The following is a 57493-nucleotide window of genomic DNA, read 5'->3' on the forward strand; positions in this document are numbered from 1 at the left end:
TCGTGGGCCATCCCATGGGCGCTGTGAAAGAGCAAAGCGCTAACCTGTATGCGCAAAAGCTGGCGGAGCAAGGTTTCGTGACATTGTCTCTGGATCTGTCTTTCTGGGGTGAAAGCGATGGGCAGCCGCGCAATGCCGTAGCCCCCGAAATCTATGCCGAGGACTTCAGCGCGGCAGTGGACTTTCTACGAACTCAGTCCTCCGTCGATCGGGAACGCATTGGTGTTTTGGGTATTTGCGGCAGCGGCAGTTTCGTGATCAGTGCAGCCAAGATTGACCCTCGTATGAAAGCCATTGCGACCGTCAGCATGTACGACATGGGAGCAGCCAACCGTAATGCACTCAACCACTCCCAAACCGTTGAGCAGCGCAAGCAAATCATCGCCGCAGCAGCCCTGCAGCGAGATACCGAGTTTACAGGCGGTCCCGTTCAGTACACCGGGGGTACGGTGCATGAGCTGACGGCCGACACTCACCCTATCCAGAAAGAGTTCTATGACTTCTACCGCACTCCACGGGGCGAATACACACCAAAAGGCGGCTCACCCAAAACCACAACCCAGCCTACGTTGACCAGTAATGTCAAATTCATGAACTTCTATCCATTCAACGACATCGATACGATTTCTCCACGGCCAATGCTCTTTATTGCCGGTGCGAACGCCCACTCCCTGGAGTTCAGTGAAGATGCGTATCGACGGGCGGGAGAGCCAAAGGAGCTGGTTATCCTTCCTGGGGCGGGCCACGTAGATTTGTATGATCGAGTTGATCTCATCCCGTTTGCAAAGCTGACGTCATTCTTCCAGCAGAATCTGAAATAGGACCACGTTCAGGCGACACAGCAGAGGTCCTGAAAGCAAGCAGGGCCTTGCGATGGCTCGGATTTCAACGCTGACCAATCGACCTATGAGTGACAGCACAGAACTCTCAGCTCTCGACTCATGAGTACAACTCAGTTCATCGGCGAGAGAAGCGACCTAGAACGCAAATGACCCATGAGCCACTTCCCCTCCATCCGCAGCGGCACTTCAAGATCATTTGAGGTGCCTATTAAATTTTTGCACCAGCCTATTGTTCAAGAAGGCGTGATGCAATGCGAAGAGCGATCAGACAAAGAATCAATAGGGCCCCTACAACCATTGGCACTACTAGAAGCTTCTTATAGCGCCCAGGAAGATTTTCTACTTCCTCAGTATCAATCAAACCTCTTCTAGCATGAATATTTGGCATCATTATTATCATGGCAATAATTCCACCCCGCATAACTTTCCCTAGCAAGCCAGCATTTTCCCACACGTTTTTAGTATCTCTTACATAAGAGCAGTTTGGCAGACAGGCCTCGATAGCATCAACGTATTTATAAGCAATAAATATTATAGAAAACAATACTAACCCCATAGACGCCAGTATCAATCCAGCCGACAAACCTAGTTGGACGCTCGTCATTTTCCATATTCCCGTACAAGAGTGCCCCAGAATTCTCGCGATCCGACTCGCCTAGTTCTCCTCCCCCCACACCTCCAATCACGCCACATGCAAGAGCACCCGCATAGCCAGCAGGAACACCCATTAATCGGGCAGGATTTCATAGTCCTAATAGGTATGCAGCGATTCTTACTGCCATCATGGCAAGAAATAAAAACGACGTTATGAGTGTCGGAATTATCAATAGCTTTTTGTAGAGTGCGGGGAGGCGATTCACTTCATTAATATCAATTATTCCTTTTTTGGCGCAGCGATCCGGCATCATCAGAACAGTGGCAATAACGCCTCCTCGAATAACTTTCCCGAGCAAGCCGCCACCGGACCATGCTTCTTTAATGGTTGTTACGGAAGAGCAGTTGGGTAGCTGATCTTCGACAACCTGAACATACTTGTGCGCAATCACGGCTGTAGCTATGAGATTAAGAACCATTGGTACAATTATAAAAATACCGATTAAGCCTATTGGGATGTCTGTCATTTTGTGCAATTACCTTAAGTCTGATTCCTCAAATTGCAGTTCCCCTGTTTGTACCGAGCTTTACAATGAGCAAATCATCCAGTTCTCTACGCCTACATTTCATGACAAAAACGAGCGCAGCTTCAGGATCTTTTTGAAAGAGCTCGTAGCTAGCTACGTCTATTCCATAATATTCTTCATAATCAACCATGCCATTGCTCACTGGAATCGAAACGTAAAAACGCCCTGAAGCCTCCTCAATACCCACTGAGAACCTATATTTTTTATTGACGAAAACATCGTTAAATATCATGGCACCCTCTAAAATAATGCAATGGCGTTAAACATTTTAGCAGAAATCGCTCCCGCATCAATTACCGCTTCGCTATCACCATTAGGTAGGGCGGTTGCAGGAGCTGAGTGCAACACGGCTATTGAATTAAGACGGGAGCAGAATGATGCATCTCCATCACCTCTGTAATCACTTCAATCGGACATTTATAACCGAAGCGTTTACGAGGACGAATATTCATTTGATACGAAATGGCGTCCAACGCTTGCTGGCTTTGTACCGACAAGTCCGTGCCCTTGGGCAGGTACTGGCGAATCAAACCGTTAATGTTATCATTGCTACCGCGCTGCCAATGCCTCCGATGGGAACGCCAAATATTGCCCCTGCTATCCGATATATTTTTCTATGACGCTTAGCGCAACAAGCAAGACAATCAGCACGCAAGCTGTAAGCAGCGGTACTGTAAGAAAATACTTATAACGATTCGGGAGATCATTTACCTCTTGAGCGTCGATCAGACCTCTTTTGGCATGCATCGTAGGCATAAGTAATACCATAGCAATGATACCCCCTCTCATAACCTTCCCGAGCAAACCAGCACTTGACCAGACGCGCTTATTGTCTTTTATATAAGAGCAATTCAGGAGGTGACCCTCGATAGTTTCAACGTATTTATGAGCAATAAATATGATCGTGAATAACACCGCACCCATGGATGCCAGTATCAATCCACCGAACAAACCCAATTGGGTGCTAGTCATTTGTCATTTTCCCGTAAAGAATTTCTCCATACTTCTCACCTTTCGATTCGCCTAGCTCTCCTCCGCCCCACCCTCCTACAGCTCCCCCAATAACGCCGCATGCAAGCGCGCCCGCACCGCCAGTAGGAATACCAATTGCGACGCAAGCTGTCGTGGCAATTGCCCCCCCTACATATCCAGCGATACCAGCACCAAAAATGCTACCCAGGAGCGAACTACCCTCAACATATTTCGCCTTGCGACACTGCTCCTCGCGTCCTAGCGTACATGCGTTACGAATCGCCAGCCCCGTGGAACCGACTTCAAGCGCGGTCCCGATATACGTTCCTCTCTTGATCCATTTGGATGCTTTGGCCACGCCAGATACCTTATCAGCGTAACCTGCAATTTCCGCCGTATGCATGTAGCTGTTCGTCGAAAGCCCCAGCAGTCTCTTTATGGAACCTTCGTAACGCAGTCCAGATCCAAATGCAGCGAAACTGCCAAGCTGTTTCTCAAGCTTCAAGAACAGCTCTGTACGCTTGGCATAGAACTCGTCTCGGCGGGTCATAGTGCCGGAGCCCATATGTTCCCTGTACAGGCTCTCGATGCTCTGAAGCGATTCCTTGATAGATTCCAGATGTTTGCTCCAACCATCACTTGTAGCGCCTATCCCCATGGAGGTATAGGCAATCAAGTTCTTGAGCAGCTCGAAATTCTCCAGAAAAAAGTCGTCGGCACCCTCTCCGTTCACCAGCAACGCTGTGTGCACTTCAGCAGCCTTGGCCATCAGCATGGCTTCCTGTGCTGTAGACGATGGGGTGGACGCATCGCCCACAATCACCAGATCGCCCGCGAGAACGACGCCGCCCGAGATGTGGGAGTTGAGGGCGACGAACTTGGCCTTGGCATTCTTGGGCAGTGCAAGGTTCGCTTTCAGAGAGTCGAAGGTCTGCGTTCGAGGATTGATAAAGGATCGAGCATCGGCCATGGTCGCCTCACGAATACTTTTTATTGTTGATCCGGTCCCATCCACCGGCCACGTTACCGCCCGCGGTGCCATCGACACGCTTTTGCAGGGTGTAGGTGGCTTTTATCCGACCGTAATTGAGCTGTACGATTTCCACGGGGATACCGGAGCTCGCGCTCTGCGTGTAATCAGCGATGATGACTTCTTCAAGCACCACTTCGTAATACTTGAGCTTGTCGGTGCCCGCCCGGCAGAGCACCAACTTCACTTCCTTCAGGTGCTGGCCTGCGCAACTGGCTTCCATGAGCTTGCAGCTGGAGCTGTCCAGATGTTTGGTGAATGTGAAATTGGTCATGGTGGTGCGACCGGATGAAGCGCCGCCTGAGGAACTTGCGGTTGCGGAAGTGCTCTGACTGACGCCAAAGTTATAGCCGGTAATTTCGATCCATTTGCTGTACTTCTCGTCCAGCGCTTCGCCGGGAATGTCTGCGATCTGAATAAAAGCGTCGAAAGCCATCGTTTACCTCTCCTTGGTGATCAATCCGATACACGTAAATTTGGTATAAAGCGCCGTTATGACCGGAAATCACGACGGCAGTTCCGGGAACTGCCAAAAATATGTCGGTGACTATGGCGTAATCACGAGTTTTGGCGTGATCGATTTGTCACGACGGGTAAAATAATGGACTGGAGCATGTCTTCAGCCCCCCATATCACGCAGTTGCGCCTGCCCACCGCGCTGACCTTGAACAACATGGAAGCCATGCTGATGGCCGTGGTGGATGGGCATGGTATCGCATTTGTCCCGGACTTCCTGGCGCGCGAAGCCATTGCCTTGGGTCGCCTGGAAACGGTGCTCGACGGCCACAGCGAAGATCAAGGGCAGTTCTGGGCATTGTGGCCATCCAGCCGCCATCTTTCACCGAAAATCCGCGTATTCGTGGATTTTGCCGCCGAGCATCTATTTGCCATTCCCTCCGAAGACAACCCTGATGCAGCACGCTCATGAAGCACACCGGACCCAGGCCTGAAACCCAAGTACTAAAAAAACTTAAGCAACGCCCCCCGCCCGGCCGCGATGTAATTGCCGGATCACGCCCGACTAGCGCGTTTTCGTAGAGCGCAAGTTTTTGGTCAGATCGAGCAAGGTTGCGCGCAACTCGGGTGGACGCACGGGTTTTGCGAGAATGGAAATGTTCATATGGATCAACTCATGGCGGATTCTTTCAATCTCATGTCCGGTCATGATCATTGCAGGCACTTGCCAGCCGCGATGTTCGCGTATAGCGGCGATGCATTCGGAACCTGAAATCTTCGTACCCAGGTCGAAGTCGGCAATGATGATGTCGCACTCGCTGGTCACGCCCTCGCCATCACAGTGTGTTTCCACCTCGCATCCCCATTTTTCCAGCAGCGCCGATGTCGCCATCAGTACATTGGAATCATCCTCGACCAGGCACACCCGCAAGCCTTGCAAACGACTCTGCACCGAAGCCGGACTGTCCACCATCGTCCTTGGCGCAACCGCTTCCAGCCCCTGGATCGTGGCCCGAGTGCCCTTGCCTGGCTTAGAGTCGAGCTGGATATCCAGGTTAATCAGATGACTGATTCGCTTGACGATTGATAACCCCAGCCCCAGACCCTCAACATCTTTGTCACGTGCGTGACGCACCCGATAAAACTCCCGGAACACTTCAGGCAAATGCTCGGGGGCGATGCCACGTCCCTTGTCATAAATGACGATCGCAAGGCCATTTCCCTTTCGGCGTACACCCATCAATACAGGTTGCCCCGAAGCGTACTTGAGCGTATTCGAAACCAGATTCTGCACCATGGTGGTCAACAGACCAGGATTGGTATTGACCCAGTGTGGGCAAGGACGTAAACGCAGCTCCACACCCGCCCACCTCGCAGCCTCGGTGTTTTGCTTGACGACGCCCTGAAGCAGCCCCCCTAGATGTATGGGTTCTGACTGCGGTTCGAGCTTGCCGTTATCGAGCGTGTAGATATCGAGAATCGAACGAAACAGCTGAGACACGGTGTGCAGCGAGCGATCAATATTGTCTACCAGCTTCAACTCTTCTCTACCCAATCGAGCGTCGCGCAGGCAGGCAGTGAACAGGCCAATGGAGTGAATCGGCTGGCGCAGATCATGACTGGCCTGAGCCAGGAATCTGGATTTCTCTTGATTCGCCGCGATCGCCTCTTCCGAGGCAATACGGGTACGCTTCAAAAGGATATGGGCATACGCAGGAACCACGATGGTAGTCACGATCAACATCACGAACATGTAGGGCTGACCACGCCAGAACGGCGTGAGCAGGTAAATCATGACCAGCATTGAAAGGGCGATCAGCGTCGCTGCAGCCAGATAGCGCGAGCCGAACCGCATACCGTTGCCCAATGTAACCCATAGCAAGGCCGCGTATACCGGTAATGCGCCCTCTCCACCAACGACCAGGGCAAAGGAAATTCCTGCGTAATCGTGCGCCATGGCAAAAAGGCGACGCAGGACAAAATGCCCTGGCCAGCGCTTGATTGCCATGCGTAACGGAATTGCAACGCTGATGAAAAAGGCTATGTACCACAGGATGGGCACATAGGTAGCGAAGGTACTGGAAGGAAGCAAAGCCACTACCAAAATGTAAAGAGAGGCGCAGGTACTGACCGTCAGCCTCAACGTGGCCTGATCCAGCTCGCTATTCTTTTCCGTTATATTCACAGTGATTTTCCAATATGAATGATTGCTTCAAACTTGAAACACGTTACCGCTGCTTAGGTTACGATCGCGAACATGAGATCAGGAGCTTTCGAGCATGGCGTGTAGAGTCATAGTGGCCGACGACCACCCGCTGTTTCGCGAGGGCATGCTAAAAACCATCGAACGGCTTTTGCCAACCGCGACGATAGAGCAGGCTGGCAGCCTTGACGAAGTGCTGGCTCTCGCGCGATCTGGCACGGAGGTGGATACGTTAGTGCTTGACTTGCGCTTCCCCGGCATCACTTCCCTGCAAGTAATAGACCAGTTACGCAAAGAGTTTAAGCGCACCTCAATTATTGTGGTTTCAATGATTGAAGACAGAGACGTTATTTCCGAAGTGATGACTCTGGGGGTTGATGGGTTTATCGGAAAGAACATCGACCCCGCCGGTATCGCGCAAGCGATCCAGGCGATCCGCACGGGTGAAATCGTGGTCAAATACCACGCAGAAAATTCTATACAGAACGATGCACGGTCAAAAGCGCTCTCCCAACTAACCGCACGCCAGCGCGAAGTACTCGGCCTGATTGCCTCAGGCAGGACCAACAAGGAAATTGCCAAGACGCTTGGCATCTCCCCTTTCACTGTGCGCATCCACGTTTCAAGCTTGCTCAAAGCGCTCGATGTCCCAACCCGCGCAGCTGCAGCGGCGCAGTTTTCCTATTCCCCGGCCAGTAAGGAATGGCCTGGAAACGCCAAGATTTAACCCGCCCGGCTCACCTGCCATTCAACATGCCTGGAGGCCGCTCATGGTGTTCCTCGGGTGTCGCCTGCAGACTTATCATCGCTATTCAGGTCGAACGCTATAGCACACTTGCACTATAGCTAACCCATCCACTGCATCCTAAGCTGTGAGCGCATTCCAATGGCTGCATGAGCGGTCAACTATTTTGGCTGACAATACGCTGTGCACCGGACATCGCCGCGGACGTTACTAACAGCGCGACGCCGAGGCCTCCATCGGTCTTGCTCGTCACAAATATGAAAAGGTCCTGAAAACACATTCAAGGTAAGTATTATGTCCCCAAAATATGGAAAAGCACTTAGAAACGGAATTGCGCTGTGCCTCCTCGCAGGTCTTCTCAACGGCTGCGCAAACTCAGGTGATTTAATGGGTTCCTTGAACCCCATCAACGGAGGGGCCAACAAATACGACATTGCTTATCTAAAGAAAACGATCATCCCTGGCAAAACCACTAAAACCGAAGTATCTCAACTGTTTGGCGCACCGACGAGTGAACGGCTCGATTCGACAAGTAGCAGTAACGAGTCAAACTGGGAGTACCGAAAAAGCGAAGAAGGGTTCGATAAGTACCTGACAATGGCTCATAAGTATGTATCGACCGAGACCAGCCTGAAAATGTATGACGCCTCATCACAGGTATCCAAAACGCAGGATGTCGCTAAAGACGTGAGCAGCGTGACCGGCACAAAAACCGCTCAGAACAAAACCCAAGGGGATGTATTGTTGATCTATTTTGTGGATGATGTGGTCAAATATTACAGAGTCTATTGATACCGCTTCTCGTTCGGCGCTACTCGCTGACGTCCTGCTCATCGACGTCACATGGGTAACGCCGAACCGGCAAAGCGCATGCCCATAAAAATCGAGTGGTTCCTACTTCCACCATTAAATACTGACTGGCGCAGCGTTCCTGTCCGTACGCTCATCTCATCAAGGTCTGTCGCATAACGGAAGTCAGTTCCAGCAGGCTGGCCGCTCCCCCTTGAAGTAATCCCTTATCCTCACGTTTGCCACGCCATACCTTGCTTGATCCATCAGCGATGCTTCTGGTAAATCAACATTGTCACCCAGGCCGGCCGCCGGAGCGGCGTGCGGTACTGCTTAACCTGGCTCTCTCAGACGTGTTGACCGACTCCAGAGCGCGGCTGTCAACGGTTACCGCAGAACACGATAAGTCTGGCGCTCTGCAAAGCGTGCAGCGGCGCCCGCTCTATTGGGAACCTTCAATACGCGAATCAGGCAAGACACATGAATGCGGACGGTGAATGGAGAGATTTCCAGCTCGGCCGCAATTTCCTTATTCGTCTTGCCTTCAGCAATCAAGTTCCAGACTTCTCGCTGGCGGGCCGTCAACTTACTCATTGTGCCGTCAACATCAAATGGCAGCCCCGTGGATTGATAGTTGATCAATACCTCGCCACTGCGGATAGCAGTGATCGTTTTTCTGAACTCATCAACACCAACGCCTTTACCAATATACCCATTCGCTCCCGCATACATTATACAGTCGATGACATCATCGTCTTCAATCGTCGATACCACTATCAGTGTGGAGTTTTTCATTTCCTGACGTAGCGCCACAAAGTCAGTTAATGAACCTAAGCCAGGCAGACTGACCTCAAGAAAAAGCGTATCGATGGGCAACCCGTTTTTCGCCAGCGCTCGGACCTCGGCCAGGTCTCCTGCCTGCTCGACGATCACATCAGGTATCAAGCGCTCAAGTAATCTTTCCATGCCTTCCCGAAAAAGCGGATGCTCGTCTGCTACGACAATTCTGCAACTCATATCAGAGCCCACAACCTGTTCATTTCAGTTAACACGAATGCGGATCATGTCCGAGTGACGCCAGTGAGGATATAGAACATTTGAACTAGCACACATGTGCTATGCGTCTGAATACTCAAATATAGCGGAGTGAGCCAAAGACGAAAACCCACAAGACAACTAATGAGCAGCGATCGATATATTTAGCTTTTATTGCCCCCGATGAAGCCCCCCCCCTTTTATAAATTCGAAATAGCCAAACAACAGACGGGGCCAACTGCGCATTTAAATCACAGGCTCATCGCGCGCTGTATTGTGTGTTCACCTCGTGACTCGATGAGGCGCGCCATTGGATACCGGCACCATCGACTTTACAGATTGACCACGAAAAAGCGCTTGCGCGGGAAATCAATGTTGGACAACAACCTGATGCTTCGCTTCGCTTCGCTTCGCGTCCCAAAACCGACTTCACCGACATTTCGTTGGTCAACGTGCGGGGATTGAGGCGATCAAGCGACAGGTTCAGATGACTCCGACACCGGATTCAGCCGGACAAACTGAACCTCGCGCCGATCACAAGTGCCCTTTTTTATGCCCACCTGGATTGCCTTGTCTAGCGGGGAATGTGGTCGCCCGGCCATTGGCGGCGCCCTTCGCCTCTGGCAATGGCTTGCCCCCCCCACCTTTTGAAAGTGCGAATCGGAGCTCTGCCGAATGTCTAACACCCTTCAGCCCCCCCTGATAACTTACGAGATCAGATTCACCCACTTTCAAAAACTCCGCCCATCTACTTGGTTGAACTTACCCATAACATCAAGAATGATTTCATCTAGCGCCAATCTAAAGCCCTCCTCTCCTCTATGATGTAAATCCATGTTTAAATCCTGACTTTAATCTTTGCTGCGCAGCGTTGTTTTCGTCTTTGCTCTGTTAAGCCCCCTACCAGGATTACCAGCATGCGCCTGTCAGATTTCATTCTTGAAAACCTTGAACCCATTCTGCAGGCTTGGGAGGATTTTGCGCGGACGATTCAGACGCCTGATGCTGCGCTGGATCGAGCGGGGCTGCGCGATCATGCGGAGCAGATGCTGCGGGCGATTGTTGTGGATCTGCAAACCAAGCAGACAGAGCAGGAACAAACGGCCAAGTCTCAGGGAAAGGGGCCGCAGGACCAGAATGAAACACCGGCGGAGACGCATGCGGTCACACGACTCATGGCAGGCTTCACCATTGATCAGATGGTGTCTGAATATCGCGCGTTGCGAACCAGTGTGTTGAGTCAGTGGCTTAAACACTGTAAGGAAGGTTCAGCGTTAAATGTCGACGACATGACCCGTTTTCACGAAGCCATTGATCAAGCACTGGCAGAGTCAGTCGCCAGTTACTCTCGAGCGGTCGAGGCGTCGCGTAATGTTTTTCTTGGCATCCTGGGCCATGACTTACGCACGCCGCTGGGTGCGATTTTGCTGGGTGCCGACGTTCTAAGACGCTCGCCGGAGACCGAAGCGCGTGCCATTAAAGTGGCGAATCAGATTTACATCAGCGTCCAACGAGCGAGTCAGATCGTTGGGGATCTGCTGGACTTGACCCGCTGCCAGATGGGACCCGGCATTCCTGTAAAAAAGACGGTCATTGATCTGGCACCGTTGTGTGAGCGCATCGTGGAAGAAATCCGGGCGTTTCACCCTGATGCGCAGTTGCTCTTCGAAGCGACGACGCCCGTTATAGGGGAATTTGACGGCAGTCGGATGGAGCAGGTTTTTTCCAATCTGATCGGCAACGCCGCGCAGCATGGTGACCTGCAGTTCCCGATAAAAGTGGATCTGGGGGTTTTGAAGGACTCGATTGTTTTTGCGGTGCAAAACAAAGGCAAGCCAATACCTGATGATGTACTGCCATTCATCTTCAACCCCATGGGGCGTTTTTCTCAGCGAGACGTTGTGGATCACGGGCCGACCGAGGGGCTGGGGCTGGGTCTGTATATCGCTTCGGAAATCGTGACCTCGCACGACGGGTTGATTGAAGTCTCGTCAGACGCGGAGCGCGGCACTGTCTTCCTGGTCAAGCTGCCCAAACCTGAGCTTGAGCATCTGTTATGAGCCGGATGTGGAGACGCCGTCGTTAGCGCGGGTAGAGACGGCCCGTAGTTCGCCAGCAACGAGCGTCCGCGCCCTTACCCGTCCAGCGAAGCCCCAATCATCTGCGCCACCTGTGCATAAACCTGCGGACTCGCCACCAGCAGCGGGTTGCCTTGGGTCAGACCTTCGTTACGCAGGAAATCGCTGCGCAAGCCTCCGGCCTCCTGGACCAGCACCAGTCCGGCCAGGCAGTCCCAGCTGTTGATGTGGGTTTCGTAGTAACCGATCAGTCGGCCCGCGGCCACATACGCCACCATCAAGGCACCCGAGCCGTTACGAATGAAGGTGCCGCCCTGCTCCAGCAGTTGGGTAATAAACGGGATGAAGTGTTCTTTGCCGCGCCGCAGGGAGGTGCCGACGCCCATCACGCCGTGACGGATATCGGGTGCGGTATTCACGCTTATGCGCTGATCGTTGAGCCATGCCCCCTGGCCTTTACAGGCGTGGAACAGTTCGTCATGGATCGCATCAGCGACCGCCCCCACCATGGGTTCACCCTCCACCAGCAAGCCAATGGACACACACCAACTGTGCAAGCCATTGACGAAACACCGGGTGCCATCAATGGGGTCGACCACCCAGATACAGCGTGCATCGAGGGTTGCGCCACCGGTTTCTTCACCCAGAAAACCGTCTTGGGGAAAGCACTCTGCCAACCGCTGCTTGATGAACGCCTCGGTCTCCTTATCGACGATGCTCACCAGATCCTGCGTCTGGTCGCCCTTGTGGCTGACGACCAAGGTGTCGCGCTCCCTGTAGGGCCCTAAGGCGCGTCGGGCCGCTTCCATGGCCAGCTCTCGGGCGCAGTCATACCGGGCCTGCAAGGCCTCGGGGCTCAATGGAGCATCTACTGAAGGATGACGCTGCATGGGTTGCTCCTGGTCTTGCCATGTCGAATTCGGGTAAAGCGAATTCCGGGTAAATAACAGCGGACAGGGCGTATTGAATGGGGGGGTCATTCTGGCAGCGCATAAATCTGAAGTCGACCACCGCGAGCCACGGCTTGACCTTGCCTCGCACCTCGGACAACTTCATCAGGAACAACGGGATCCAAAGCACAGGTAATGGCATCTCGCATTCAGTCTTGTTAAATGCCATGTAAAACAAGTCATTAAGCCAACCCTCCAACTCGAATACGGCCCAAAACCAGCCAAGTAACCAGCGTCAATTTTTTGGAAGACTGAAGAGTAATGGCCAATTGCTTGTCACGGGGTAAGTCGATAGACTCATTTTTCATAAGGACATGCTCATCACCCATTAATTGCTGTCAGCTTGAGCGTTTACATGCCCGTAGTGATCCATGAAGTTGCAATACCTGACGACCGCTTAAAACGTCTTCCGCTGATAGTTCTCACGACTTTTTTTATCGGATTTGTCTGCATTGCGTTGTTCGGCTTACTTGCTCTTCATCTTGCCGAAGCCAAAAAACACGATTTGAGGCAGGCTGGAATAGCGTCAACCAATCTTGCACGTGCAATGGCGCAACAAGCCGAAGACACCTTCGATGAAGCGGACCTGGTTCTTCAGAACCTGCTCGGCTGGCTGCAGGCTTACGGTCACGAGTCCCCGCAAAAACTACGTCTTCACAACCTGCTGCTCAGCCAGGTTCAAGCGCTCCCCCAATTGCATGGTGTGTTTGTTTTTGACGCCCAGGGTAGCTGGCTGATCAGCTCCTTTGCGCAGATGCCTGTCGCGGCCAACGTGGCTGATCGCGCCTATTTCAAATACCACCAAAGCAACCTGGATTTGTCGCCGCATATTGGCGCAGCCATTCGCAGCCGCGAGAACGGCGAATGGGTCATTCCGATATCGCGAAGAATCAATAATGCCCAAGGTGAATTCGAGGGTGTGGTGCTTGCAGCACTCAACATGAGCTACTTCGATGAATTCTTCAAAGGCTTCGACATTGATGAGCATGGTGCCATGTTGCTTGCACTGGCTGACGGGACATTACTCGCCAGGCGGCCTTCAGTCAGCAACCTCATCGGGGCCTCCATTGCCAATGGAGAAATCTTTCGTGCGTATCGCGCCGATCCTTCGTCGAGCACGGCGCTGATCACGTCCACCCTGGATGGTCAGGTCAGACTCGCGGGTTATAAATGGCTGAGTAAGTATCAGCTGGTTGTCATTGCGGCCAGTTCAGAGAAGGCCATTCTGGAGGAATGGCACAAAACAGCTTTTCGCACCAGTTTGATCACGTGCGGCGTCATTGTCGTGATAGTTCTTTTCGGGTTTCTGGTGATTGTGCAAGTCAAGAACGGCACCCGGGTAGAAGCGGATCTGCGCAGCGCGCAAGGCACGCTGGAGCTTATGGCGACCCATGACACCCTGACCGGGCTCGCCAATCGCAGGCTGCTGGGAACATCTTTTGGACGAGAACTGAAACGCGGGGCACGCCTACGACGACCGCTGAGCCTGATCATGATAGATATCGACTTTTTCAAAAGTTTTAACGATACCTATGGGCACATCGCCGGAGATCAGTGCCTGACCCATGTAGCCCAAACGGTGCAGCAGTGCTGCCAGCGCCCTTCGGATCTGGCAGTCAGGTACGGAGGCGAGGAATTCGCCGTCCTGCTGCCGGAGACCGATGCAGCAGGCGCCCTGGTGATTGCCGAGCAGATTCGCAATCGCGTCGCAGACCGCAATATCGTTCACAGCTCCAACCCCCTCGGTAAACTGACCATCAGCCTCGGTTGCTACACGCTCATCCCCACAGGCACAGAGACCATCACTGATGTCATTGGCAAGGCCGATGCGGCGCTCTATGAAGCAAAGCGCTCGGGCCGCAATCAAACAAAGGCCTTTGAACCCGATCCATCGCCCAAGGTGTGAGTCTCCTGCTCAGTCATCCATGACTGAGCTTGAACCGGGCCATCCTTTGAGCGGACAGCTTTGAACGCTTATAGACCGACGCGTTTTCTGAGCGCATGGGGCGCATCCGGCACGTCCATATTGATCTTGCGCCAAAAGGCCTGGGCGAAGCTGTAACCCGCAAAGGCCATCAACCCAACAGCCACCACCGATAACACCAGCCACCCCATTGGCAGGCTTTCCAGGCCGTTCATCGCGTCTTTAATGCCCGGCGGGTGCATGGCCTGATAGCGGGAACCTCCCAAGGCGAGAAGCGCAGCGATTTCGATAAACGCCACGCCCCGGGCAATCAGACCGAAACGGGAGAGGGGCCGCACGTAGCGCATGACGTGCTCGTCGGCTTCGAAATACTTCTCGAAGCTCGCCTTCCAGCCTTTGATGATATGAATGATCCCCACCACCAACGGCACCAACGCCACCAGGTAGATAAGCAGGTTGGAGTAATCCCAGGACAGCACAGTGGAGAGCAGGTCCTGAGTTTTGCCACCCTCCTCGGAGCTTTTAGAGCTTTTCAAACCGCTGATCAGCAGGGTCAGGGCAAAGAACGCCAAAAGCGCATTGCTGATGCCTCCCGCCAGCAGGCCGACACGAATCGCGATGCCCTTGAAGCTTTTACCGTGATGGTCCACATCCCGTGTGGCCTGTAGCAAACGCCAGGCGGCAAAGGCGATCAGTCCGACCACGACGACACCCACCAAGGCGTGACCAAACGGTTGGCCGAGCAGCTTTTCCAGGCTGCTGTGGCTGTCAGCCGGTTGGCCTGAACCCAGGGCGGCGAGCAAGGCGAAAAAGCCAATGATGAGATAGACCACACCGCGTGCGGCGTAACCACTGCGGGCAAGTAAAACAAGGCCTCGATTGGGCGACATGATGAAATTCCACGACGAATAGACAAAGGGTAGACAAGGGGCCGGGACCGTTGGTTTCAGCGGCGTTCAGCCGGCTCTGCTGACCGGTACAGGGCCACGCCAGGACATGCTCGGCTTCACCTCTGCGTGCCAGCGCCGAGCAACTTCGCGGCCTGCCGCCAGCACTTATCCAGACTGCCGGTGCCGATGTGTTGCGTAACGAAGGCGAAGCTTACGCGCGTAAAATCGACGAAACCGGGGTCGATGTCACCGCTGGCCGTTACAACGGCATGGTCCATGACTACGGCCTGCTCAACCCGCTGCATCAGATCCCTGAAGTGAAGGCCGCCAGGCGTCAAGCCGGCGCTGAACTCAAGGCCCACTTGAACTGATCACAACCAGACTCCACAACGCCTCACCCCTCTAACGCCCCCCTCTAGAGCGGTGGGGTTTTGTAGTTTCAGTTCATGGCGATGACCTGGATCAAGGCGTCTGGAATCGACCCATGGCCAACTAACCCTGTGCTGGCTTTCCCCATTAAGGTGCGTTCATCGGTTCGATGATTTTTTGCTGGCTCATCCGCACTATTAAGTGCAGGATTTTCACGCTTTCCTGTCATGCCGAGAACCATACTAGTGGCAACTTGGCATGCTGCTCACCTGATCTATTAATGGAGATGCTTAACGATGCTTATCCAAATCGAAGAAGGTACTCACGGTGCCAATTGGGTCGTGAAGCTGGACAACTACCCGGTCAAATGCAGCAGTTGGACTGAAGCCAAAGAATTCGCTGACCGAATGACCTCAAGAATCAATGCGCCTCACATGATTCCTGGACAAACCCAAGGCAGATCAAATACCCAGGCATCGGCTCAAGCCAGGTAGTCTTCCTCGCTGTATTCATTCTCTGTATTAAAAAGCCCGGCGAAATGCCGGGCTTTGCGTTTCTACGACATGGTTTTCACGCGCTTTTCACCTTCGCGCCCTTAACCTCTACTCACTCCTGTTGAATCCCATTGGCCCGCCGTATTGCGGGTCTTTTTTTGCCCGGAATTCGGGCTCAGGCCGCTTTATTGACCGCTGCCAGCTGTTTTTTCAGCTCGGCTTTCAATGTTTCCATCTGCACGCCGAGTTCTTCCAGACGTTCCTTGCCAAGCAGCTCTTTGCACTGAGGGAACATCTCGTCCTCCTCTTCTTCGATGTGGTGCTCAAGCAGTTCCTTGACAACCTTCACGCGGCCGGCAAATTCAGGAGTGCCCGGATCAGTCACCTTCAGATCGGGCAGAACCAGGGAATCCACGGTCCGATGTTCTTCCTTGGCTTCGTAGTACATGACGTCCTGTTCCTTGCCGCCCGCTTCCTTGAATGCAGGATAAAGAATCTCTTCCTCAAGCTGGGTATGGATGGTCAATTCCATTTCCAGTTTGGCCAGCAGGTCGGTGCGTTTTTTGATCGCGCGGTCAGTGGACTCGCTCAACTGCGTGAGAATGTCTTTGACGCGGACATGGTCTTGTTCCAACAGGTCGATAGCGTTCATCAGGTTTCTCCGGGAGATGGGCGGCTGTTTGCGCCGCCTTCATTGAGTTGAGTTGCGGGTTTATCGTTCGTTAATAACTGAATCCTGTAACAAGTAGCTGAGCAACTTCCATGCCTGATCCTGGCAACATTAAAAATCTCGACATATCAACTCATTAGCCAATCCACTACCGCTGGCACTCATGCAAAATGCATGAACCCAGCTTTCCGGACCTTGCATTATGGGTGACGTTAAACATCAAGCGTTACAGCACAGGGCACTGTCATGAAACCGCTTATCCGAAGTCTGGAACTCGTTGGACTGGAACTTATTCCACTATGTACGGAAAACCATGCCGCGGCGGTATATGGAAGTTTCCCGCTGTGCATTGTGCGGTCTGTCTAAGGCAAAAAAGTTATCAACGCACACTTCATCCACGTATGCCCGATGCACTTCAGCCCTTGCTGTGTTCAGGAGATGAAGGTCCTTTCACAATGCCGCGAGGGCCTGAAATCCCCCAGACAACCAAACCGATCAGAGGCAGCGCCAGGATTAGAACGACCCACATCATCTTGGTGCCGCCGCTCTTCTCGCTGCGCCAGACACTGTTGATTGCCCAGATATCCAGCAGCATCACAATCACCACTGCGCCGATGGCAAACCACATACCCGCTTGGGATATTTCCCACATTTCACACCTCCTGACAGGCTTGCGTCCCGCGTAAAAAACATCGAAGGCCCTGGCTAAAGGCCTTCGACGCTGTCCGCTTAGCTAACAGCCAATACGCCTTCAGGCTCCACAACGCGACTGTCAAAGCCCGGCGTCAGAATCACCTTGCGGCAGTCCTCTTCTTTTTTATCGAAGATCTTGTAACCCTCGGCCGCCTCTTCGAGTGACATCCGATGGGTGATGATCGCTTCCGGTGCCAGCGCACCACTTTCGATGTGCTCCAACAGCTCCGGTAAATAGCGCTGCACGTGGGTCTGCCCCATTTTGAAGGTCAGGCCCTTGTCGAAGGCATCCCCGAACATGAAGCCATGGATAAAGCCTGCGTAGACGCCCGGAACGCTGACGGTTCCGCCGCGGCGCACCGCTGCAATGCACTGGCGCAACGCCTTGCCGCTGCTGCCTTCGAGCTTGAGCGTGGCCAGAATGGTTTCGGTGGTGCTGCCCTTGGCCTCGAATCCCACTGCATCGATCACACCGTCCACGCCCCGCATACCGGCGGTCTGGCGAATGATGGTGTCAGCGGGATCATCGTCTTCGTCGAAGTTGATCGGGATAACACCGTAAGTGCTCTGGGCATAAGCGAGGCGATACGGGTGGTGGTCCACCATGAAGACCTTCTCGGCCCCCAGCATGCGGGCGCACGCTGCGCTGAGCAGGCCCACCGGCCCGGCCCCGTAAATGGCGACGCTTGAACCCTTGCCAATGCCCGCATTGAGCACGGCCTGCCAGGCGGTGGGCAGGATATCGGAAAGGAACAGCACCTTTTCATCCGGCAGGCTGCCCGGCACTTCGAATGGGCCTGTATTACCTTTAGGCACCCGAACATATTCGGCCTGACCGCCCGGAATCCCGCCGTACAGATGACTGAAGCCAAACAGCGCAGCCCCGGGCGGAATGGACTTCTTGTTCAGAATCGCGCCACGGCCGGTGTTGGTGGTTTCACAGGCGGCGAACTGATCCAGTTGGCAGAAAAAGCAACTGCCACAGGCGATCACGAACGGGATCACCACGCGATCACCCGGTTGAACGGCGGTCACCTGCGAACCGACTTCCTCAACGATACCCATGAACTCATGGCCGAAAATATCGCCATGCTCCGTGGCGGGAATCTTGCCGCGATACAGGTGCAGGTCTGAACCGCAAATGGCGGTCGCAGTGACTTTCAGAATGACATCGTCAGCATCTTGAATGACCGGATCAGGCACAGTTTCGACCCGAACATCGTGGGCCCCGTGATAGGTAAGTGCGCGCATGAAGTTCTCCTGGGTGAGCGGCGTTAATAACAAGTCATCAATTGAAGTACTTAAAGAGAGGAGGCCATGCAGGGATTTAAAGTTCACGTTGCGCACCGACAAGTTGACCAGCGGAGCTTACCGGCGCACCTGATAACAAACGTGTCTCTCATCAGGACCGTTCGGCCCTTCCTCAGGAACTCGCCGAGCAACTCCCGTCTAACGAATTGATACGGCCGTTTACTGGACGCTGCTTAGAGCAAGAGGGATTTGCCATGACCGCACATTTCATTAAATTGTTCACTCAACCGGGGCATGCGTGGCGGGACATTCGCCAGGATGAAGAGGAACATCCAAGACAGTATCTGGCGCACTTGCTCTTATGGGCGCTGATACCGGCGATTAGCCTTTACTTTGGCACCACTCAGGTCGGATGGAGCCTGGCGCAAGGCGAGTTAGTCCGTCTGAGCGCGGGTAGCGCGCTGCAACTGTGTGCGCTGCTGTACGTCACGATCCTGATCGGCACCGTGGTCATGGGCGCATTCATTCGCTGGATGTCGCGCAGCTTCGAAGCGCGGCCCACGCTCAACCAATGCATTGGGTTTACCGCCTACACCGCGACGCCCTTCTTTATCGCCGGATTGGCGGGCCTTTATCCGAGTCGATGGCTGGCGATAGCTGTCCTTGGGCTGGCGGGTCTGTATTCAACGTATTTGTTGTTCGTCGGCATCACCACGTTCATGCGCCTGAAAGAAGGTCAGGGATTTCTTTATGCCGCGGCTGCGTGGGGTGTCGGACTTCTGGTGCTGGTGACGACGTTGGTCGAGATGGTTCTGATCTGGTTCAACTACCTGAACCCGGAGTATGTGCGGGAAGTGGCGATGCTGTCGGCGGGAATGTAGAGGGTGTCTGCTGCGCCCTCTTCCCGGCTGAAGCCTGTGTCCCACGAGGTGAACAACAATTGCCGACTAAAGCCGGTTCCACGCTCGCCCGGTGAGTGCCGGGCGAGCGTGCGGTCGATATCAGGTGATCGGTGCCGGGTTGAACAGGGTGATGTCGTTGTGCAAACGATAGTGCTCCGTCCAGGTTTTCTTCTTGCCGCTGGCCACGTCCAGATAGAAGTGGAACAACTCCCAGCCCAGATCCTCGATGCTCGCCCGGCCTGTGGCGATGCGGCCTGCGTCGATGTCGATCAGGTCCGGCCAGCGCTGGGCCAGCTCGGTGCGGGTCGACACCTTGACCACGGGTGCCATGGCCAGACCGTAAGGCGTGCCGCGTCCGGTGGTGAACACATGCAGGTTCATCCCGGCCGCGAGCTGCAAGGTGCCGCACACGAAGTCACTTGCGGGCGTGGCACAGAAGATCAAGCCTTTGCGCTTGAAGCGTTCCCCGGGGCCAAGCACCCCGTTGATGGCACTGGTGCCAGATTTGACGATCGAGCCCAGGGACTTCTCGACAATGTTCGACAACCCGCCCTTCTTGTTACCCGGCGTGGTATTGGCGCTGCGGTCTGCCTCGCCCTTGGCCAGGTAACGGTCGTACCAGTCCATTTCCCGCACCAGCTCCTGGGCCACTTCCTGAGACTCGGCCCGGGACGTCAGCAGGTAGATGGCGTCACGCACTTCAGTGACTTCGGAAAACATCACCGTCGCGCCTGCGCGCAACAACAGGTCCGAAGCGTAACCCAGTGCAGGATTGGCGGTGATGCCGGAAAACGCATCGCTGCCACCGCACTGCATGCCCAGAATCAGCTCTGACGCCGGAACGGTTTGGCGACGGCGCTGATCGAGTTTCTTCAGCCGGGTTTCCGCCAGCGCCATGATCTGCTCGATCATTTCGTTGAAGCCATGGCTGGAATCCTGAAGGCGATACAGCCAGGGATCGGTCAGATCCACCGAGCTGTCGCCTTCATGCATCACCTGCCCGGCCTGCAATTTCTCGCATCCCAGGCTGATGACCAGGGCCTCGCCCCCCAGATTCGGGTTGCGCGCCAGGTTACGCACGGTGCGGATCGGGATGTAAGCGTCGGTGGCGGTGATGGCCACACCGCAACCGTAGCTGTGAGTCAGCGCCACCACGTCATCGACGTTCGGGTACTTGGGCAACAACTCGTCGCGGATGCGCTTGACCGCATGGTCAAGCACACCGGTGACGCACTGCACGGTGGTCGTGATGCCCAGAATGTTACGTGTGCCTACGGTGCCGTCAGCGTTGCGATAGCCTTCGAACGTGAAGCCTTCCAGCGGCGCCTGTTTTTGCGGCACGGCGTCAGACATCGGCAAGCTGTCCAGCGCAGGCGCCGACGGCATGCGCAACTGGTCTTCCCTGACCCAACTGCCCCGTGGAATCGGTTGCAAGGCATAACCAATAGTGTGCCCGTAACGAATGATCGGCTCGCCCTCGGCGATATCAACGGTGTTGACCTTGTGGCTCTGCGGTACGTTGTCGATAGTGACCAGGCCATTGTCGAACTCGGTGCCGGCTGGCACCCCCTGGTCGTTGACCACCACGACCACGTTATCCAGCTCATGGAGCCGGATGTAACGTGGCGAATCGGCATGTTGAATCAGGTTCATCACGGTTTCCTCAGGATTTAGCTTGAGAAAGGTCGCTGGCGTTCTCGCCAATCAGTGGCCCCTTCGCTGGAGGCTCTCTCAATTCAACGCGTTTGATTTCACCCACGATGAAGATGTAGCTGAACACCGCCACCACGGCATTGGCCCCCACGAACACCAAGGCCCATTTGAACGAGCCCGTGGAGTTGATGATGTAGCCAATCACGATGGGCGTGGTGATCGATGCAATGTTACCGAAGGTGTTGAACAAGCCGCCGCTCAAACCGGCAATCTGCTTGGGCGAAGCATCGGACATGACAGCCCAGCCCAGCGCACCCACACCTTTGCCGAAGAAGGCCAGGGCCATGAAGCCTACGACCATCCACTCAATGTCGACATAGTTACAGGCGACGATGCTGGTCGACAGCAACAAGCCACCAATGATCGGCGCCTTACGGGCGAAGGTCAGGGAATGGCCCTTGCGCAGCAGGTAGTCGGAAATCACGCCGCCCAACACACCGCCGATGAAGCCGCAAATGGCGGGCAAGGACGCAATGATCCCGGCCTTGAGAATGGTCATGCCCCGCTCCTGAACCAGATAAACCGGGAACCAGGTCAGGAAGAAGTAGGTGATACCGTTGATGCAGTACTGACTCAGGTAGATGCCCAGCATCATGCGGTTGGTCAGCAACTGGCGGATGTAATCCCATTTCGGACCGGAGCTGCTGCTCTTGCCTTTGCCATTGTCCTGATCCATGTCGACCATGCCACCGTTGTTGGCGATGTGATCGAATTCTTCCTGGTTGATCTTCGGATGGTTACGCGGGCTGTGGATGACTTTCATCCAGACTGCCGAGAACAGGATACCGACGGAGCCCATCACGACGAACACATGCTGCCAGCCGTAGGTGTAGACGATCCAGCCCATCAGCGGCGCAAACAGCACCGTGGCGAAGTATTGCGCGGAGTTGAAAATGGCGGATGCCGTGCCGCGTTCAGCGGTTGGAAACCAGGCGGCGACAATCCGAGCGTTGCCCGGGAAGGACGGCGCTTCGGCCAGACCCACCATAAAGCGCAGCATGAACAGCACGATGATTGCGGACGAGACGCCGAATTCACCCACATAGCCTTGCAGCAGGGTGAACAGCGACCAGGTGAAAATACTCAGGGCATAGATTCGTTTGGAACCAAAACGGTCGAGCAGCCACCCACCCGGAATCTGACCGGCCACGTAGGCCCAGCCAAAAGCGGAGAAGATGTACCCGAGAGTGACAGCGTCGATACCAAGGTCTTTCTGCAGGCTGGAACCTGCGATAGCGATGGTCGCGCGGTCGGCGTAGTTGATCGTGGTCACCAGAAACAGCATGAGCAGGATCAAATAGCGGACGTGAGTCGGCTTGGACTTTTGCATATATCGGTAACTCCCCACTCATTATTTTTTTACGCGGGTGAAGCTGTTTTTTATGTGTTGCTTACGCCTGCCGGCCCCTTAGGCGATAGCGCTCATGGCGAATCGTCCTACCCACAGTACAAATGCGTCCTTACGATCCATCTTGCTGGCAAACAAACAACGGTACCGAACCGCTGATTGCTCAGCGATTCGTTACCGGAGGTTCTGTTACTGCTTACCCTGCTTGTCCATCAGGGCAGCGAGCATTTCGTACTCTTCGCCCGTCAGGTCGGTCAGCGGAGTCCTTACCGGACCTGCGTCATAGCCAGCGATTTTGGCGCCAGCCTTGACGATGCTCACGGCGTAACCGGATTTACGGTTACGGATATCCAGGTACGGCAGGAAGAAGTCGTCGATCATCTTGCCGACTGCAACGTGATCGTCCTTGGCAATGGCGTGGTAGAAATCCATCGCCAGTTTCGGAACAAAGTTGAACACCGCCGACGAATAGACCGGCACGCCCAGCGCCTTGTAGGCAGCGGCGTAGACTTCAGCGGTCGGCAAACCGCCCAGGTAGGAGAAGCGATCACCCAGGCGACGGCGAATGGAAACCATCAGTTCGATATCGCCCAGGCCGTCTTTGTAGCCGATCAGGTTCGGGCAACGCTCCGCCAGTTTTTCCAGCAGCGGCGCGGTCAGGCGGCAGACGTTACGGTTGTAAACGATGACGCCGATCTTGACCGACTTGCACACCGCTTCAACGTGAGCAGCAACGCCATCCTGGCTGGCTTCAGTCAGGTAATGCGGCAGCAGCAGCAGACCTTTGGCACCCAGACGCTCGGCTTCTTGCGCATATTCGATGGCCTGGCGGGTAGAACCGCCAACACCGGCAAGGATCGGCACGCTGGTGGCGCAAGTGTCGACGGCGGTCTTGATCACTTCGGAATATTCGCTGGCAGCCAGGGAGAAAAACTCACCTGTGCCGCCGGCAGCGAACAGAGCGCTGGCGCCGTAAGGGGCCAGCCACTCAAGACGCTTGATGTACCCAGCGCGATTGAAGTCGCCCTGAGCATCGAAATCGGTAACCGGGAACGACAGCAAACCATGGGAAAGGATGGACTTCAGTTCTTGTGGATTCATTATTCGAACACCCTGGGGAAGCAAAAAAAGTGAATGGATCATCAGTTCTGTGCCGATGTCGTAAGTCATCGTACAACTGAAAATACGATCACTCAACAGGGATTTGGAGATATTTGCCGGGGTGGCGAGCACCGGTAGAAGAAAGCCCGCAGGAATGGGGCTTGGAGAGACGGGGTATAGAACGAAAGTCGTACGACATCTTGGCCTGCCTGGACGGCTGGCCCAGGATCCGTAGGACCGGCTTCAGCCGGGAACACGCTCTACCGGCTGAAGCCGATCCTACGCAATGGCGACTTGGCTTCTCAAGCCCGCTGCGATTCAGCCTCTTCATGGGCATGGCGCAAGCGTTCGCGGCTGTTGGTCAGGTGCAGGCGCATGGCGGCGCGGGCGGCGTCGGAGTCCTGGCGGGCGATGGCGTCGTAAATCTCCTCGTGTTCCCGGCTGAGGCGATTCATGTAGTGCTGGTGATCATCATGGGCCAGACGCGCCGAGTTCAAACGGGTACGCGGAATGATGCTGGTACCCAGGTGGGTCATGATGTCCGTGAAATAACGGTTGCCCGTGGACAGGGCAATCTGCAGATGGAACTGGAAGTCCGAAGCCACCGCGTCGCTGGCGTGGGCGGCGCTTTCGTTCAAGGCGTCCAGCGCCTTGCGCATGCCCAGCAGTTGTTCGTCGCTACGGCGCTGCGCCGCCAGACCCGCCGACTCCACTTCCAGACTGATGCGCAATTCGAGAATGGCCAGCACATCACGCAACGTCACGATGGTCGCCGGGTCGATACGGAAACCGCTGGGGCTTGGCGTGTCGAGCACGAAGGTGCCAATGCCATGGCGGGTTTCCACCAGTCCTGACGCTTGCAGGCGCGAAATCGCTTCACGCACGACCGTGCGGCTGACGCCCTGCTCTTCCATGATTGCCGACTCGGTTGGCAACTTGTCCCCACGCTTGAGCTGTCCGCTGCGAATCCGCTCAGACAGTTCAGTGACCAGCTCTTGCGCCAGGCTACGGTGCTTTCTGCGGGCGCGAGGCGCAGGGCTTTGATTTTCCATATCCAACATCAATCTCAGGGCGGTTAAGTGAACAATGATAGCTCACGACGTTGTACGATCACATGCGTAAAAGCGACTCGGCACACAAACACCTATACAACCGCTTCCGAATGCGGTTTTTCGAGCAGTTGCCCGCCTTCGATTCGCAGATGACGACGATGAAAACGCCTGAGGCTGCTGCGATGGCCGATGCTCAACAGGGTTACGCCCGGCATTTCATCAATCAGCGCTTGATACAACGCCGCTTCGTCCTCTTCATCCATGGCCGAGGTCGCCTCATCCAGGTACAACCAGCGCGGCGCGAACAACAATGCCCTGGCGAACGCCACACGCTGCTGCTCACCCGGTGACAGCAGGCGTTGCCAGTGATTGCTTTCATCCAGTCGCGGGATCAAATGGCTCAAACGGCAGGTGTCGAGAATTTCGGCAAAGCGCTCTGCCGGGTAAACGTCGCAGGCCTGTGGATAACTGAGCGCCTCGCGCAGGCTGCCAATGGGCAGATAAGGCTTCTGCGGCAAGAACAGATAGCGCTCGGCAGGCACTGTCAACTGACCATGCCCGTCATTCCACAGCCCGCCCAACGCCCTGAGCAACGTGCTTTTGCCGCTCCCGGAACGTCCGCTGAGCATCACGCGCTCTCCTGCGGCGATACTCAGATTGGCATTGGTCAGCAATTGACGACCGGCGCCCAACTGCAAGCCCAGGCCTTTGAGGTTCAGGGCATCGCCGTCTCGTTGGAGGTCGAACGCCGGTTCGCGCTGTTCGTTGCGGTCCATGGCCTGACGGAAACTCAGTAAGCGATCACAGGTTGCGCGCCAGGAAGCCAGGGTGGTGTAGGCGTCGATGAACCAGCTGAAGTTCTCCTGCACATTGCCAAATGCCGAGTTGATCTGCATCAGACCGCCCAGCTCGATTTTGCCCGCAAAGTAACGCGGCGCGGCAACCACAAAGGCGAAGATGATGGCGATCTGCGAGTAACCAGCGGTGAAGAACGTCAGGCGTTTCTGCACTTTCATGATGGTCCAGAAATTACCCCAGACCATCCCGAACCGTGAACTCAAGCGCTCGTTCTCATTGGGTTCGCCGTTGGACAGCGCAATGCTTTCGGCATTTTCCCGTACGCGCACCAGCGCAAACCGCAGGTCCGCTTCGTAACGTTCCTGTTGATTGCTCAGCAGGATCAGACGCCGCCCGATCAGGTGCGTCAGCCAACTGCCCACGACCGCATAGACCAGCGCCGCCCAGAACATATAGCCGGGGATCGTGATGCCGAACAGTTCGATGCTGCCGGAAACGCCCCACAGGATGATGGAAAACGAAACCAGGCTCACCACCGTGCGCATCAGCCCCAAGCCCAGCGACAACGTGCTGGTGGTGAACTGGTCCAGGTCCTGGGACAGGCGCTGGTCAGGGTTATCGGTATAACCGCCCTGCTCCAACTGGTAGTAATTTTTGTGGCTGAGCCATTTGGCGAAATGCTGTTCGGTCAACCAGCGCCGCCAGCGAATGGTCAGCATCTGAGTGAGATAAAGCCGGTAAACCGCACTCAGAATGCCCACTGCGGCAATCCCGCAGAAATAGAGAATCTGGTGGGTGAAGGCTTCCAGGTCTTTCTTTTCCAGTGCGTTATAAAAGTCGCGGTACCAGCTGTTGATCACCACGGAGATGGCGACACTGAACAACGAAAGGCCGATGACGGCAATCAGCAGAATCCAGGCCAGGCCTTTTTCTTCGCTGCGCCAGTAGGGGGTGGTGAGCTTCCATACTCGCGAAAAAAAGGCTCCTTCAACAGTGTCATTGACCGTTGAGTATTCGGCATTACGACTCATGGGTGATGTCTCGGCGTCGATTGAAGTTCAGCGCCCGGGATTAAGCCCGAGCGCTCGACACGATCATCCTTGAACAGGGTTATGCGAGGGTCAGCGACGTACCGGGCGTTTCTGCAACTTGCGTTGCAAGGTCCGTCGGTGCATGCCCAACGCACGGGCAGTGGCGGAAATATTGCCTTCATGCTCGGTCAGCACACGCTGAATGTGCTCCCATTGCAGACGGTCCACCGACATGGGGTTTTCCGGCACAAGGGTATCCAGATCGGAATGCTGGGACAGCAGCGAAGCCAGTACGTCGTCGGCGTCTGCCGGTTTGCACAGGTAGTTGCACGCACCACGCTTGATCGCTTCAACCGCCGTGGCAATGCTCGAATAGCCAGTGAGGATTACCACCCGCATATCCGGGTCCAGCTCCAGCAGCTTGGGCAGCAAAACCAGACCGGAATCGCCATCCATCTTCAAGTCCAACGCCGCAAATTCCGGGATGTCCGCCTGAGCCAGGGCCAGCCCTTCTTCAGCGGAACCTGCGGTGCTGACGCGAAAGCCTCGCCGACTCATGGCTCGCGCCATGACTCGGGTGAAGGTTGCGTCGTCATCAACCAACAACAGATGAGGCAGCTCTTCGCCTTCGACCTGGATTTCGTCACTCATTCATATCTCCTCGGGCATCACGGGGCAGGCGCAGCTCTGTGAGCGTGCCGCCTTCTTCATGACTGTAGAGTTTTACCGAACCGCCCGCGCGGGTCACGCTGGCCTTGCTCAGGAACAGGCCCAGACCGAAGCCTTTGCCTTTGGTGGTAAAGAAAGGTTTGCCGATTTGTTCGGCAATGGCCAGCGGCACCCCGGCACCGTGGTCGCGAATACTGATACAGATTTCTTCGGCATCCCATCCCAGACTGACTTCAAGCCCTTCCGGGCAGGCGTCGGCGGCGTTGTTCAACAGATTGAGCAATGCCTGGGTCAAGTCCGGCGGCGGCGCAAGCATGGGCGCAGTATCGGTGCCCAGCAACAGAAAACGATAACTGGCTTCCGGACGCATCAAGTGCCAGCGGTTGAGGGCTTCATCCAGCCAGTGCGTCACGGTCTGTTTTTCCACCGCCAGACGCCGATTGTTCTCCGAGGCGCGGACCAGTTGCTGCAAGGTCAGCTTGCATTGCTTGACCTGCTCTTGCAGCACGGCAAGATCTTCCTGCAACGCCGGATCGTGATGATCCTGACGCATCTCTTTAAGCAGCACGCTCATGGTGGACAACGGTGTGCCCAACTCATGGGCAGCGCCTGCGGCCTGAGTCGCCACGGCGAGCAGTTGCTGATCGCGCAGGCCCTCTTCACGCCGCTCGGCGCGCAGTTGTTCCTGGCGGCGCAGCTCTTCGGCCATCTTCGCGGCAAAGAAGGTGATCACCGCGGCCGCCAGCGCAAAACTCAGCCACATGCCGTAAACCTGCAGGCTTTCCCGGGCGATGGGCAGCGTGTCCAGCGGGTAGAACTGCACCAGCAGCAAGGTGTACAGCGCCAGCGCTATGCCCGACAGAATCAGCGAAAAGCGCCAGGGCAGCGTGACGGCAGCAATGGTCAGCGGCACCAGATAGTAAGAAACAAACGGATTGGTGGAGCCGCCGGAGAAATACAGCAGCGCGCTGTGAATCAACAGGTCGAAAGCCAATTGCACCGCGTATTCCAGCTCGGTCACCGGCAGCGACGTACGCAGCCGAATGGCGGTCAGGGCACACCAGACCATGGAGAACCCGAGGGTGATCGCCAGTTGCATCCAGGGCAGCGGCAACAAATGAAACAGGTAGGCAATCCCTACCGATCCAGCCTGCGCGGCCAGCACCAGCATGCGGATAAGTGTCAGGCGCCAGAGGTTCTGGCGAGTAGCGGACAACAGTTGTACGGGGGCGAGCATGAGCTCTCCTGATGAGTGCTCCAGGCGAATCGCAGCGAGTATAACCAAGCGCGTGTGAAAACTGCGAAAAGTGAGGGATGTTTCATCAGAACGCCTTTCCCCGGATGTACCTTGCGATGCCCACGCAGGCGTTCACAAGCAACGCCAGGCAGCCATCGCCATTCTCGTCGCGTCCCGAAATTTCTGCCTCGCAGGGCTCGTGAGCTCCCACCCGGCTCTGTAGCGGCGGGGGATGGCCGGAACCTCAACCGGTACTCAAAGTCTGATACCGTGCCCTCGACCGATCATCGACGGCCCTGCCCGCCCATCATTCGCTAAAAGGAAGTTTCCATGTTCAGCCTTCGTCCTGCTGCCGCTCTTTTCGCCCTTGGCGCCGCTGCGCTGTCCAGCGCCCCCGCCATGGCTGAAGACGTTCATTACAACCAGATTTCCGTGCGCGCCGAAGTCGACCAGGAGGTCGCCCGGGATCTGATGAATGTCACGCTGTACACCGAAGCTCAGGACACAGACCCGGCCAAGCTTGCTGCGGGCGTGACCGAGACCGTGAACAAGGCCCTTGCCCAAGCGCGCAAGGTCGACGGCGTGACGATCCGCCAGGGCAACCGCAGCAGCTATCCGGTTTACGACGACAAAGGGCAGAAAATCACCGGCTGGCGTGAACGCGCCGAGTTACGCCTTGAAAGCGCCGACTTCGCCGCGCTGTCCAAACTCACCGGGGAAATGCTCGGCGACATGAAAATGGGCGGCATGGATTTCTCCATCGCCAAACCTACCCGCAAGGCCAGCGAAGACGCCTTGCTCAAGGAAGCGGTAACAGCGTTCAGGGCTCGCGCACAATTGCTGACCGACGCGCTCGGCGGCACCGGCTACAAAGTCATCAACCTGAACTTCAACACCTCGGGCTACCCGCAGCCCTACATGCGTGCGCAGGTCATGATGATGAAGGCTGAACGCTCTGATGCCGCGCCAACGCCCGATGTCGAAGCCGGCACCAGCCAGGTGACGGTTACCGCCGACGGCGTGATCGAAGTCACAATGCCTTGATGCCTGCGGCGGCAACCTTGAGTTGCCGCCGCTTCCCGCCCCTGTTGCCGACACCTCGCTACACCCGCGTCTCTTTGGCCTACAACGCTCGGCGAACAGGCTGATTCACCCAAATTTCGCAGGCCGTAAACTCAACCCTCGTTACACCCAATCTTTCTAACGCGTACGTCGCAGGCCATCGGTCGATGGCGGTTGCACGCTCGCGTTCAACCTCAAGGGAATCACGGATGAATCCTGCAAACCGCAACGCCGAAAACCTTTACACCGATGGGCCGTCTCTGTCTCACCCCTCATCTGAGAACCCCGAAACCGGCTTTGAGCCCCTTCCTACGCCACTGCGCTTCGACGCGGGAAAGGGCAGCGAACAACACGCCACGCATCGATCCATTGAAGCAGTGCTGGAGACGGCGGGCTTCAGTCCGTATCAGATACGCGCCATTTACTACGGCAACTGGCTGCGGGACTACTCGCAATTGCTCGACCCGAAAATTGTCCGGGCGGTCGGCACACCGAAGAACTTCCCGGACGTGCTGTCCAGAGAGGCGTTGACCAAAATCGTTGACGTACTGGCGGTCCGGGAATTTACCGATCTGATGAGCCAGGAACGCGCCCCGTTTGTCGTAACGCCCGAAAAACTCGGCGTCTATCGCCCCAGCGAACACATCGACAACCCCAAGCCCGCCAACGCTGAACGCACCTATCCCAGACAGATCGATGCCGACTTCGAAGACTGGGTAGCGCCTGACGACGCATCACTGCAAGTCGACCCTGAAACGTCGATGAAAATCTATATCCAGCGCTCCGTTGACTTCATGACCGGCGAAATGAACACGGCAATGAATCAGGGTCCGGATTCTCCCGACGGCCTGAGGGCCTTCGGTTCCGCGTTGCATGTGCTGGAGGATTTCTTCGCCCATTCAAATTTCGTCGAACTGAGCCTGCGCAAGCTCGGCTACACCGAGGTGCTGCCGTGGACGTCCAGGGCTGACTGCAAGCATGGTTTGCCATTGGTGACCGGCACCTTCGGCGGGAGCGATATCATCGCCAGCCTGGCGGCCCCGTTGGGCAAGGTTTTGTTTTCGACGGATGACAAACCCTTCGAGGCCACCCAGGCTGGGGTGCGCTACGAGCGCGATCAGATCATCGACATCCTGCTTGGCGAACACCCCGATCAAAAGTGGTTTGACGCCCATCAGACATTCCTGCATGCCCGTGATGACTGGGCAAGCCTTGAGTACTCGGAACAAGCCGAAAAAATCTTTGCCATCATCGGCACCCCCGCGAGAATTGCGGGCAATGCCATCGGGACCGCCGTGCAGGGTTTGACCGTGCTGTTCGGCAACAGCGTGGACGATGTGCAGACCGCATTGGGGGATGATCCCAACACCAGTGGCTCGACAAACCCCTCGCATTCGCAACTGGCCAAAGACCATGGCGAGCACCCACTGCATTCCCTGGCCGCGCTTCTGGCGGAAAAGGCCGTGCTCCACGTGAGTCAGGCCATGCAGGGCCAATGGCACGGCAAGCCCGGCGCCCAAGACCCGGCGCAGGTTGCCGCGAATTATTTCGTCCACCCCATGGACAGTGACTGGCAAGACGCCCTTGTGAGCGAGTGGGCGCAAAGCAATTCAAAGCTCGTCAACCGGGCGGCAAGCAAGAGCGAGCTGGATAACGTCCATAAAGAAGTGCGAGCGAGCGCAGAAAAAGGTCTGACGCGGTTCAAAAACGAGAGCAGCAGTTTCCTGAGCATCTTCTCTGGCGTCACCTCCGTGAAAGACGTGTGGAACATCATCACCGGGAAATAAGATGCCCTGACCGATCTTGACCAGTAGGCGCAGCGCCGCAAGAAGTTTGTCGGAACCCCTCCAGTGCGGCACTATCCGATGCCTATCGTTTGTCGATATTCAGGCACGGCTAATGCCGCACTTCGCGAGGATTCCATGACACCCACGTTATTCAGACCGCTGCTGCTCACCTCTGCGCTGATGGCTTGCATGCCCTTTGCCCACGCCGCCAGCACGCTTGTGTATTGCTCTGAAGCCAGCCCCGCGGGCTTCGACCCGAGCCAGTACACCAGCGGCACGGATTTCGATGCTTCGGCCGAAACGGTGTTCAATCGCCTGACTCAGTTCAAGCGCGGTGGCACTGAAGTCGAACCCGGCCTGGCGACCCGCTGGGATGTTTCCAGCGACGGTTTGACCTACACCTTCCACCTGCGGCCCGGGGTGAAATTCCATACCACCGACTACTTCACGCCCACCCGGGACTTCAACGCCGACGACGTGCTGTTCACGTTCAATCGGCTGTTGGACGCCAACCAGCCCTTTCGCAAGGCTTACCCGTCCGAGTCGCCTTATTTCACTGACATGGACATGAACAAAACCATCAAGAACCTGGAAAAAGTCGACGACCAGACCGTCAGGTTTCACCTGAACAACATCGATGCAGCCTTCGTGCAAAACCTGGCCATGAGCTTTGCCTCGATTCAGTCGGCCGAATACGCCGACCAGCTCCTCAAACAGGGCAAGGCCGAGGTCATCAACCAAAAGCCCATCGGCACCGGCCCCTTTGTCTTCAAGCGCTACCAGAAGGACTCGCAGATTCGCTACGACGCCAACAAGGCGTACTGGAAACCTGAAGACGTCAAACTCGATCACCTGATCTTTTCGATCAACAGCGACGCCGCCGTGCGCCTGCAAAAGCTCAAGGCGGGCGAATGCCAGGTCAGCGGTTACCCGCGCCCGCAGGATATCGAGCTGATGCAGAAAGACCCGAACCTGAAGGTGCTGAGCCAGCCCGGTTTCAACCTGGGCTTCCTGGCGTACAACGTGACCCACCCGCCTCTGGATCAGCTCAAGGTCCGTCAGGCGCTGGACATGGCCATCGACAAGCCGGCGATCATCAAAGCGGTTTATCAGGGTGCCGGTCAGTTAGCCGAAAACGCCATACCGCCGGGCCAGTGGAGCTACGACCCGACCGTAAAAGATGCGCCGTATGACCCCACCAAGGCCAGACAGCTGCTCAAGGAAGCCGGGGTCGCGCCGGGAACCCAGATCAACCTGTGGGCCATGACCGTGCAACGTGCGTCGAATCCCAATGCGCGCATGTCAGCGCAGATGATCCAGGCCGATTGGTCGAAGATCGGCATCAAGGCCAACATTGTCAGTTACGAGTGGGGCGAGTACATCAAGCGCGCCAAGGCCGGCGAACACGATGTGATGATTTACGGCTGGACGGGCGACAATGGCGACCCGGACAACTGGCTGGGTGTGTTGTACAGCTGTGCAGCGGTCAAGGGCAGCAACTACGCCAAGTGGTGTGACCCGGCTTACGACAAGCTTGTGCAACAAGCCAAGCTGACCACGGATCGCGACGAGCGGATCAAGCTTTACCAACAGGCCCAGCACATTCTGAAGGCTCAGGTGCCGATCACGCCGATTGCCAATTCCAAGGTGTTCCAGCCCATGCGCAAAGAGGTGCAGAACTTCAAGTTGAGCCCCTTTGGCCTCACGCCTTTCTACGGCGTCAGCCTGGACCAATAAGCCGGACCAATTGGAATAATAGGTAACACCAGCGCGCCAACCGGGTGCATTTGCCACGTTCGGTTGCGCGCAGTTGGTGCATGAAACAGTCCTTAAAGCGACGCGCAAACGATCAAATGCGTCATAAGTTATACTTTTGCGACATTCCTGTACGATCGTGCCACACATTGTGTCTTCTTTGACGTCATCTTCTTGCTTTGGGTATGGCCCCTGCATAACTATCCGTCAGGTCGGACTCACAAGGTCTGACCCTCTCTTAAAAAATGACAACAACTGAGGCCACCATGCTCAAACAAGCGGTCATTCCGTTTCTACTCAGCGCAGGTATGTTGACTGCGGCTCCTTTCGCTCACGCGGCATCGAACCTTGTGTTCTGCTCCGAAGGCAGCCCGGCCGGTTTCGACCCAGGCCAATACACGACCGGCACTGATTTCGACGCGTCGGCAGAAACCATTTTCAACCGTTTGAGCCAATTCGAACGTGGCGGCACCGCTGTTGTTCCAGGTTTGGCAACGAGCTGGGACATTTCCCCGGACGTGCTGACTTACACCTTCCATTTGCGTGAAGGCGTCAAGTTCCATACCACGCCGTATTTCAAGCCGACCCGCGATTTCAATGCCGATGACGTGCTGTTCACGTTCAATCGCATGATCGACAAGGACATGCCGTTCCGCAAAGCGTACCCGACCGAGTTCCCGTACTTCACCGACATGGGCATGGACAGCAACATCGCCAAGATCGAGAAAGTCGACGACCATACTGTCAAGTTTGTCCTCAAGACCGTTGATGCGGCTTTCATCCAGAACATGGCGATGAGCTTTGCCTCCATTCAGTCCGCTGAATACGCAGACCAACTGCTCAAGGAAGGCAAGGCCGCAGACATCAACCAGAAGCCGGTCGGCACTGGCCCGTTCGTGTTCAAGAGCTACCAGAAAGACTCCAACATCCGCTTCACCGGAAACAAGAGTTACTGGAAGCCTGAAGACGTGAAGATCGATAACCTGATCTTCGCGATCACTACCGACGCATCGGTACGTGCGCAGAAGCTGAAAAAAGGCGAATGCCAGATCACGGCGTATCCACGCCCGGCCGACCTTGCCCCCCTGAAGGCTGACAAAGACCTGCAGATGCCGGAACAGGCAGGTTTCAACCTGGGTTACATCGCCTACAACACGATGGACAAGATCAAAGGCGAAGACAGGCCAAACCCGCTGGCTATCAAGGAAGTACGCCAGGCGCTGGACATGGCAGTAAACAAGCAAAGCATCATCGACGCCGTGTATCAGGGCGCGGGCCAACTGGCCGTCAACGCCATGCCGCCGACCCAATGGTCGTATGACACCACCATCAAAGATGTACCGTACGATGTTGAAAAAGCCAAGGCGTTGCTCAAGCAGGCGGGCATCAAGGAAGGCACCGAGATCACCCTGTGGGCGATGCCGGTTCAGCGTCCTTACAACCCCAACGCCAAGTTGATGGCTGAAATGCTTCAGTCGGACTGGAAGAAGATCGGCATCAACGCCAAGATCGTCAGCTATGAATGGGGCGAGTACATCAAGCGCGCCAAAGCCGGTGAAAACGGCGCCATGCTGATTGGCTGGAGCGGCGACAACGGTGACCCGGACAACTGGCTCGGCACTCTCTTTGGTTGCGACGCTATTAATGGCAACAACTTTGCCAAATGGTGTGACAAGCCGTTCGATACCTTGATCCACCAGGCCAAGGAAACGCCGGACCAGGCCAAGCGCACCGAGCTGTACAAACAGGCTCAGCATCTGCTCAAGGAAGCCGTACCGATGACGCCTATCGCGCATTCGACGGTTTACCAGCCAATGCGCACTTCCGTTCATGATTTCAAGATCAGCCCGTTTGGTCTGAACTCCTTCTACGGCGTGAGCGTCAGCGGCAAATAACGATCATGTGATTGCACCGCTGCGGCGGTGCAATCACGTTTTTGAGTCGTACTCGTCAGCCACTCAATAATGGCTGTTAGTTAGTTGTGGAAATTTCCTACTTCATACACGACTTATCCCTACGACTCGTGTCGCCATAATTTCCATTTACTGCATCACTCGACGGACATACCTTCGAAGTCGGCCGTCATTGCCGTCATTACTCTAAAAACAATCAGGAAGATTTCCGGATTGAAGGTTTTCCTTTGTCAGCAATTAACGCTGGACAGTTTCAGTTCGTCCGCCGTTCGCTGCTCACTCGTTGAAGGATATGGAGCATCATGAATAAAAATATCGTCACGGCGTCATTGTTCGGACTTGGCCTGGCCAGCGCACCTTTTGCCCAGGCGGCCAGCAGTCTGGTGTTCTGCTCGGAAGGCAGCCCTGCCGGTTTCGACATTGCCCAATACACATCGGGCACGGACAACGATGCGGCCGAGCCTATCTACAATCGGCTTACCGAGTTCGAACAAGGCGGCACGGGCGTTGTTCCGGCCCTGGCGACAAACTGGGACGTCTCGGACGACGGTCTGGTTTATACGTTTCACCTGCGCGAAGGCGTGAAATTTCACAGCAACGCGACGTTCAAGCCCAGCCGCACTTTCAATGCGGACGACGTGCTGTTCACGTTCAACCGCATGCTCAAGCCGGATCATCCATTCCGTGTCGCTTACCCGACGGAATTTCCGTACTTCAACAGCATGGGCCTGAACAAGAATATCAAGTCAGTCGAAAAAAACGGCCCGCTGACCGTTGTCTTCACGCTCAACAAGGTTGATGCGGCTTTTATCCAGAACGTTGCGATGAACTTCGCTTCGATTCTATCCGCCGAATACGCCGACCAGTTGCTCGCCGCCGGCAACATGCGTGACATCAACCAGCAGCCCATCGGCACGGGTCCGTTTGTATTCCAGCGTTATCAGAAAGACTCGCAGATTCGCTACAAGGGCAACAAAGAGTTCTGGGACCCGAGCCGCGTGAAGATCGATCAGTTGATTTTTGCCATCAACACCGACGCCTCGGTCCGCCTGCAAAAGCTCAAGAAGAACGAATGCCAGGTAACGCTCAATCCGCGTCCTGCCGACGTTCAGGCCCTCAAGGACGACAAGCAACTGAAGGTCATCGAACAGGCCGGTTTCAACCTGGGTTACATCTCCTACAACGTGCGTCATGAACCACTGGGCAATCTGCACGTGCGTCAGGCGCTGGATATGGCGGTCAACAAGCAAGCCATTATCAATGCGGTGTATCAGGGCGCGGGCCAACTGGCCGTCAATGCCATGCCGCCGACCCAATGGTCCTACGACGACACCATCAAGGATGCCGGGTATAACCCGGAAAAAGCCCGAGAACTGCTGCGCGCCGCGGGCGTCAAGGAAGGCACCGAGCTGACGCTCTGGGCCATGCCGGTTCAGCGCCCGTATAACCCGAATGCCAAGCTGATGGCTGAGATGCTGCAGGCCGATTGGGCCAAGGTCGGCATCAAGGTGAAGATCGTCAGCTACGAATGGGGCGAATACCTCAAGCGCACCAAGAATGGCGAGCACGACATCTCGCTGATCGGCTGGACCGGCGACAACGGGGACCCGGATAACTGGCTGGGCACGCTGTACAGCTGTGCGTCCATTGGCGGCAACAACTACTCGATGTGGTGCGACGAAAAATACGACGCACTGGTCAAGGCCGCCGTCGCCACGGCTGACAAGCGCCAGCGCACCGACCTCTACAAACAGGCGCAGCACTACCTGAAACAACAAGTGCCGATCACGCCGATTGCACACTCGACGGTGAACCAGCCGCTGCGCGCCGAAGTCCAGGGCTTCCACGTCAGCCCGTTCGGCCGCAATAACTTCTCCGGCGTCAGCGTCACCGAATAAACAGTTTGATCCGTTCGGACTCGCTGCCTTTTCCGCAGGCAGCGCGTTCCACTGTTCCAGCGATTCATGTTTTCGATAAAAAACAGGGCCATAAGCCCGGTGCCATCAAGCCAGCCCATAAAAACTGGCGTTAATAAAAGCAGTAAAGGGAGCGTCACCGTGAAAAAAGTCAACACCGCCGCAGTCGCCTTGTCCCTCGCTACATTGAGCGCGATGGCCCAGGCAGAGTCCACCAGCCAGGCGTTTGTGCCCACTGAGCTCAGCTCGAAAAACGCACAGGCCGAGGCCAACGGCTTTTTTGAAGATCAACACCTGACCGGCACCACGCGCAACTGGTACGCCAACGAGTTGGGTCGTCGCGATACGAGCTTTTCGTACCGCAAAGGCGGTGACACACCGACACCTACGTCGCGCCGGATCAACTGGGTGCAAGGCACCATCGTTGATTACACCTCGGGCTTCACTCAAGGCACGGTCGGTTTCAGCACGGAGCTGGCGCTGTACAACGCCATCGCTCTGGACCGCGACCGCAAGGACATGGCTGGGGGCTCCAACCGCACACTGACCGAAAACGACGGTGACGCCGTAGGCCAGTGGAGCAAAATGGGCCTGGCCAACGTCACGGCGCGCATCTCCAACACCACCCTGACCGGCGGCCGCCAGTCGGTGAACACGCCGGTTATCGCTTACATTGGCAACCGTGCGCTGCCATCGAGCTTCAACGGTTTCGCCCTCAAGAGCGACGAGTTCAACAACCTGTCGTTCCAGGCGGGCAGCTTCGACCGGGTTTCGCCCCGTACCGAACAGAGCATGACCAAGTTCCGCTCTGAATACGCCAGCACCACGGCCTTTTCCGATCGCATCGACATGGCCGGCGTCGATTACAAGCCGTTCGAGAGCCTGACCACCAGCCTCTACGCCTCGAACGTGGAAGATTTCTGGCACCAATACTACTTCGCGTTCACCCACGAACTGGGTGACACCGATGTACTGGGCCTGAGCTCCAGCCTGAACTACTACAAGACCAAGGATTCGGGTCAGCGCAAACTGGGCCCTATCGACAACAACACCTACAGCCTGTCCTTTACCGCAACCCACCAGGCCCATAGCCTGACCCTGGCCTATCAGGAAGTCGACGGTAACGAATACTTCGACTACGCCCACGAAACCAACGCGATCTTCCTGGCGAACTCCCTGCTCTCGGACTTCAACGGCCCGAACGAGAAATCCCTGCAGATCGGCTACGTGCTGAACATGGCGCAATACGGCGTGCCGGGTCTGAAGTTCAACATCTATCAGGCGCGTGGCTGGGGCATCGACGGTACTCACTACAAAGGCACTGCCTATGACGTGAAGAACATGGACGGTGAAAAGCACTACGAATATGGCGTTGGTACGTCTTATACGGTACAAGACGGCCCGCTCAAGGCGACCGCCGTTCGCGCCACCTACACCACGCACCGCGCCAGCGAATTCCAGGCGGATGGCAGCCTGAATGAATTCCGTCTGGTCACCACCATTCCATTCAACATCCTGTAAGCGGCATCAACAAGGCCGGGCGGGCGGCGAGCGCCAGCCCGGTTTACAGGCGTCACTTTAACGGAGGGTTCCTATTGAAACTGTTATCTCTACGCAACTCAGTTGCACTGGCACTGTTGAGTGTCGCGGTCGGCGTCTCGGCAAAGCCTCTGGTGGTCTGCACCGAAGCCAGCCCCGAAGGCTTTGATATCGTTCAGTACACGACAGCGGTCACGGCCGACGCGACGGCAGAAACCCTCTTTGACAAACTGGTGGCGTTCAAGCCCGGCACCACGGAAACCGAACCGAACCTGGCCGAGAGCTGGGACATCAGTGAAGACGGCCTGACGTACACCTTCCACCTGCGCAAGGGCGTCAAGTTCCAGACCACCGATTACTTCAAGCCCACCCGCGAAATGAACGCCGACGATGTGCTGTGGAGCTTCCAGCGCCAGCTGGACCCCAAGCACCCATGGCACGAAAAATCCCTGACCGGCTTCCCGTATTTCGAAAGCATGGGCTTCAATGAGCTGCTCAAAAACATCGAAAAAATCGACGACCACACCGTCAAATTCACGCTGACGCGCCCCGAGTCGCCGTTCCTGCGCGACCTGGCCATGCCGTTTACCTCGATCTACTCGGCTGAATACGCCGACCAGTTACTCAAGTCGGGCAAGACCGGCGAGCTGAACAGCAAACCCATCGGCACCGGGCCGTTCATCCTGACCCGCTATGCCAAGGACGCCCAAGTTCGCTATAAAGCCAACCCTGACTACTGGAAGGGCGTGGTACCCAGCGAAGCGCTGATTTTTGCCATCACGCTGGACAGCAATGTCCGCCTGCAAAAGCTCAAGGCTAACGAGTGTCAGGTGGCGCTTTATCCAAAGCCGGACGACATTGCCAGCATCAAGGCTGACCCCAATCTCAAGGTCGACGAGATGGAAGCCATGATGACCAGTTACATCGCCATCAACACCACACACAAATACCTCAGCGATGTGCGGGTACGTGAAGCGATCAATCTGGCCTTTGATAAAGAAGCGTATATCCGGGCGCTGTTTGGCGAAGGCAAGGCCACGGTAGGCGTAAACCCGTACCCGCCGACATTGCTGGGTTATGCCAACGACATCAAGAATCCACCGTACGACCCGGAAAAGGCACGGTCACTGCTTAAGGAAGCGGGCGTACCGGAAGGTTACGAGTTCAGCCTGTTCCTGCGCAACGGCGGGGCGGTCACCAACCCGAACCCGGCGCTAGGCGCACAAATGATGCAGGCTGACCTGGCGAAAGTCGGCATCAAGCTCAATCTGAAGGTTCTGGAATGGGGCGAGATGCTCAAACGCGCCAAAGGCGGCGAGCACGACATGGTGTTCGCGGGCTGGGCAGGCGACAACGGCGACCCGGATAACTTCCTGACGCCTAACCTGAGTTGCGCCGCGGCCAGCAATGGTGAGAATTACGCCCGCTGGTGTAACAAGGCGTTTGAAGCAGCGATTTCCAAGGCTCGGGAAAAGACCGATCCGGCAGAACGCGCGGCCTTGTATGAGCAGGCACAGCAGATCGTTCGCAAGGACATGCCATGGATAAGCCTGGCGTATCCGAAACTGTTTACCGCAATGCGCAAGAACGTCGAAGGCTACCAAATCAGCCCGCTGACCAATAACAACTTCGCCACTACCAGGGTGAAGTAGAAGAATAATCCGGCGAACTCATAACCTGAGCCCCGCCGGAACACGCCTAACCGGCCGATGAGGTACACGAGAAGATGTTTAGTTTTATTGCCCGCCGAGTGGGGTTACTGATCCCCACCTTCTTCGGCATCACCTTGCTGACCTTCGCCCTGATTCGCCTGATTCCGGGCGACCCGGTCGAAGTCATGATGGGTGAACGCCGGGTCGATCCGGAAATGCACGCCCAAGCCATGGAACGCCTTGGTCTTAACAAGCCGCTTTATGCGCAATACATCGATTACGTCGGCAAGCTCGCTCATGGCGATCTGGGCGAATCGTTGCGTACACGGACCAGCGTCTGGACCGAGTTCACCGCACTGTTCCCGGCCACCCTGGAACTGTCGCTGGCGGCGTTGATCTTCGCGGGCATTCTCGGGCTGCTGGCCGGGGTCATTGCGGCGTTGAAACGAGGGTCCCTGTTCGACCATGGGGTCATGGGTATCTCCCTGGCGGGATACTCGATGCCGATCTTCTGGTGGGGCCTGATCCTGATCATGTTCTTCTCGGTCAGCCTGGGCTGGACGCCGGTCTCCGGGCGTATTGACCTGCTCTATGACATACCGCCCAGAACCGGCTTCATGCTGATTGACACCCTGCTCAGCGATGAAGAAGGGGCGTTTCTGGATGCATTGCATCACCTGATTCTGCCCGCCATCGTCCTGGGCACCATTCCGCTGGCGGTGATCGCCCGGATGACCCGTTCTTCGATGCTCGAAGTGCTGCGTGAAGACTACGTGCGGACCGCTCGCGCCAAGGGCCTGTCACCGGCTCGCGTGGTGTTCGTGCACGGCCTGCGCAACGCGCTGATCCCGGTACTGACCGTGTTCGGCCTGCAGGTCGGCACTTTGCTGGCCGGTGCGGTACTGACCGAAACGATCTTCTCCTGGCCGGGTATCGGCAAGTGGCTGATCGAAGCCATCGGCGCGCGGGACTACCCTGTGGTGCAGAACGGCATCCTGTTGATCGCCTGCCTGGTGATCCTGGTCAACTTCGTGGTGGACATCCTCTACGGCTTTGCCAACCCACGCATTCGTCATCAGCGCTGAGATCATTCCTATGACCACCACTACGCCTTCGGTAGCAGTCGATCAAAGCCTGCTTTACCCCTCGCCGTACAAAGAATTCTGGCAAGCGTTTGCCAAGAACAAAGGTGCCGTTGCCGGCCTGATGTTCATGATCCTGATCGTGTTCTGCGCATTGTTCGCACCCTGGGTCGCGCCGCACAACCCCAGCGAGCAATACCGCGACTTCCTGCTGACCCCGCCGGTCTGGCTTGAAGGCGGCCAATGGCAGTTCATCCTGGGCACCGACGAACTGGGTCGCGACCTGCTCTCGCGTCTGATCCAGGGTTCGCGCCTGTCGCTGCTGATCGGCTTGTCATCGGTTGTGATGTCGTTGATCCCGGGCATCTTCATGGGCCTGCTGGCGGGTTTCTTCCCGCGTATCCTCGGCCCCTCGATCATGCGCCTGATGGACATCATGCTCGCCCTGCCCTCGCTGCTGCTGGCGGTGGCCATCGTGGCAATCCTCGGCCCAGGCCTGATCAACACCGTCATCGCGATCGCCATTGTGTCGCTGCCTTCCTACGTTCGCTTGACCCGTGCTGCGGTGATGGGCGAACTGAACCGCGACTACGTGACCGCTGCACGCCTGGCGGGCGCCACATTGCCACGCCTGATGTTCATCACCGTGCTGCCTAACTGCATGGCGCCGCTGATCGTGCAGGCGACCTTGAGCTTCTCCTCGGCGATTCTCGACGCCGCCGCGCTGGGCTTCCTGGGCCTGGGCGTACAACCACCGACGCCTGAGTGGGGCACCATGCTCGCTTCGGCCCGGGACTACATCGAACGTGCCTGGTGGGTGGTAAGCCTGCCCGGTCTGACCATTTTGCTCAGCGTGCTGGCAATCAACCTGATGGGCGACGGGCTGCGCGATGCGCTGGACCCGAAACTCAAAAATGCCGCCTGAGGAGATTCGTATGTCACTTCTAGAAATCAAGAATCTCAACGTCCGCTTCGGCGACGCCACGGCGGTGCCGGTTGTCGACGGCCTGTCCATCAGCGTCGAGAAAGGCGAAGTCCTGGCCATCGTTGGCGAATCGGGCTCGGGTAAATCCGTGACCATGATGGCGCTGATGGGCCTGATCGATCACCCCGGCGTGGTCACTGCCGACTCCCTGAACTTCGATGGCAAAGAGCTGCTGCAACTCAATGCACGTCAGCGTCGCAAGATCATCGGCAAAGACATGGCGATGGTTTTTCAGGACCCGATGACGGCGCTGAACCCCAGCTACACCGTGGGCTTTCAGATTGAGGAAGTCCTGCGTCAGCACCTGAACATGTCGGGCAAGGCGGCACGTCAGCGCGCCCTTGAACTGCTGGAAAAAGTGGAAATCCCGGGCGCCGCTGCGCGTCTGAATGCCTATCCGCACCAGCTGTCCGGTGGTATGAGCCAGCGTGTGGCGATCGCCATGGCGATTGCGGGCGAACCCAAACTGCTTATCGCCGACGAACCGACCACTGCGCTGGACGTGACCATTCAAGCGCAGATCATGGACCTGCTGTTGAGCCTGCAGAAAGAGCAGAACATGGCGCTGGTGCTGATCACCCACGACCTCGCCGTGGTGGCCGAAACCGCCCAGCGCGTGTGCGTGATGTACGCCGGTCAAGCGGTTGAAGTCGGCAATGTTCCCGGCCTGTTCGACGTGCCCGGTCACCCGTACAGCGAAGCGCTGTTGGCGGCCATTCCAGAGCACAGCATGGGTGCTGAACGTCTGGCGACCTTGCCGGGCATGGTTCCCGGCCGTTACGACCGCCCGCAAGGCTGCCTGCTCTCGCCCCGCTGCCCGTACGTGCAGGATAACTGCCGGACCCAGCGCCCCGGCCTGGACCCGAAAGCCCATAGCCTGGCCCGTTGCTTCTATCCCTTGAATCAGGAGGTGGCGTAATGAGCGTCGTCCTAACCGCCCGTGACCTCACCCGTCACTACGAAGTCTCCCGCGGACTGTTCAAGGGCCATGCGCTGGTTCGCGCCCTCAATGGGGTATCGTTCGAGCTGGAAGCGGGCAAGACGCTGGCCGTGGTCGGTGAGTCCGGCTGTGGCAAGTCGACCCTGGCACGGGCGCTGACCCTGATCGAGGAGCCGTCATCCGGCTCGCTGAAAATCGCGGGCAACGAAGTCACCGGCGCCACCAAGGAACAACGCAAGCAATTGCGCAAAGACGTGCAGATGGTGTTCCAAAGCCCGTATGCCTCGTTGAATCCTCGCCAGAAAATCGGTGATCAACTGGGCGAACCGCTGCTGATCAACACGAACCTGTCCGCCGCCGAACGGCGCGAGAAAGTGCAGGCGATGATGGCCCAGGTCGGTTTGCGCCCTGAGCACTACCATCGCTATCCGCACATGTTCTCCGGGGGGCAGCGTCAGCGTATCGCCCTGGCTCGGGCCATGATGCTGCAACCCAAGGTATTGGTAGCGGACGAACCGACATCGGCGCTGGACGTGTCGATTCAGGCGCAGGTGCTGAACCTGTTCATGGACTTGCAGCAAGAGTTCAAAACCGCCTACGTGTTCATCTCACACAACCTGTCCGTGGTGCGTCACGTGGCCGATACGGTATTGGTGATGTATCTGGGTCGACCTGCGGAAATGGGCCCCAAGGAAGAGATCTACAACCGTCCGCTGCACCCGTATACCCAGGCGCTGCTGTCCGCGACACCGACCATTCATCCTGATCCGCTCAAACCCAAGATCAAGATCATTGGCGAGCTGCCCAACCCGCTCAACCCGCCCAGCGGCTGCGCGTTCCATAAGCGCTGCCCGTATGCGACCGAGCGCTGCGCCACCGATGAACCGGCCTTGCGTCTGGTGGACAACCGCCAGGTTGCCTGCCACTACGCCGAGCAGTTTGTGGCAGCGTAACGGCTAACTGCCGGCCTCCTCCTTGGGGCCGGCTTAACCGGGAATGGTTCGTCAGCCCGTGGGACCGGCTTTAGCCGGGAAGAGGCCAGGACCTTCGCTGCATCGGCGTCGCCTGACATACCCCTTCCCGGCTAAAGCCGGTCCCACGGTGGTGTCAGGGGTGTCCGTGCAAACGCCTACACTGCGCTAAACCGCATACCCCGCCATCTTCTGCTGAATGAAATCCAGAAAGCACTGAATCCTCAAGGCCAGCTGCGAGTTGCGGTAGTACACGGCGTTGATCGGTTGGCGATAACCGGTATTGGCATCGGGCAGGATGATCTTCAGCCGACCCAGACGAATGTCTTCGTGGGTCATGAAGTGCGACAGGCATACGATGCCTTCACCGGCCAGCGCCAGTTGGCGCAGGGTCTCGCCACTGGATGCGCAGATGGCGGGCTTGATGAGCAATCGGTCACCCTCGGCATGGCGTAGCGGCCAATGATTGAGGGTTTCGGTTTGGGTGAAGCCCAGCAACACATGCCCATCCAGGGCCTGAACGCTGTCTGGCGTGCCATGGCGTGCAAGATACGCCGGGCTGGCGAGGATATTCAGCGGGCTACTGCCCAGCGAGCGCGCGTGCAGTGTGGAATCTGCCAAGGTGCCGATGCGGATGGCGACGTCGGTGCTTTGTTCCAGCAAGTCGATAATCAGGTCGTTGCTGTTGAGTTCCAGCTGGATGTCCGGGTACAGCTGCCGAAATTCCGCAATGTAGGGCACCACTGAGTGCAGCATGAAAGGCGACGCCGCGTTGATTCGCAGACGTCCGGCCGGTGCCTGATGGCGCATGAACAGGCGTTCTTCCAATTCTTCCATCTGGGCCAGAATAAGCTTGGCCCTTTCCAGAAAGAATTTGCCCTCTTCCGTCAGGTCCATGCGCCGCGTGGTGCGGTTGATCAGTGTGGTTTCCAGCTTGGCCTCAAGCCGTGACAAGGTCCGACTGATGGCCGACGGGGTTTGTCCGATATGTTCGGCGGCAGCGGAAATCGACCCGCTTTCAATCACCGAGATGAATACCTGCAACTCATCAGAACGCGCCTTCATTGTCGCTCCCCACTCAAGCCAGGCTCGATAGTAGCGGTGTTCAACGCAAAGAGCAGCGTCGGTGTTGACCTCGGGCCGCAGCGGTCATTTCCGTGACCGCCGTGCCCCGACCCGCCATCAGACAGCCACGGCAAACACCTTGGCCAGATGCGCCTCATAACGCTTCACGTCAGACTCGACATCAGGGGCTTTCATCACATCCACCGCCAGGAACGTGGGCAAGGCGGTCATGGCCAGAAACTCATTGGCCTTGTGAAACGGAAAATAAACCGCATCCACGCCCTTGCCTTCGAAGAAATCCGCCGGATCATCGAATGCCTGTTGCGGCGCATTCCAGGTGGCAGAAATCATGTACTGCTTGCCCTTCAACAATCCGCCACTACCGTAACGCTGCGACGCGTCGGAACGGGTGCGGCCATCGTTGGCGTACAACGTGCCGTGGCCCTGGGTGAAGACTTCGTCGATGTATTTTTTCACGGTCCAGGGCGCGCCCATCCACCAGCCTGGCATCTGATAAATGATGACATCGGCCCACAGGTACTTTTGCACCTCCTCGGCGATGTCGTAGCCGCCATCGATGAACGTCTCTTTGACGTCGAAGCCTGCACGATCCAGAAACGCCAGACCGGCTTCATGCAATGTGCCGTTGTAGCGGCCATCGGAATGAGCGAATTGTTTGCCGCCGTTGAGAAACAGAACTTTTTTCATGCTTGCCTCGTTAAGTACCTCACGCTGCAAGCCACTGCTGAAAAGGCTTGTATTGAGGTTCAGTAAAAGATGGCCGCAGTGTACGGAGGGGCGCATGGAAGAATAAGCACCGCAGAAGCAAATGGCTTTTGCTTGAAAGTCACGAATGACATGGAGATTATTGCCTTAACGTTCTCGGACTCTTCATTCTGAACGAACCATACGAGTTCACCCTGCACGCCCACACAAAACCCGAAAAATCCGCAGCATTCCAGGCGCGTTCAGCGGCTATGTCGAAGCCAGCCTGAGAAATGTCATTCTCCCATCCAAACTTTTCGCGTCCCCAGGCGTCCTTTCTTGGTACTGCCGACATGGCTCTGCTACCCCGGAAAGCTGATTTCAGCTAAGGATTGGTGATGACCTTTTTTATTTTTCTTCTGGCCTGCGGTGCCGCCGCCAGCACAGGGATCCTTTTCAAGCCGGGCCAGTGGTACGAATCGCTGACGAAACCCGGCTTCACACCTCCCAACTGGGTGTTTCCGGTGGCGTGGTCGATTATCTATCTGTTGCTTGCCTGGGCCGGGTACAGGCTGTCCCTGATCCCCGGAAGTCAGACCGCGCTGGCGTTATGGGCGGCGCAGATTGCCCTCAATACGCTGTGGACACCGGTGTTTTTCGGTGCGCACCAACTTTTCGCCGGTATGGTCATCCTGACGCTGCTCTGGATGGTGGTCGCGACGATGGTGGTGCTGGCCATGCAGCTTGATGTGATCGCTGGCCTGATTCTGCTTCCTTACCTGGCATGGCTGAGTGTCGCCGGGGCCCTGAATCTTTCCATCTTGCGCAATAACCGCTGATGACGAATTTCGAACGAGAGACTCAAGCGCCTTGGCCTGCTGACGAGCAGGCGTTGCAGCAAGCACGTAGTTTCAATGAAAAGCTCGCCTGGTTGCCGCGCTTTCGGATTCGCAATCGCATCACGCCACGGGTGATTCAGGGGTTGTTGCGCGCCGGCCAGATCGGTCGCACGGGTAAATTGCTCAAGCATGGGCTCAAGGCTGAAACCAGACTGATTGGTGACGGCGTCCCGGTGCCCGTTCGGATCATCAGGCCCAAAGGTCAAGCAAAGGGCGTGGTACTGGATTTCCATGGGGGCGGATGGGTGATCGGTAATCCGCAGATGAACGACGATCTTAACCTCGCCATGGTCAATACGTGTGACGTCACGGTCGTTTCGGTGGATTACCGGCTTGCGGTATCGACCCCGATTGAAGGGCTGATGGAGGACTGCCTGTCTGCGGCTCGCTGGCTACTGAGCGACGACTCTGGAGAGTTTGCTGACCTGCCCGTTATCGTCGTGGGTGAATCGGCAGGGGCTCATCTTGCGGCGGCAACGTTGCTGGCGTTAAAAAAATCGCCCGATCTGCTTCGGCGGGTGAGCGGTGCGCTGTTGTATTACGGTGTCTACGATTTGACGGGAACGGCGAGCGTCCGCACAGCGCCCCCGGAAACGCTGGTGCTGGACGGGCCGGGCATGGTTGAAGCGTTTCGCATGCTGACACCGGGCTTGGATGATGAGCAACGGCGGCAACCCCCGTTGTCGCCGCTGTATGGCGACTTTACGGACTTTCCGCCAGCGCTCATGTTTGTCGGCGAGCTGGACCCATTGCGGGACGATACCCTCGACATAGCACGGCGGTGGATCAAATCCGCACCTGTTGAGGTGCACTTGTTACCGTCTTGCCCCCATGGGTTTATTCATTTCCCCACTGCAATGGCCGAGAGTGTGCTTGCGCACAGCCGCACGTGGATAACGGCGCGAATCAACGCATGGACGCCTCAGGCATCTTTTAAGTTGAGTCAGAAATGAGAGTCATTCGGGAACTCGTCGACACCGTTTGTCTGTGTTTGGACTTGGGCTGATCGCACTGTTTAAAAGAGCACCACTCATTTCAAAATTGCAATACGAACGCAGAAACGGAGGTCTGCGTTCACCGGACATCCACCCTTTATATGTATCATCACATTTACACTTTCTGATCAGTTCATCTGTTAATTGACTTTGGTGTCCGACGGACGAAATGCACACAACCCATTGAATTACATGACATTAGGTGCGCCGACATATAAAACTTTACCGCTCACCCGTTACACAAATGATAAAAAATAGAAAGTCCTTCATTAGTTCACTAGACAGTTATCCACAAAAAAAACTACTCTATTGAAAAGCACCTGCCTCCGTTAAAAAAGAACAACGTCCGTCCACAAAAAAAGAGCGGACTAAGTCTTTGACCATCACTATCAGGAAGATTATGAAAATACTCGTTACGGGCGGGACCGGCTATATAGGAAAGTCGCTGCTGGGAAAGTTAACGACCGGGACAAACCACGATGTTTCAGGCACGAGCCGGACGCCCCCAACCGCGCCATCCCCTGCCCCGCTGATTGCAGTGGGCGATTGCTGCGCAACCACGGATTGGTCCGCCGCCCTGCAAGGCGTTGACGTAGTGATCCATGTGGCCGCCCATCTCAAGACACTCAGCAGCAGCGCCCACCAACGGGCCCAGCTCTGGCAAACCAATGTCGAAGGGACTCTGGCCCTGGCCCGACAGGCACTGGCAGGCGGGGCAAAGCGCTTCATCTTCATCAGTTCCATTGGCGTCAATGGGTCACGCACAACAGATGCTCCGTTCAACGAACGTTCGATACCGGCCCCCGAGGACGACTATGCACGGTCCAAACTTGAGGCCGAGCGGGGGCTAATGGCGTTGTTTGAAGGCACGGCCATGGAACTTGTGATTATCCGGCCACCGCTTGTTTATGCCGCCCATGCTCCCAGAAACTTTCCCCGCTTGTTGAAGTGGGTGGCCTCCGGCTTTCCTTTGCCCTTTGCGCTGATCAATAACAAGCGCAGCATGATTGCACTCGACAACCTGCTGGACTTCATCACGCGGTGTATCGAGCACCCCGCCGCCGCCAATGAACTGTTCCTGGTTTCCGATGGCGCAGATATGTCCACGGCTCAGATAGTCTGCCAACTGGCCGCCAGCATGGGGGACCGGGCCCGTTTGGTGCCGGTGCCCGACTGGCTGATGCGTTGGGTGGCCAGACTGGTGGGCAAGTACCCTATGTATTCCACGTTATGCGCATCGTTGGTAGTTGATTCCAGCAAGGCACAACAGTTGCTCAACTGGACAGCACCGCTCACGCCTAGTGAAGCACTGCGCAAAAGCGGGCGCGAGTACAAGCCGCACAGGTTATCGACACCGCTGCGGCAGTAACCGAGCCACTGCGGATGATCGGAGCGGGCTGTGTGTCGGACGTCTTCTCGCTTAATACCCCTGCTGCGAATCCACCTGATTGGCGAGGGAAGCCCCCGCCTCCAGGCACTCAAGGTTGTGCAGAATCTGCGCAGCGATCACTTCATAGGACGCCGATGAGGCAATGTGCGGCGTCAGGCAAATACCCGGATGACGCCAGAATGGATCTTCAACCGGTAGCGGTTCCTCTTCGAAGACATCCAGCAAAGCACCGCGCAGTTGAGCGCTGTCCAGGGCAGCGAACAGATCGTCAGGTATCAAGTGCTCGCCCCGACCGCAATTGATCACCACCGAGCCCTTCGCCATTTGCGCAAAGGTCTTGCTTCCAAGAATCCCCACGGTTTCAGGCGTGAGCGGCAACAAGCAGACCAGAATGTCCAGTCCCTCCAGGAATGCGTTGATTTCCCCCGTCTGAAAAGTCGTCACGCCCTGGATTTGCTGCGCACGTCGCGCCCAGCCACGCGTATCAAACCCCAACGCGGCCAGTTGCGAGGCGACGGCACGCCCCAATTCACCCAGCCCCATTACACCGACTTTGGTTTCTCTGGCAGGACGCTGTGCCGGGCGATCCCACAACACCCGCGCCTGATTCTGAAGCATCAGATCGAAGCTGCGGTGGTAATGCAGCACGCCCCATAACACGTACTCGACCATGCCCAGTCGATGATCCGGGTCGACGATGCGACAGACCGGCACCTGCGGCGCACGGCTGGGGTCTTTGAAAATCTGATCGGCACCGGCGCCGATGGAATGGATCAGGCGCAGGTTGGGGTACATACCGAGACTGCCCGGTGGCGGATTCCAGCACAGGGCAACGTGCGCACGTTCCGCGCCCGCTTCCCCCGGCCAGACGATGTCCAGTTCCGGCCGTTGCACCAGCAGCATTTCGCGAACCTGATCAAGACCGTTGCCACTGCCCAACAACACCAACGGCTTCATGAGCAGTACTCGCTGCGCTGGCCGTCGATCATCGTCAACGCCGCTGCCCAGGCCAGTTCGGTTATGCCTTCGTCATCGTCTTGCTCGAACTGCTGAGCCGTGTGCTCACAGACCTGCGGATCGGGCTGCACCAGCGGCACACCCCCGCTCAGTGCCTGAACCTGCGCCTGACAGGCACGCTCCAGAAAATAGATAGCGGAAAACGCCTCGGCCGCAGAGCCGCCCGTGACCAGCAAGCCGTGGTTACGCAGGATCATCGCGCTCGTGGTGCCCAGGTCGGCCACCAGCCGCTCGCGCTCGGCGATGTTCGTGGCGATGCCTTCGTAGGTGTGATAACTGAGGCGATTGTAGAATTTCAGCGCATGCTGACTCAGCGGCAGCAAGCCGGCGGCCTGAGCCGAAACTGCAATACCCGCGGCGGTATGAGTGTGGATCACACAATGCGCATCAGGACGCGCCGCGTGAATCGCCGAATGGATCACGAACCCGGCGCGGTTGACCCGGTGATGAGGGAAGAACTCGTCAACGACATTGCCTTGGCCGTCGATCTTCACCAACTGGCTGGCGGTCATGCGTTCGAACAGCGTGCCGTAGCGATTGATCAAAAAATGCCCGGACTCCCCTGGCACGCGCAGGGAGATGTGCGTGTCGATCAGATCGGTCATGCGCAAGTGGGCCAACAAGCGATAAAGCGCAGCCAGTTCGCAACGGGCGTTGCGTTCGGCTTCCGGCATGTGCAGCGGCAATGCAGTAGAGGACATGGGGCTTACCATCAAGAAAGGTCATGGCGTGTTTCGTGCAGTCTTTTTAAGAGCAAAGGTCGAACAAGCACAATGTTCGATTCCTTATATTCATTATTTTGTTCACCAATAAAGGCCACGAAGTGACCCAAACCACCCGCCAGATAGCCCCGATCCGACCGCCCTCCCGGCCGCTGGGCGAGCGACTGGACTGGAATCTGCTGCGCACGTTTCAGGTGGTCGCCCAAGAGTTGAGCATCAGTCGCGCTGCCGCTCGCCTGCATCTGTCGCAGCCGGCCGTCAGCCAGGCGCTCAAGCGGCTGGAAGAACAACTGGGCACCGCCTTGATAGAGCGCCGGGGGCCACGCTTTCTATTGACTCAATCGGGCATCGAAACCCTGCGGGTGGCCGCCGACGTTCAAAGCCACTTCGTGCAACTGGACGCCGCGCTGGAACGCACCTCAGACCAGGTCGTTGGCAAGGTTCGCCTGCTGACCGTCAGCGGCATTCATTGCGCCGTGTATGACCGATTCCTGGCGCAACTGCATCGCGACTACCCCGGCATCACGCTTGAAATCGACGTGCAATCCAGTGACGCGATTCTCAGCGCCCTGTCTCAGAAAACCGCGAGTTTCGGTCTTGCCGTCACTCGCGCCGCGCCCTCCTGGCTCGGTCAGCAATGCCTGACGCAGGAGCACTACGCGTTCTATTGCAGTGATGCGCACCCGCTGTTCGGCCGTGAGGATCTGGCGCTTGATGACTTGCGCGACGAGCAGTTGATTATCTTTACCGGCGACCTGCTGGGCGGGACGCTGTCGTCCCTTGCCGAGTTTCGTGACCGTCACGAACTGACCGGGCAGATCGTCGCTTCATCGGCCAACACTCAGGAAATACTGCGCCTGGTGCTCGCCGGGTTTGGCATTGCCTGTCTGCCGCAGCACATCTGTCAGGGCGAATTGCAGGCTGGCCGCTTATGGCGGCTGCCACCCGAAGGAGGCGTGGGCTCGGTGGACATCAACCTGATGTGGAACCTGGATCAGCGCCTGACCAAGGCCGAAGCGATTTTCCTGCAAACGCTGCGCGAGGCTATCCGGCAGGCTCCAATCGAGACCTGATGCGCAAATAAGGTGCGCCTGTTACCGATATACGCAACGTCGCACCGTGAGTGTGCACTTATTGAGAAGTTATTACTCGATCTGATTAACGCTGTAACTTTCCTGCATGATCTGCAGAAATACATCCACTAACGGGTTACGGGGCACCTGTTGTCTGTATAACAGTTTAAACGGTGTGACAAGGGTAAATGTCTGCGCCATGACGGAGCGCATCTCGCCGCGCTCAACATAACTTTTGGCCCAATGCGTGGGCAAGTAACCCAGGTAACGACCGGTCTTGATCAGAATAGCCACTGCCTCTACCTGGGTTGCAACAGCGGTCACATTACGCGTACCCAAGAGCTTTGGCTTTGCTGTATGCACGGCATAAGCGTGTTCGATAAATTCGGCCTGAGCGAGACACTTTTCGTCGATATCCCCATCCGCCATCGCAAAAAACGGATGGTTCGACGAACAATAAAGCTCTGACGTTTCGTCGTACAACGGCATGATCTGAAAGTCATCCTTGGCGCTATACACCGGCACGATACCGACGGCAAAACGCCCTTTGAGAACGCCTTGTTCGATCTCGTCCAACGGCGCCACGCTCAAACGCACCCTGGCCTTGGGAGCCTTGCCCTGCAAGACTTGCAGGGCATCCACCAGCCGTGATTCGGGGTCGGAAACGGTGTTATCAATGACCGCGATATTCAAATCACCGAGCAATTCGCCGCGCACATTTCCCAGCCGGTCACGGAAGTTATCCAGGGCCATGAACAGGTCCAGGCTGGCGTCATAGATGATCTTTCCTTGTTCTGTCAGGCAGAACTTTTCCCGCCCACGCGTACATAAACGCATGCCCAGGCGTATTTCAAGATCCGATATCTGCTTGCTGATCGCGGCCAGGCTGATATTGAGTTCTACCTGGGCTGCGGTAAATCCGCCGCATTCAACCACGGCTCGAAAAACCTTGAACAGTTTCAAGTCCATGGCACTGGCCATTGAAATAGCCACCTCGCCACTTCGCTTTGGCAGGTTTCCACTTTCAGTAAGTTGACTTGTCATTTAAAACATTTCCCCGCGTGTTGTTTTTTCCTAGCATCCCTCCCATCGAATCGATTGACTGTTGTTTAACGCCTGACTTTCGTTGCTCGCTTATCTATTACCCGGTGATCTTCACATCGCCTGAGGTGTTGGACTAAAGGTGCCGAGCAATCCACGTGCCAACGGAGAAATTAGATGTCTGATGCTACTGATCGCCTTTGGGGAGCCCGCTTCAAATCAGGCCCGGCCCACGCCATGGCCAACCTGTCCCGGTCGCCCAAAGCGTACTTTCGCCTGACCCCGTATGACATCGCTGGCTCCAAGGCCCACGCCAATGAACTGAACCGCGCCGGTCTGCTCGACGCTGGCGAAACCCAACGCATCATCGAAGCGCTGCGCAGCATCGACGAGGACTTCGCAGCCGGTTCCATCGAGCCGATTGCCGCCGATGAAGACGTGCATACCTTCATCGAACGCCTGCTCACCGAGCGGCTGGGCACACTGGGTGGCAAGCTGCGTGCGGGACGCTCGCGCAATGACCAGTCCGCCAACGACATGCGCTTGTTCCTGCGCGATCAAGTCCGGGTCATGACCCTGGCAATCCTTGAACTGCAGAAGGCGTTGGTGGCTCAGGCCGAGCAACACATCAACACCGTCGCGCCGGGCTTCACTCACCTGCAACAGGCGCAGCCGATTGTGTTTGCGCATCACTTGATGGCCCACGCCCAAGCTATCCATCGCGACATTCAACGCCTGCAGGACTGGGACAAGCGCTTCAATCTGTCGCCACTGGGCGCCGCGGCTATGGCAGGTTCGGCCATCGCTCGCGACCCACAGCGCTCGGCCGCGGAAATGGGTTACGCAGGCCCCTGCGAAAACTCCATCGACGCTGTCGCCAGCCGAGACCACGTCGCCGAATTCCTGTTTTGCAGCAGCATGCTGGGCATCAATATCTCGCGCCTGGCCGAAGAGTTTTGTCTGTGGACCTCGCGTCAATTTCGCTGGGTTGAACTGGACGACGGTTACGCCACCGGCAGTTCGATCATGCCGCAGAAAAAGAACCCGGATATCGCTGAACTGGCCCGTGGCAAGTCCGGCCGTCTCATCGGCAGCCTGACCGGCATCCTTGCGGTGCTCAAAGCCCAGCCGCTGTCCTACAACCGCGACCTGAGCGAAGACAAACACGCGATTCTCGACAGCCTGGAAACCGTGCATCTGGTCCTGCCCGCCTTTGCCGGCATGGTGCAGACCATGAACGTGCGCGTCGATGAATTGCTGCGTCAGGCACCCCTGGGCTTCACCCTCGCCACCGAAGTGGCCGACTGGCTGGCGGTGCGCGGCGTGCCGTTCAAGGAAGCCCACGAGATCACCGGCAAACTGGTGCAACTGTGCGAAGAGAGCGACATCGGCCTGGAGGAGCTCACCACTCAACAATTGGCCGCTACCGATTCACGCCTGACGCCGGACGTGCTGGAAGCGTTGACCCTTGAGGCCGCCCTCGCCGCACGCAGCGGTTGGGGCGGGACTTCGCCCGTGCGCGTTGCCGAACAGATCGAGCGCTTCAAACAGCAGTTGGTGGCCCAGGAAAAATGGGCACTCGATTACGCCGGTCCACGCGGCTGAACCCACACCGGAGCAAGGCACATGGCACAGATTAAAGCCCCAGGCAAAGACGAGCGCGTGTCGCTCGCCGCCAAGTACGACATCTCGGCCTACAAGGTCGTCCCCCGCCGCTACTTCGGCCGTTATGCCGCCGCCACGCTGATTGTGGTGCTGCTGATCGGGCTGGTGCAGGCGTTCATCAACGGCAACATCGAATGGTCGTTCGTGGCGCAGTTCCTCACCGCCGAGTCGATCATGTTCGGCCTGCTGAACACCATCACCATGTCGATCCTGGCCATGGTGCTGGGCGTGGTGCTCGGGGTCGTGGTAGCGGTGATGCGCATGTCGCAGAACCCGCTGCTGCGTTATGTCGCCCAGAGCTACACCTGGCTGTTCCGGGGCACGCCGCTGATTCTGCAGTTACTGCTGTGGTTCAACCTGGCGCTGATCTTCCCGACCCTGGGCATTCCCGGTCTGTTTGAATTCAGAACCGTGGAGGTCATCACGCCGTTCGCCGCCGCGCTGCTGGGGCTGGGCATCAATCAGGGCGCCTACACCGCTGAAGTGGTGCGCGCCGGGTTGCTGTCGGTGGACAGCGGCCAGTACGAAGCAGCCAAGGCCATCGGCATGCCGCGCTTGCAGGCGCTGCGCCGGATCATCCTGCCTCAGGCCATGCGCATCATCATTCCGCCGGTCAGCAACGAGTTCATCGGCATGGTGAAAATGACCAGTCTGGCCAGCGTCATCCAGTATTCGGAACTGCTGCACAACGCCCAGAACATCTACTACGCCAACGCCCGGGTCATGGAGCTGCTGATCGTGGCCGGTATCTGGTATCTGGCCGTCGTGACCGTACTGACCCTGGGTCAGGCCCGACTGGAAAAACGCTTCGCCCGTGGCGCTGGCAAACGTAATTGAGCCGAGGATGCTGATCATGCTGAACATCGTCAAGGCAGTAGACGTGAACAAGTTCTTCGGCGACTTCCAGGCGCTCAAGAACGTCAATCTGGAAATCCCCCACGGCGAGGTCCTGTGCATCATCGGCCCGTCAGGCTCCGGCAAAAGCACGCTCCTGCGCTGCATCAACCAGCTGGAAAAAGTCGATGGCGGCGGGCTGTGGGTCGATGACGAGATCGTCGGCTTTCGCTCCGAAGGCCACAAGCTGATCGAGCTGAGCGACAAGCAGATCGCCAAACAGCGGCTGAAGACCGGCATGGTGTTCCAGCGCTTCAACCTGTTCGCCCACATGACCGTGCTGGACAACATCCTCGAAGGCCCGGTGCAGGTCTTGCGCCAGCCGGTGGAAGAATGCCGCGCGCTGGCGTTTGAATTGCTCAAGCGCGTGGGTCTGGAAGCCAAGGCCAACGCCTATCCCATCGAGCTGTCCGGCGGCCAGCAGCAGCGCGTCGCCATCGCCCGTGCCCTGGCCATGCGGCCAAAATTGATGCTCTTCGATGAGCCGACTTCAGCACTCGATCCTGAGCTGGTGGGCGAAGTGTTGTCGGTGATGCGCGACCTGGCCAAGAGCGGCATGACCATGGTGGTGGTGACGCACGAACTGGGTTTTGCTCGCGAAGTCGCCAATCGCGTGGTGTTCATGGATGCCGGACAGATCATTGAAACCGGCGCCCCGGAAGACGTACTGATGAACCCGCGCAACCCGCGCACTCAAGATTTTATTGCTGCCGTTCTGAACTGAAACCAACCGCCTTTTTGAGGATGTCGATTTGAAAACTTTCGCGCTTACCGCTACCGCCGTATTGTCCGCCCTGATTTCGGTTTCGAGCTGGGCAGCAGACACCCACGTATTGCCAAAATCCATCACCGAGAAAGGCTACATTTCTGCGGGCATCGCCCCGAACTATCCGCCGATGGACTTCAAAGACCCGGCCACCAACAAGTTGACCGGCATCGACTACGACCTGGGCACTGAGATCAGCAAGCGCCTGGGCATCGAAATCAAATGGCAGGAAACCGCCTTCGAACAAATGGTCAGCGGCCTGGCGACCAACCGTATCGATATCGTCATGTCCGGCATGACCGATACGCCGGAGCGCCAGAAGACCGTCGATTTCGTTGACTACTTCAGCACCGGCCCGCAGTTCTACACCCTCGAATCCCAAAAAGATCTGAAGGAAATCGAAGACATGTGCGGCAAGAAAATCGGCACCAGCCGACGCACGACGTTCCCGGTGGAAATTGCCAAGTGGAGTGACGTCAACTGCGTCGCCAAGGGCAAGCCTGCCATCACCGTGATCGGCACCGAAGGCAGCGCCGACGCCCGTGCGCAATTGCGACAATCGCGTCTGGATGCCGCGGTGCAAGGCAGCGAAACCCTGCCGTATATCCAGGGCCAGGAGCCTGGCGTGTTCAAGATTATTGGCGAACCTTTGGCCCGTCAGTTGACCGGCCTGGGTGTGGCCAAGAACAATCCTGAGCTGAGCGCAGCGATCATCGCCACGCTCAACGACATGATCAAGGACGGCCGTTACCTGAAGATCCTCGACAAGTGGAATCTGAAAGACGGCGCGGTCACTGAAGCGACCCTCAACGGCGCCAAGTAAGCCGCACACCCGCCTGACGTCGCTCAGGCGGGTGTTTTGATTCCGTTCGCACTGGAGAAACCCATGCCCGGCATGACCAACTTGCGCTGGCCTGAAAATGCCCGGGCCAGTGTAGCCCTGGCCTTCGATCTGGACGGCCCCACCGGGGCCGCGATGCTCGACGGTACGATCTGGCACAAACCCGAATACTTCACCTTCGGCAGCTATGGCCCGTACCGCGCACTGCCCCGTCTGCTGGACATGCTCAAGGCCCACGCCACCCCGGCGACGTTTTTCGTGCCCACCTGGGTCGTGGAAAACTGGCCGCGTCAATGCCAGGCCATCATCGAACACGGCCACGAAGTGGCTTATCACGGCTATCGCCACGAATCCTTTTTCGCCCTGGATCTGAACGCCCAGCGCGACGTCATGCA

Annotated in this window: 52 protein-coding genes and 3 pseudogenes (2 of these 55 only partly in view); 29 read left to right on the top strand and 26 right to left on the bottom strand. The window is 56.8% G+C overall.

Features of this window, described 5'->3' with window-relative positions; genetic code table 11:
• On the top strand, positions 1-821 hold the 3' portion of the coding sequence (locus tag ACP7B0_RS19435) for an alpha/beta hydrolase (RefSeq protein ID WP_426143228.1). The gene continues 208 nt to the left of window position 1, outside the view; the window shows 821 of its 1029 coding nt (coding positions 209-1029); its start codon lies off the left edge, out of view; it ends in the stop codon at positions 819-821.
• 247 nt (positions 822-1068) lie between these two features.
• On the opposite strand, the gene ACP7B0_RS19440 is transcribed toward ACP7B0_RS19435, so the two are convergent.
• The 7 genes and pseudogenes from ACP7B0_RS19440 to ACP7B0_RS19470 all read right to left on the bottom strand — a co-directional run bounded on the left by ACP7B0_RS19440 (position 1069) and on the right by ACP7B0_RS19470 (position 4461).
• Positions 1069-1446, bottom strand: a complete 378-nt coding sequence (locus ACP7B0_RS19440) for a hypothetical protein (RefSeq protein WP_426143230.1) — start codon at positions 1444-1446, stop codon at positions 1069-1071.
• Between the two features lie 139 nt (positions 1447-1585).
• Positions 1586-1963, bottom strand: coding sequence for a hypothetical protein (locus ACP7B0_RS19445; RefSeq protein ID WP_426143231.1), 378 nt, complete (start codon positions 1961-1963; stop codon positions 1586-1588).
• Positions 1964-1991: 28 nt separating this feature from the next.
• Complete coding sequence (locus tag ACP7B0_RS19450; RefSeq protein ID WP_426143232.1) at positions 1992-2255, bottom strand: hypothetical protein; 264 nt, start codon at positions 2253-2255, stop codon at positions 1992-1994.
• Positions 2256-2373: 118 nt separating this feature from the next.
• Positions 2374-2586, bottom strand: a pseudogene (locus ACP7B0_RS19455) (transposase); the annotation flags it as partial.
• A gap of 34 nt (positions 2587-2620) precedes the next feature.
• Positions 2621-2995, bottom strand: a complete 375-nt coding sequence (locus ACP7B0_RS19460) for a hypothetical protein (protein WP_426143233.1) — start codon at positions 2993-2995, stop codon at positions 2621-2623.
• Positions 2988-3965 (bottom strand): hypothetical protein, encoded by a 978-nt coding sequence (locus ACP7B0_RS19465; protein ID WP_426143234.1) that lies wholly within the window; start codon positions 3963-3965, stop codon positions 2988-2990. Before ACP7B0_RS19465 ends, ACP7B0_RS19460 begins: the two co-directional genes overlap by 8 nt.
• Before the next feature lie 7 nt (positions 3966-3972).
• Positions 3973-4461 carry an Hcp family type VI secretion system effector gene (locus ACP7B0_RS19470; protein WP_426143236.1) on the bottom strand — a complete coding sequence of 163 codons (489 nt, stop codon included), beginning with the start codon at positions 4459-4461 and terminating at the stop codon, positions 3973-3975.
• Positions 4462-4581: 120 nt separating this feature from the next.
• Here ACP7B0_RS19470 and ACP7B0_RS19475 point away from each other — a divergent pair.
• Positions 4582-4953 (top strand): annotated as a pseudogene (locus ACP7B0_RS19475) (LysR substrate-binding domain-containing protein); the annotation flags it as partial.
• Between the two features lie 93 nt (positions 4954-5046).
• Here the strand turns inward: ACP7B0_RS19475 and ACP7B0_RS19480 are convergent.
• Complete coding sequence (locus tag ACP7B0_RS19480) at positions 5047-6660, bottom strand: ATP-binding response regulator (RefSeq protein ID WP_426143310.1); 1614 nt, start codon at positions 6658-6660, stop codon at positions 5047-5049.
• A gap of 100 nt (positions 6661-6760) precedes the next feature.
• On the opposite strand from ACP7B0_RS19480, the gene ACP7B0_RS19485 reads away from it, so the two are divergent.
• Both ACP7B0_RS19485 and ACP7B0_RS19490 read left to right on the top strand, forming a co-directional pair.
• A complete protein-coding gene (locus ACP7B0_RS19485) occupies positions 6761-7411 on the top strand; it encodes a response regulator (RefSeq protein ID WP_426143237.1) in 651 nt (216 codons plus the stop codon).
• A 312-nt stretch (positions 7412-7723) separates the two neighbouring features.
• Positions 7724-8221 carry a hypothetical protein gene (locus tag ACP7B0_RS19490; protein WP_426143238.1) on the top strand — a complete coding sequence of 166 codons (498 nt, stop codon included), beginning with the start codon at positions 7724-7726 and terminating at the stop codon, positions 8219-8221.
• Positions 8222-8605: 384 nt separating this feature from the next.
• On the opposite strand, the gene ACP7B0_RS19495 is transcribed toward ACP7B0_RS19490, so the two are convergent.
• The gene (locus ACP7B0_RS19495) at positions 8606-9235 is read right to left on the bottom strand and encodes a LuxR C-terminal-related transcriptional regulator (protein ID WP_426143311.1); all 630 of its coding nucleotides are present in this window, start codon (positions 9233-9235) and stop codon (positions 8606-8608) included.
• 935 nt (positions 9236-10170) lie between these two features.
• On the opposite strand from ACP7B0_RS19495, the gene ACP7B0_RS19500 reads away from it, so the two are divergent.
• The gene (locus ACP7B0_RS19500; protein WP_426143239.1) at positions 10171-11313 is read left to right on the top strand and encodes an ATP-binding protein; all 1143 of its coding nucleotides are present in this window, start codon (positions 10171-10173) and stop codon (positions 11311-11313) included.
• A 74-nt stretch (positions 11314-11387) separates the two neighbouring features.
• On the opposite strand, the gene ACP7B0_RS19505 is transcribed toward ACP7B0_RS19500, so the two are convergent.
• Complete coding sequence (locus ACP7B0_RS19505; RefSeq protein ID WP_426143241.1) at positions 11388-12221, bottom strand: inositol monophosphatase family protein; 834 nt, start codon at positions 12219-12221, stop codon at positions 11388-11390.
• Between the two features lie 415 nt (positions 12222-12636).
• Between ACP7B0_RS19505 and ACP7B0_RS19510 the strand changes: the two genes are divergently transcribed.
• Positions 12637-14187 carry a sensor domain-containing diguanylate cyclase gene (locus ACP7B0_RS19510; protein WP_426143242.1) on the top strand — a complete coding sequence of 517 codons (1551 nt, stop codon included), beginning with the start codon at positions 12637-12639 and terminating at the stop codon, positions 14185-14187.
• A 68-nt stretch (positions 14188-14255) separates the two neighbouring features.
• On the opposite strand, the gene ACP7B0_RS19515 is transcribed toward ACP7B0_RS19510, so the two are convergent.
• Complete coding sequence (locus ACP7B0_RS19515) at positions 14256-15095, bottom strand: DUF1206 domain-containing protein (RefSeq protein ID WP_426143243.1); 840 nt, start codon at positions 15093-15095, stop codon at positions 14256-14258.
• Between the two features lie 113 nt (positions 15096-15208).
• Here ACP7B0_RS19515 and ACP7B0_RS19520 point away from each other — a divergent pair.
• Both ACP7B0_RS19520 and ACP7B0_RS19525 read left to right on the top strand, forming a co-directional pair.
• A pseudogene (locus tag ACP7B0_RS19520) lies at positions 15209-15466 on the top strand (alpha/beta hydrolase); the annotation flags it as partial.
• 294 nt (positions 15467-15760) lie between these two features.
• A complete protein-coding gene (locus ACP7B0_RS19525) occupies positions 15761-15958 on the top strand; it encodes a hypothetical protein (protein WP_426143244.1) in 198 nt (65 codons plus the stop codon).
• Between the two features lie 175 nt (positions 15959-16133).
• Here ACP7B0_RS19525 and ACP7B0_RS19530 read toward each other — a convergent pair whose 3' ends face one another.
• The 3 genes from ACP7B0_RS19530 to ACP7B0_RS19540 form a co-directional block, all read right to left on the bottom strand.
• Positions 16134-16610 (bottom strand): hemerythrin domain-containing protein, encoded by a 477-nt coding sequence (locus tag ACP7B0_RS19530; RefSeq protein ID WP_426143245.1) that lies wholly within the window; start codon positions 16608-16610, stop codon positions 16134-16136.
• A gap of 433 nt (positions 16611-17043) precedes the next feature.
• On the bottom strand, positions 17044-17280 hold the full coding sequence (locus tag ACP7B0_RS19535; protein ID WP_426143246.1) for a PLD nuclease N-terminal domain-containing protein: 237 nt from the start codon (positions 17278-17280) through the stop codon (positions 17044-17046).
• 77 nt (positions 17281-17357) lie between these two features.
• Positions 17358-18572, bottom strand: coding sequence for a zinc-dependent alcohol dehydrogenase (locus ACP7B0_RS19540; RefSeq protein WP_426143248.1), 1215 nt, complete (start codon positions 18570-18572; stop codon positions 17358-17360).
• Positions 18573-18826: 254 nt separating this feature from the next.
• Here ACP7B0_RS19540 and ACP7B0_RS19545 point away from each other — a divergent pair, with 254 nt between their 5' ends.
• Positions 18827-19453 (top strand): Yip1 family protein, encoded by a 627-nt coding sequence (locus ACP7B0_RS19545; protein ID WP_426143249.1) that lies wholly within the window; start codon positions 18827-18829, stop codon positions 19451-19453.
• 120 nt (positions 19454-19573) lie between these two features.
• On the opposite strand, the gene garD is transcribed toward ACP7B0_RS19545, so the two are convergent.
• The 7 genes from garD to ACP7B0_RS19580 form a co-directional block, all read right to left on the bottom strand.
• On the bottom strand, positions 19574-21127 hold the full coding sequence (garD, locus tag ACP7B0_RS19550; RefSeq protein WP_426143250.1) for a galactarate dehydratase: 1554 nt from the start codon (positions 21125-21127) through the stop codon (positions 19574-19576).
• Positions 21128-21137: 10 nt separating this feature from the next.
• Positions 21138-22517: an MFS transporter gene (locus ACP7B0_RS19555; RefSeq protein WP_426143251.1), complete on the bottom strand. Its 1380-nt coding sequence runs from the start codon at positions 22515-22517 to the stop codon at positions 21138-21140.
• A 207-nt stretch (positions 22518-22724) separates the two neighbouring features.
• Positions 22725-23636 (bottom strand): 5-dehydro-4-deoxyglucarate dehydratase, encoded by a 912-nt coding sequence (kdgD, locus tag ACP7B0_RS19560; RefSeq protein ID WP_426143252.1) that lies wholly within the window; start codon positions 23634-23636, stop codon positions 22725-22727.
• Between the two features lie 302 nt (positions 23637-23938).
• Positions 23939-24688, bottom strand: a complete 750-nt coding sequence (locus tag ACP7B0_RS19565) for a FadR/GntR family transcriptional regulator (RefSeq protein ID WP_426143253.1) — start codon at positions 24686-24688, stop codon at positions 23939-23941.
• A gap of 92 nt (positions 24689-24780) precedes the next feature.
• Positions 24781-26517 (bottom strand): ABC transporter ATP-binding protein/permease, encoded by a 1737-nt coding sequence (locus tag ACP7B0_RS19570; RefSeq protein WP_426143254.1) that lies wholly within the window; start codon positions 26515-26517, stop codon positions 24781-24783.
• A 90-nt stretch (positions 26518-26607) separates the two neighbouring features.
• The gene (locus tag ACP7B0_RS19575) at positions 26608-27168 is read right to left on the bottom strand and encodes a response regulator transcription factor (protein WP_020293127.1); all 561 of its coding nucleotides are present in this window, start codon (positions 27166-27168) and stop codon (positions 26608-26610) included.
• Complete coding sequence (locus tag ACP7B0_RS19580; RefSeq protein WP_426143255.1) at positions 27161-28423, bottom strand: ATP-binding protein; 1263 nt, start codon at positions 28421-28423, stop codon at positions 27161-27163. Before ACP7B0_RS19580 ends, ACP7B0_RS19575 begins: the two co-directional genes overlap by 8 nt.
• 330 nt (positions 28424-28753) lie before the next feature.
• On the opposite strand from ACP7B0_RS19580, the gene ACP7B0_RS19585 reads away from it, so the two are divergent.
• From ACP7B0_RS19585 to ACP7B0_RS19635, 11 genes are all read left to right on the top strand, one after another.
• Entirely contained in the window at positions 28754-29467 is a 714-nt protein-coding gene (locus ACP7B0_RS19585) for an SIMPL domain-containing protein (protein ID WP_426143257.1), read from the top strand.
• Positions 29468-29694: 227 nt separating this feature from the next.
• Positions 29695-31272: an HET-C-related protein gene (locus ACP7B0_RS19590; RefSeq protein WP_426143258.1), complete on the top strand. Its 1578-nt coding sequence runs from the start codon at positions 29695-29697 to the stop codon at positions 31270-31272.
• Positions 31273-31407: 135 nt separating this feature from the next.
• Complete coding sequence (locus tag ACP7B0_RS19595; protein ID WP_426143259.1) at positions 31408-33009, top strand: ABC transporter substrate-binding protein; 1602 nt, start codon at positions 31408-31410, stop codon at positions 33007-33009.
• 284 nt (positions 33010-33293) lie between these two features.
• Positions 33294-34922 (top strand): ABC transporter substrate-binding protein, encoded by a 1629-nt coding sequence (locus tag ACP7B0_RS19600; protein ID WP_426143261.1) that lies wholly within the window; start codon positions 33294-33296, stop codon positions 34920-34922.
• A gap of 320 nt (positions 34923-35242) precedes the next feature.
• Positions 35243-36838 (top strand): ABC transporter substrate-binding protein, encoded by a 1596-nt coding sequence (locus tag ACP7B0_RS19605; protein WP_426143262.1) that lies wholly within the window; start codon positions 35243-35245, stop codon positions 36836-36838.
• Between the two features lie 159 nt (positions 36839-36997).
• Positions 36998-38377, top strand: a complete 1380-nt coding sequence (locus ACP7B0_RS19610) for an OprD family porin (protein WP_426143263.1) — start codon at positions 36998-37000, stop codon at positions 38375-38377.
• 74 nt (positions 38378-38451) lie between these two features.
• Complete coding sequence (locus ACP7B0_RS19615; protein ID WP_426143264.1) at positions 38452-40047, top strand: ABC transporter substrate-binding protein; 1596 nt, start codon at positions 38452-38454, stop codon at positions 40045-40047.
• 74 nt (positions 40048-40121) lie between these two features.
• On the top strand, positions 40122-41132 hold the full coding sequence (locus tag ACP7B0_RS19620; protein WP_426143265.1) for an ABC transporter permease subunit: 1011 nt from the start codon (positions 40122-40124) through the stop codon (positions 41130-41132).
• 10 nt (positions 41133-41142) lie between these two features.
• A complete protein-coding gene (locus ACP7B0_RS19625; protein ID WP_426143266.1) occupies positions 41143-42054 on the top strand; it encodes an ABC transporter permease subunit in 912 nt (303 codons plus the stop codon).
• A 10-nt stretch (positions 42055-42064) separates the two neighbouring features.
• Positions 42065-43033, top strand: a complete 969-nt coding sequence (locus ACP7B0_RS19630) for an ABC transporter ATP-binding protein (RefSeq protein ID WP_426143267.1) — start codon at positions 42065-42067, stop codon at positions 43031-43033.
• Positions 43033-44007 carry a peptide ABC transporter ATP-binding protein gene (locus ACP7B0_RS19635; RefSeq protein WP_426143269.1) on the top strand — a complete coding sequence of 325 codons (975 nt, stop codon included), beginning with the start codon at positions 43033-43035 and terminating at the stop codon, positions 44005-44007. The genes ACP7B0_RS19630 and ACP7B0_RS19635 overlap by 1 nt, the downstream gene beginning before the upstream one ends.
• 186 nt (positions 44008-44193) lie before the next feature.
• Here ACP7B0_RS19635 and ACP7B0_RS19640 read toward each other — a convergent pair whose 3' ends face one another.
• Both ACP7B0_RS19640 and ACP7B0_RS19645 read right to left on the bottom strand, forming a co-directional pair.
• On the bottom strand, positions 44194-45090 hold the full coding sequence (locus ACP7B0_RS19640; RefSeq protein ID WP_426143270.1) for a LysR substrate-binding domain-containing protein: 897 nt from the start codon (positions 45088-45090) through the stop codon (positions 44194-44196).
• 117 nt (positions 45091-45207) lie between these two features.
• Positions 45208-45798 carry an NAD(P)H-dependent oxidoreductase gene (locus ACP7B0_RS19645; protein WP_426143272.1) on the bottom strand — a complete coding sequence of 197 codons (591 nt, stop codon included), beginning with the start codon at positions 45796-45798 and terminating at the stop codon, positions 45208-45210.
• A 395-nt stretch (positions 45799-46193) separates the two neighbouring features.
• Here ACP7B0_RS19645 and tspO point away from each other — a divergent pair, with 395 nt between their 5' ends.
• The 3 genes from tspO (at position 46194) to ACP7B0_RS19660 (ending at position 49058) form a co-directional block, all read left to right on the top strand.
• Positions 46194-46634 carry a tryptophan-rich sensory protein TspO gene (gene tspO, locus ACP7B0_RS19650; protein WP_426143273.1) on the top strand — a complete coding sequence of 147 codons (441 nt, stop codon included), beginning with the start codon at positions 46194-46196 and terminating at the stop codon, positions 46632-46634.
• Positions 46634-47647, top strand: a complete 1014-nt coding sequence (locus ACP7B0_RS19655; protein WP_426143274.1) for an alpha/beta hydrolase — start codon at positions 46634-46636, stop codon at positions 47645-47647. The genes tspO and ACP7B0_RS19655 overlap by 1 nt, the downstream gene beginning before the upstream one ends.
• Positions 47648-48065: 418 nt before the next feature.
• On the top strand, positions 48066-49058 hold the full coding sequence (locus tag ACP7B0_RS19660) for an NAD-dependent epimerase/dehydratase family protein (protein WP_426143275.1): 993 nt from the start codon (positions 48066-48068) through the stop codon (positions 49056-49058).
• A gap of 51 nt (positions 49059-49109) precedes the next feature.
• Here the strand turns inward: ACP7B0_RS19660 and ACP7B0_RS19665 are convergent, their stop codons facing one another.
• Both ACP7B0_RS19665 and ACP7B0_RS19670 read right to left on the bottom strand, forming a co-directional pair.
• Positions 49110-50036: a 2-hydroxyacid dehydrogenase gene (locus ACP7B0_RS19665; RefSeq protein WP_426143276.1), complete on the bottom strand. Its 927-nt coding sequence runs from the start codon at positions 50034-50036 to the stop codon at positions 49110-49112.
• A complete protein-coding gene (locus tag ACP7B0_RS19670) occupies positions 50033-50797 on the bottom strand; it encodes a class II aldolase/adducin family protein (RefSeq protein ID WP_426143277.1) in 765 nt (254 codons plus the stop codon). Before ACP7B0_RS19670 ends, ACP7B0_RS19665 begins: the two co-directional genes overlap by 4 nt.
• 122 nt (positions 50798-50919) lie before the next feature.
• On the opposite strand from ACP7B0_RS19670, the gene ACP7B0_RS19675 reads away from it, so the two are divergent.
• A complete protein-coding gene (locus ACP7B0_RS19675; RefSeq protein ID WP_426143278.1) occupies positions 50920-51891 on the top strand; it encodes a LysR family transcriptional regulator in 972 nt (323 codons plus the stop codon).
• A 72-nt stretch (positions 51892-51963) separates the two neighbouring features.
• Here ACP7B0_RS19675 and ACP7B0_RS19680 read toward each other — a convergent pair whose 3' ends face one another.
• Positions 51964-52935, bottom strand: coding sequence for a LysR family transcriptional regulator (locus ACP7B0_RS19680; RefSeq protein ID WP_426143279.1), 972 nt, complete (start codon positions 52933-52935; stop codon positions 51964-51966).
• Positions 52936-53109: 174 nt separating this feature from the next.
• On the opposite strand from ACP7B0_RS19680, the gene argH reads away from it, so the two are divergent.
• From argH to ACP7B0_RS19705, 5 genes are all read left to right on the top strand, one after another.
• Positions 53110-54537 (top strand): argininosuccinate lyase, encoded by a 1428-nt coding sequence (gene argH / locus ACP7B0_RS19685; RefSeq protein ID WP_426143280.1) that lies wholly within the window; start codon positions 53110-53112, stop codon positions 54535-54537.
• 21 nt (positions 54538-54558) lie between these two features.
• Positions 54559-55434 (top strand): amino acid ABC transporter permease, encoded by an 876-nt coding sequence (locus tag ACP7B0_RS19690; protein ID WP_426143281.1) that lies wholly within the window; start codon positions 54559-54561, stop codon positions 55432-55434.
• Positions 55435-55450: 16 nt separating this feature from the next.
• Positions 55451-56215 (top strand): amino acid ABC transporter ATP-binding protein, encoded by a 765-nt coding sequence (locus ACP7B0_RS19695; RefSeq protein WP_426143282.1) that lies wholly within the window; start codon positions 55451-55453, stop codon positions 56213-56215.
• A 28-nt stretch (positions 56216-56243) separates the two neighbouring features.
• Positions 56244-57080, top strand: coding sequence for an ABC transporter substrate-binding protein (locus tag ACP7B0_RS19700; protein WP_426143283.1), 837 nt, complete (start codon positions 56244-56246; stop codon positions 57078-57080).
• A 63-nt stretch (positions 57081-57143) separates the two neighbouring features.
• Positions 57144-57493, top strand: partial view of a polysaccharide deacetylase family protein gene (locus ACP7B0_RS19705; protein WP_426143312.1) — the 5' end (the start) only. It continues 499 nt past the right edge of the window; only the first 350 of its 849 coding nucleotides appear in the window; it begins with the start codon at positions 57144-57146; the stop codon falls past the right edge of the window.

It is taken from the genome of Pseudomonas sp. DWP3-1-2 (assembly GCF_049896285.1).
Lineage (GTDB): Bacteria > Pseudomonadota > Gammaproteobacteria > Pseudomonadales > Pseudomonadaceae > Aquipseudomonas.

Excerpts from the sequence above, each read along its gene's own strand:
- ACP7B0_RS19440 (WP_426143230.1), bottom strand. The coding sequence starts at position 1,446 with ATGACGAGCGTCCAACTAGGTTTGTCGGCTGGATTGATACTGGCGTCT.
- ACP7B0_RS19445 (WP_426143231.1), bottom strand. The coding sequence starts at position 1,963 with ATGACAGACATCCCAATAGGCTTAATCGGTATTTTTATAATTGTACCA.
- ACP7B0_RS19450 (WP_426143232.1), bottom strand. The coding sequence starts at position 2,255 with ATGATATTTAACGATGTTTTCGTCAATAAAAAATATAGGTTCTCAGTG.
- ACP7B0_RS19460 (WP_426143233.1), bottom strand. The coding sequence starts at position 2,995 with ATGACTAGCACCCAATTGGGTTTGTTCGGTGGATTGATACTGGCATCC.
- ACP7B0_RS19465 (WP_426143234.1), bottom strand. The coding sequence starts at position 3,965 with ATGGCCGATGCTCGATCCTTTATCAATCCTCGAACGCAGACCTTCGAC.
- ACP7B0_RS19470 (WP_426143236.1), bottom strand. The coding sequence starts at position 4,461 with ATGGCTTTCGACGCTTTTATTCAGATCGCAGACATTCCCGGCGAAGCG.
- ACP7B0_RS19485 (WP_426143237.1), top strand. The coding sequence starts at position 6,761 with ATGGCGTGTAGAGTCATAGTGGCCGACGACCACCCGCTGTTTCGCGAG.
- ACP7B0_RS19490 (WP_426143238.1), top strand. The coding sequence starts at position 7,724 with ATGTCCCCAAAATATGGAAAAGCACTTAGAAACGGAATTGCGCTGTGC.
- ACP7B0_RS19495 (WP_426143311.1), bottom strand. The coding sequence starts at position 9,235 with ATGAGTTGCAGAATTGTCGTAGCAGACGAGCATCCGCTTTTTCGGGAA.
- ACP7B0_RS19500 (WP_426143239.1), top strand. The coding sequence starts at position 10,171 with ATGCGCCTGTCAGATTTCATTCTTGAAAACCTTGAACCCATTCTGCAG.
- ACP7B0_RS19505 (WP_426143241.1), bottom strand. The coding sequence starts at position 12,221 with ATGCAGCGTCATCCTTCAGTAGATGCTCCATTGAGCCCCGAGGCCTTG.
- ACP7B0_RS19510 (WP_426143242.1), top strand. The coding sequence starts at position 12,637 with ATGCCCGTAGTGATCCATGAAGTTGCAATACCTGACGACCGCTTAAAA.
- ACP7B0_RS19515 (WP_426143243.1), bottom strand. The coding sequence starts at position 15,095 with ATGTCGCCCAATCGAGGCCTTGTTTTACTTGCCCGCAGTGGTTACGCC.
- ACP7B0_RS19525 (WP_426143244.1), top strand. The coding sequence starts at position 15,761 with ATGCTTATCCAAATCGAAGAAGGTACTCACGGTGCCAATTGGGTCGTG.
- ACP7B0_RS19530 (WP_426143245.1), bottom strand. The coding sequence starts at position 16,610 with ATGAACGCTATCGACCTGTTGGAACAAGACCATGTCCGCGTCAAAGAC.
- ACP7B0_RS19535 (WP_426143246.1), bottom strand. The coding sequence starts at position 17,280 with ATGTGGGAAATATCCCAAGCGGGTATGTGGTTTGCCATCGGCGCAGTG.
- ACP7B0_RS19540 (WP_426143248.1), bottom strand. The coding sequence starts at position 18,572 with ATGCGCGCACTTACCTATCACGGGGCCCACGATGTTCGGGTCGAAACT.
- ACP7B0_RS19545 (WP_426143249.1), top strand. The coding sequence starts at position 18,827 with ATGACCGCACATTTCATTAAATTGTTCACTCAACCGGGGCATGCGTGG.
- garD (WP_426143250.1), bottom strand. The coding sequence starts at position 21,127 with ATGAACCTGATTCAACATGCCGATTCGCCACGTTACATCCGGCTCCAT.
- ACP7B0_RS19555 (WP_426143251.1), bottom strand. The coding sequence starts at position 22,517 with ATGCAAAAGTCCAAGCCGACTCACGTCCGCTATTTGATCCTGCTCATG.
- kdgD (WP_426143252.1), bottom strand. The coding sequence starts at position 23,636 with ATGAATCCACAAGAACTGAAGTCCATCCTTTCCCATGGTTTGCTGTCG.
- ACP7B0_RS19565 (WP_426143253.1), bottom strand. The coding sequence starts at position 24,688 with ATGGAAAATCAAAGCCCTGCGCCTCGCGCCCGCAGAAAGCACCGTAGC.
- ACP7B0_RS19570 (WP_426143254.1), bottom strand. The coding sequence starts at position 26,517 with ATGAGTCGTAATGCCGAATACTCAACGGTCAATGACACTGTTGAAGGA.
- ACP7B0_RS19575 (WP_020293127.1), bottom strand. The coding sequence starts at position 27,168 with ATGAGTGACGAAATCCAGGTCGAAGGCGAAGAGCTGCCTCATCTGTTG.
- ACP7B0_RS19580 (WP_426143255.1), bottom strand. The coding sequence starts at position 28,423 with ATGCTCGCCCCCGTACAACTGTTGTCCGCTACTCGCCAGAACCTCTGG.
- ACP7B0_RS19585 (WP_426143257.1), top strand. The coding sequence starts at position 28,754 with ATGTTCAGCCTTCGTCCTGCTGCCGCTCTTTTCGCCCTTGGCGCCGCT.
- ACP7B0_RS19590 (WP_426143258.1), top strand. The coding sequence starts at position 29,695 with ATGAATCCTGCAAACCGCAACGCCGAAAACCTTTACACCGATGGGCCG.
- ACP7B0_RS19595 (WP_426143259.1), top strand. The coding sequence starts at position 31,408 with ATGACACCCACGTTATTCAGACCGCTGCTGCTCACCTCTGCGCTGATG.
- ACP7B0_RS19600 (WP_426143261.1), top strand. The coding sequence starts at position 33,294 with ATGCTCAAACAAGCGGTCATTCCGTTTCTACTCAGCGCAGGTATGTTG.
- ACP7B0_RS19605 (WP_426143262.1), top strand. The coding sequence starts at position 35,243 with ATGAATAAAAATATCGTCACGGCGTCATTGTTCGGACTTGGCCTGGCC.
- ACP7B0_RS19620 (WP_426143265.1), top strand. The coding sequence starts at position 40,122 with ATGTTTAGTTTTATTGCCCGCCGAGTGGGGTTACTGATCCCCACCTTC.
- ACP7B0_RS19625 (WP_426143266.1), top strand. The coding sequence starts at position 41,143 with ATGACCACCACTACGCCTTCGGTAGCAGTCGATCAAAGCCTGCTTTAC.
- ACP7B0_RS19630 (WP_426143267.1), top strand. The coding sequence starts at position 42,065 with ATGTCACTTCTAGAAATCAAGAATCTCAACGTCCGCTTCGGCGACGCC.
- ACP7B0_RS19635 (WP_426143269.1), top strand. The coding sequence starts at position 43,033 with ATGAGCGTCGTCCTAACCGCCCGTGACCTCACCCGTCACTACGAAGTC.
- ACP7B0_RS19640 (WP_426143270.1), bottom strand. The coding sequence starts at position 45,090 with ATGAAGGCGCGTTCTGATGAGTTGCAGGTATTCATCTCGGTGATTGAA.
- ACP7B0_RS19645 (WP_426143272.1), bottom strand. The coding sequence starts at position 45,798 with ATGAAAAAAGTTCTGTTTCTCAACGGCGGCAAACAATTCGCTCATTCC.
- tspO (WP_426143273.1), top strand. The coding sequence starts at position 46,194 with ATGACCTTTTTTATTTTTCTTCTGGCCTGCGGTGCCGCCGCCAGCACA.
- ACP7B0_RS19655 (WP_426143274.1), top strand. The coding sequence starts at position 46,634 with ATGACGAATTTCGAACGAGAGACTCAAGCGCCTTGGCCTGCTGACGAG.
- ACP7B0_RS19665 (WP_426143276.1), bottom strand. The coding sequence starts at position 50,036 with ATGAAGCCGTTGGTGTTGTTGGGCAGTGGCAACGGTCTTGATCAGGTT.
- ACP7B0_RS19670 (WP_426143277.1), bottom strand. The coding sequence starts at position 50,797 with ATGTCCTCTACTGCATTGCCGCTGCACATGCCGGAAGCCGAACGCAAC.
- ACP7B0_RS19680 (WP_426143279.1), bottom strand. The coding sequence starts at position 52,935 with ATGACAAGTCAACTTACTGAAAGTGGAAACCTGCCAAAGCGAAGTGGC.
- argH (WP_426143280.1), top strand. The coding sequence starts at position 53,110 with ATGTCTGATGCTACTGATCGCCTTTGGGGAGCCCGCTTCAAATCAGGC.
- ACP7B0_RS19690 (WP_426143281.1), top strand. The coding sequence starts at position 54,559 with ATGGCACAGATTAAAGCCCCAGGCAAAGACGAGCGCGTGTCGCTCGCC.
- ACP7B0_RS19695 (WP_426143282.1), top strand. The coding sequence starts at position 55,451 with ATGCTGAACATCGTCAAGGCAGTAGACGTGAACAAGTTCTTCGGCGAC.